The 57,671-nt window shown below is 60.7% G+C and carries 50 protein-coding genes and 3 tRNA genes (1 of these 53 running past the window's edge); 48 read left to right on the top strand and 5 right to left on the bottom strand.

Annotated elements, in window-relative coordinates; all coding sequences use genetic code 11:
* The 19 genes from OZ10_RS00250 to pnp form a co-directional block, all read left to right on the top strand.
* On the top strand, window positions 1–36 hold the final stretch of the coding sequence (locus tag OZ10_RS00250) for an NADH-quinone oxidoreductase subunit D (RefSeq protein ID WP_039563618.1). The gene continues 1,272 nt to the left of window position 1, outside the view; only the last 36 of its 1,308 coding nucleotides appear in the window; its start codon lies off the left edge, out of view; it ends in the stop codon at window positions 34–36.
* A complete protein-coding gene (gene nuoE, locus OZ10_RS00245; protein WP_005991372.1) occupies window positions 33–560 on the top strand; it encodes an NADH-quinone oxidoreductase subunit NuoE in 528 nt (175 codons plus the stop codon). Before OZ10_RS00250 ends, nuoE begins: the two co-directional genes overlap by 4 nt.
* A 3-nt stretch (window positions 561–563) precedes the next feature.
* The gene (gene nuoF / locus OZ10_RS00240) at window positions 564–1,898 is read left to right on the top strand and encodes an NADH-quinone oxidoreductase subunit NuoF (RefSeq protein WP_039563617.1); all 1,335 of its coding nucleotides are present in this window, start codon (window positions 564–566) and stop codon (window positions 1,896–1,898) included.
* Window positions 1,895–4,129, top strand: coding sequence for an NADH-quinone oxidoreductase subunit NuoG (gene nuoG / locus OZ10_RS00235; RefSeq protein WP_039563616.1), 2,235 nt, complete (start codon window positions 1,895–1,897; stop codon window positions 4,127–4,129). The genes nuoF and nuoG overlap by 4 nt, the downstream gene beginning before the upstream one ends.
* The gene (gene nuoH / locus OZ10_RS00230) at window positions 4,126–5,217 is read left to right on the top strand and encodes an NADH-quinone oxidoreductase subunit NuoH (RefSeq protein ID WP_039407436.1); all 1,092 of its coding nucleotides are present in this window, start codon (window positions 4,126–4,128) and stop codon (window positions 5,215–5,217) included. Before nuoG ends, nuoH begins: the two co-directional genes overlap by 4 nt.
* Before the next feature lie 3 nt (window positions 5,218–5,220).
* Window positions 5,221–5,709: an NADH-quinone oxidoreductase subunit NuoI gene (nuoI, locus tag OZ10_RS00225; protein WP_039407442.1), complete on the top strand. Its 489-nt coding sequence runs from the start codon at window positions 5,221–5,223 to the stop codon at window positions 5,707–5,709.
* A 4-nt stretch (window positions 5,710–5,713) separates the two neighbouring features.
* Window positions 5,714–6,376 carry an NADH-quinone oxidoreductase subunit J gene (locus OZ10_RS00220; RefSeq protein ID WP_162183121.1) on the top strand — a complete coding sequence of 221 codons (663 nt, stop codon included), beginning with the start codon at window positions 5,714–5,716 and terminating at the stop codon, window positions 6,374–6,376.
* Window positions 6,373–6,678, top strand: coding sequence for an NADH-quinone oxidoreductase subunit NuoK (gene nuoK, locus OZ10_RS00215; protein ID WP_039407444.1), 306 nt, complete (start codon window positions 6,373–6,375; stop codon window positions 6,676–6,678). Before OZ10_RS00220 ends, nuoK begins: the two co-directional genes overlap by 4 nt.
* A gap of 7 nt (window positions 6,679–6,685) precedes the next feature.
* Window positions 6,686–8,860 (top strand): NADH-quinone oxidoreductase subunit L, encoded by a 2,175-nt coding sequence (nuoL, locus tag OZ10_RS00210; RefSeq protein WP_039563615.1) that lies wholly within the window; start codon window positions 6,686–6,688, stop codon window positions 8,858–8,860.
* A 20-nt stretch (window positions 8,861–8,880) separates the two neighbouring features.
* Window positions 8,881–10,383, top strand: coding sequence for an NADH-quinone oxidoreductase subunit M (locus OZ10_RS00205; protein WP_039407449.1), 1,503 nt, complete (start codon window positions 8,881–8,883; stop codon window positions 10,381–10,383).
* A gap of 35 nt (window positions 10,384–10,418) precedes the next feature.
* A complete protein-coding gene (gene nuoN, locus OZ10_RS00200) occupies window positions 10,419–11,879 on the top strand; it encodes an NADH-quinone oxidoreductase subunit NuoN (protein WP_039407547.1) in 1,461 nt (486 codons plus the stop codon).
* Between the two features lie 202 nt (window positions 11,880–12,081).
* Window positions 12,082–12,158, top strand: a tRNA-Met gene (locus OZ10_RS00195).
* A 197-nt stretch (window positions 12,159–12,355) separates the two neighbouring features.
* Complete coding sequence (gene rimP, locus OZ10_RS00190) at window positions 12,356–12,946, top strand: ribosome maturation factor RimP (RefSeq protein WP_039407452.1); 591 nt, start codon at window positions 12,356–12,358, stop codon at window positions 12,944–12,946.
* 4 nt (window positions 12,947–12,950) lie between these two features.
* Entirely contained in the window at window positions 12,951–14,462 is a 1,512-nt protein-coding gene (gene nusA, locus OZ10_RS00185) for a transcription termination factor NusA (RefSeq protein ID WP_039407455.1), read from the top strand.
* A gap of 95 nt (window positions 14,463–14,557) precedes the next feature.
* Entirely contained in the window at window positions 14,558–17,266 is a 2,709-nt protein-coding gene (gene infB, locus OZ10_RS00180; RefSeq protein ID WP_039563614.1) for a translation initiation factor IF-2, read from the top strand.
* A gap of 142 nt (window positions 17,267–17,408) precedes the next feature.
* Entirely contained in the window at window positions 17,409–17,801 is a 393-nt protein-coding gene (gene rbfA / locus OZ10_RS00175; RefSeq protein WP_039407461.1) for a 30S ribosome-binding factor RbfA, read from the top strand.
* Between the two features lie 77 nt (window positions 17,802–17,878).
* Window positions 17,879–18,805, top strand: a complete 927-nt coding sequence (gene truB / locus OZ10_RS00170; protein ID WP_039407465.1) for a tRNA pseudouridine(55) synthase TruB — start codon at window positions 17,879–17,881, stop codon at window positions 18,803–18,805.
* A gap of 156 nt (window positions 18,806–18,961) precedes the next feature.
* Window positions 18,962–19,222 carry a 30S ribosomal protein S15 gene (rpsO, locus tag OZ10_RS00165; RefSeq protein ID WP_005991399.1) on the top strand — a complete coding sequence of 87 codons (261 nt, stop codon included), beginning with the start codon at window positions 18,962–18,964 and terminating at the stop codon, window positions 19,220–19,222.
* A 169-nt stretch (window positions 19,223–19,391) separates the two neighbouring features.
* Window positions 19,392–21,506: a polyribonucleotide nucleotidyltransferase gene (gene pnp, locus OZ10_RS00160; RefSeq protein ID WP_039563613.1), complete on the top strand. Its 2,115-nt coding sequence runs from the start codon at window positions 19,392–19,394 to the stop codon at window positions 21,504–21,506.
* Between the two features lie 779 nt (window positions 21,507–22,285).
* On the opposite strand, the gene OZ10_RS00155 is transcribed toward pnp, so the two are convergent.
* The 3 genes from OZ10_RS00155 to OZ10_RS00145 form a co-directional block, all read right to left on the bottom strand.
* Window positions 22,286–23,356, bottom strand: a complete 1,071-nt coding sequence (locus OZ10_RS00155; RefSeq protein ID WP_039563612.1) for a DUF2272 domain-containing protein — start codon at window positions 23,354–23,356, stop codon at window positions 22,286–22,288.
* 63 nt (window positions 23,357–23,419) lie between these two features.
* Window positions 23,420–24,301 carry a carboxylating nicotinate-nucleotide diphosphorylase gene (gene nadC / locus OZ10_RS00150; RefSeq protein ID WP_039407476.1) on the bottom strand — a complete coding sequence of 294 codons (882 nt, stop codon included), beginning with the start codon at window positions 24,299–24,301 and terminating at the stop codon, window positions 23,420–23,422.
* A complete protein-coding gene (locus OZ10_RS00145; RefSeq protein ID WP_039407479.1) occupies window positions 24,298–24,567 on the bottom strand; it encodes a Trm112 family protein in 270 nt (89 codons plus the stop codon). Before OZ10_RS00145 ends, nadC begins: the two co-directional genes overlap by 4 nt.
* Before the next feature lie 58 nt (window positions 24,568–24,625).
* Here OZ10_RS00145 and purE point away from each other — a divergent pair, with 58 nt between their 5' ends.
* Together purE and OZ10_RS00135 are read left to right on the top strand one after the other, a co-directional pair.
* Window positions 24,626–25,129, top strand: a complete 504-nt coding sequence (purE, locus tag OZ10_RS00140; RefSeq protein ID WP_039407482.1) for a 5-(carboxyamino)imidazole ribonucleotide mutase — start codon at window positions 24,626–24,628, stop codon at window positions 25,127–25,129.
* A complete protein-coding gene (locus OZ10_RS00135) occupies window positions 25,126–26,271 on the top strand; it encodes a 5-(carboxyamino)imidazole ribonucleotide synthase (RefSeq protein WP_039563611.1) in 1,146 nt (381 codons plus the stop codon). The genes purE and OZ10_RS00135 overlap by 4 nt, the downstream gene beginning before the upstream one ends.
* 135 nt (window positions 26,272–26,406) lie before the next feature.
* On the opposite strand, the gene OZ10_RS00130 is transcribed toward OZ10_RS00135, so the two are convergent.
* A complete protein-coding gene (locus OZ10_RS00130; RefSeq protein WP_039563610.1) occupies window positions 26,407–26,985 on the bottom strand; it encodes a superoxide dismutase in 579 nt (192 codons plus the stop codon).
* A gap of 120 nt (window positions 26,986–27,105) precedes the next feature.
* Here OZ10_RS00130 and grxD point away from each other — a divergent pair, with 120 nt between their 5' ends.
* From grxD to OZ10_RS00075, 12 genes are all read left to right on the top strand, one after another.
* Window positions 27,106–27,426, top strand: coding sequence for a Grx4 family monothiol glutaredoxin (gene grxD / locus OZ10_RS00125; RefSeq protein WP_039407489.1), 321 nt, complete (start codon window positions 27,106–27,108; stop codon window positions 27,424–27,426).
* A complete protein-coding gene (locus OZ10_RS00120) occupies window positions 27,423–28,166 on the top strand; it encodes an SDR family NAD(P)-dependent oxidoreductase (RefSeq protein WP_039563609.1) in 744 nt (247 codons plus the stop codon). Before grxD ends, OZ10_RS00120 begins: the two co-directional genes overlap by 4 nt.
* Entirely contained in the window at window positions 28,163–28,762 is a 600-nt protein-coding gene (locus tag OZ10_RS00115) for a YhgN family NAAT transporter (RefSeq protein ID WP_039407493.1), read from the top strand. The genes OZ10_RS00120 and OZ10_RS00115 overlap by 4 nt, the downstream gene beginning before the upstream one ends.
* Before the next feature lie 362 nt (window positions 28,763–29,124).
* The gene (locus OZ10_RS00110; protein WP_039407495.1) at window positions 29,125–32,370 is read left to right on the top strand and encodes a TonB-dependent receptor; all 3,246 of its coding nucleotides are present in this window, start codon (window positions 29,125–29,127) and stop codon (window positions 32,368–32,370) included.
* 106 nt (window positions 32,371–32,476) lie between these two features.
* Window positions 32,477–33,862, top strand: a complete 1,386-nt coding sequence (ppnN, locus tag OZ10_RS00105; RefSeq protein ID WP_039407497.1) for a nucleotide 5'-monophosphate nucleosidase PpnN — start codon at window positions 32,477–32,479, stop codon at window positions 33,860–33,862.
* A gap of 188 nt (window positions 33,863–34,050) precedes the next feature.
* Window positions 34,051–34,566 carry a GspH/FimT family pseudopilin gene (locus OZ10_RS00100; protein WP_039407499.1) on the top strand — a complete coding sequence of 172 codons (516 nt, stop codon included), beginning with the start codon at window positions 34,051–34,053 and terminating at the stop codon, window positions 34,564–34,566.
* Entirely contained in the window at window positions 34,563–35,042 is a 480-nt protein-coding gene (gene pilV, locus OZ10_RS00095) for a type IV pilus modification protein PilV (protein ID WP_081419188.1), read from the top strand. The genes OZ10_RS00100 and pilV overlap by 4 nt, the downstream gene beginning before the upstream one ends.
* Window positions 35,039–36,205: a PilW family protein gene (locus tag OZ10_RS00090; protein WP_039407501.1), complete on the top strand. Its 1,167-nt coding sequence runs from the start codon at window positions 35,039–35,041 to the stop codon at window positions 36,203–36,205. The genes pilV and OZ10_RS00090 overlap by 4 nt, the downstream gene beginning before the upstream one ends.
* A gap of 3 nt (window positions 36,206–36,208) precedes the next feature.
* Window positions 36,209–36,718, top strand: coding sequence for a pilus assembly PilX family protein (locus tag OZ10_RS00085; protein WP_039407503.1), 510 nt, complete (start codon window positions 36,209–36,211; stop codon window positions 36,716–36,718).
* A gap of 10 nt (window positions 36,719–36,728) precedes the next feature.
* Complete coding sequence (locus OZ10_RS20320) at window positions 36,729–40,622, top strand: pilus assembly protein (RefSeq protein WP_052209923.1); 3,894 nt, start codon at window positions 36,729–36,731, stop codon at window positions 40,620–40,622.
* 11 nt (window positions 40,623–40,633) lie between these two features.
* Window positions 40,634–41,083 (top strand): type IV pilin protein, encoded by a 450-nt coding sequence (locus tag OZ10_RS00080; protein WP_039407505.1) that lies wholly within the window; start codon window positions 40,634–40,636, stop codon window positions 41,081–41,083.
* A gap of 52 nt (window positions 41,084–41,135) precedes the next feature.
* Window positions 41,136–41,212 (top strand) — tRNA-Asn (locus OZ10_RS00075).
* Between the two features lie 51 nt (window positions 41,213–41,263).
* On the opposite strand, the gene OZ10_RS20315 is transcribed toward OZ10_RS00075, so the two are convergent.
* Entirely contained in the window at window positions 41,264–41,806 is a 543-nt protein-coding gene (locus tag OZ10_RS20315; protein ID WP_052209924.1) for a GspH/FimT family pseudopilin, read from the bottom strand.
* 140 nt (window positions 41,807–41,946) lie between these two features.
* On the opposite strand from OZ10_RS20315, the gene uvrB reads away from it, so the two are divergent.
* The 15 genes from uvrB to OZ10_RS00005 all read left to right on the top strand — a co-directional run.
* A complete protein-coding gene (gene uvrB, locus OZ10_RS00070; RefSeq protein ID WP_039407507.1) occupies window positions 41,947–43,968 on the top strand; it encodes an excinuclease ABC subunit UvrB in 2,022 nt (673 codons plus the stop codon).
* A gap of 95 nt (window positions 43,969–44,063) precedes the next feature.
* Window positions 44,064–44,138 (top strand) — tRNA-Val (locus tag OZ10_RS00065).
* A 625-nt stretch (window positions 44,139–44,763) separates the two neighbouring features.
* A complete protein-coding gene (locus OZ10_RS00060; RefSeq protein ID WP_039407510.1) occupies window positions 44,764–45,006 on the top strand; it encodes a hypothetical protein in 243 nt (80 codons plus the stop codon).
* 34 nt (window positions 45,007–45,040) lie between these two features.
* Window positions 45,041–46,711, top strand: a complete 1,671-nt coding sequence (locus OZ10_RS00055; RefSeq protein ID WP_039407513.1) for a type IV secretory system conjugative DNA transfer family protein — start codon at window positions 45,041–45,043, stop codon at window positions 46,709–46,711.
* A gap of 353 nt (window positions 46,712–47,064) precedes the next feature.
* Window positions 47,065–47,469: a hypothetical protein gene (locus OZ10_RS00050; RefSeq protein WP_039407516.1), complete on the top strand. Its 405-nt coding sequence runs from the start codon at window positions 47,065–47,067 to the stop codon at window positions 47,467–47,469.
* A gap of 65 nt (window positions 47,470–47,534) precedes the next feature.
* Window positions 47,535–48,464, top strand: a complete 930-nt coding sequence (locus OZ10_RS00045; protein ID WP_039407518.1) for a VirB8 family type IV secretion system protein — start codon at window positions 47,535–47,537, stop codon at window positions 48,462–48,464.
* Window positions 48,465–48,466: 2 nt separating this feature from the next.
* Window positions 48,467–49,240, top strand: coding sequence for a TrbG/VirB9 family P-type conjugative transfer protein (locus tag OZ10_RS00040; protein ID WP_039407519.1), 774 nt, complete (start codon window positions 48,467–48,469; stop codon window positions 49,238–49,240).
* The gene (locus tag OZ10_RS00035; protein WP_039407521.1) at window positions 49,237–50,493 is read left to right on the top strand and encodes a TrbI/VirB10 family protein; all 1,257 of its coding nucleotides are present in this window, start codon (window positions 49,237–49,239) and stop codon (window positions 50,491–50,493) included. The genes OZ10_RS00040 and OZ10_RS00035 overlap by 4 nt, the downstream gene beginning before the upstream one ends.
* Before the next feature lie 12 nt (window positions 50,494–50,505).
* Window positions 50,506–51,537 carry a P-type DNA transfer ATPase VirB11 gene (gene virB11, locus OZ10_RS00030; RefSeq protein WP_039407524.1) on the top strand — a complete coding sequence of 344 codons (1,032 nt, stop codon included), beginning with the start codon at window positions 50,506–50,508 and terminating at the stop codon, window positions 51,535–51,537.
* Window positions 51,538–51,579: 42 nt separating this feature from the next.
* The gene (locus OZ10_RS23045) at window positions 51,580–52,509 is read left to right on the top strand and encodes a lytic transglycosylase domain-containing protein (RefSeq protein WP_081419185.1); all 930 of its coding nucleotides are present in this window, start codon (window positions 51,580–51,582) and stop codon (window positions 52,507–52,509) included.
* 70 nt (window positions 52,510–52,579) lie between these two features.
* Window positions 52,580–52,972: a TrbC/VirB2 family protein gene (locus OZ10_RS00025; protein WP_039407527.1), complete on the top strand. Its 393-nt coding sequence runs from the start codon at window positions 52,580–52,582 to the stop codon at window positions 52,970–52,972.
* Window positions 52,965–53,273: a VirB3 family type IV secretion system protein gene (locus tag OZ10_RS00020; RefSeq protein WP_039407530.1), complete on the top strand. Its 309-nt coding sequence runs from the start codon at window positions 52,965–52,967 to the stop codon at window positions 53,271–53,273. Before OZ10_RS00025 ends, OZ10_RS00020 begins: the two co-directional genes overlap by 8 nt.
* Before the next feature lie 81 nt (window positions 53,274–53,354).
* On the top strand, window positions 53,355–55,796 hold the full coding sequence (locus OZ10_RS00015) for a VirB4 family type IV secretion/conjugal transfer ATPase (protein ID WP_039407533.1): 2,442 nt from the start codon (window positions 53,355–53,357) through the stop codon (window positions 55,794–55,796).
* Between the two features lie 54 nt (window positions 55,797–55,850).
* Window positions 55,851–56,675: a hypothetical protein gene (locus OZ10_RS00010; protein WP_039563608.1), complete on the top strand. Its 825-nt coding sequence runs from the start codon at window positions 55,851–55,853 to the stop codon at window positions 56,673–56,675.
* Between the two features lie 109 nt (window positions 56,676–56,784).
* A partial coding sequence (locus OZ10_RS00005; RefSeq protein WP_236726930.1) for a TrbL/VirB6 family protein occupies window positions 56,785–57,671 on the top strand: 887 nt, incomplete at its 3' end.

Raw genomic sequence — 57,671 nt, 5'->3', positions numbered from 1 at the left:
ACTTACGATTTGGTTTTCGGTGAGGTTGACCGATGAAGGCGACGGGTAATTTCGAGGCGGCGCGCGACGTCGATCCGCAGGTGGTGCTGAGCGACAAGACGCGCGCGCACATCGATCATTGGCTGGCCAAATTTCCGCCCGATCGCAAGCGGTCGGCGGTGCTGCAGGGCCTGCATGCTGCGCAGGAGCAGAACCAGGGCTGGCTGACCGATGAGCTGATCGTCGGCGTGGCCAAGTATCTGGAACTGCCGCCGGTGTGGGCCTACGAGGTCGCCAGTTTCTACTCGATGTTCGAGACCGAGAAGGTCGGCCGCCACAACGTGGCGTTCTGCACCAATATCAGTTGCTGGCTCAACGGCGCCGAAGATCTGCTGGCGCACGCGGAAAAGAAACTGGGTTGCAAGCTGGGGCAGTCGACGGCCGATGGCCGCGTCTACCTCAAGCGCGAAGAAGAGTGCCTGGCGGCCTGCTCGGCGGCGCCGATGATGGTCATCAACGGCCACTACCACGAGCACCTGACGAAAGAGAAGGTCGACGCGCTGCTGGACGGGCTGGAATAAGACATGGCACATCATCACGCACCTACAGGTCCGGTCGGTCCGGCGCCGTTGCCGCATCAAGTGGTCTACACGACCCTGCATTACGACACGCCCTGGTCCTACGAGAGCTACCTCAAGACCGGTGGCTACGCCGCGTTGCGCAAGATCCTCGAAGAGAAGATCGCCCCGGCCGACGTCATCGAGATGGTCAAGGCATCGAACCTGCGCGGCCGCGGTGGCGCAGGCTTCCCGACCGGTCTGAAGTGGTCGTTCATGCCCAAGGGCAACATGCAGAAGTACATCCTGTGCAATTCGGACGAATCCGAGCCGGGAACCTGCAAGGACCGCGACATCCTGCGTTACAACCCGCATTCGGTGGTGGAGGGCATGGCGATCGCCTGCTACGCCACCGGTTCGACCGTGGGCTACAACTACCTGCGCGGCGAGTTCCACCACGAGCCGTTCGAGAACTTCGAACTGGCGCTGGCCGATGCCTATGCCAACGGCTGGCTGGGCAAGAACATCCTCGGCAGCGGCGTGGATATCGATATCTACGGTGCGCTGGGCGCCGGCGCCTACATCTGCGGCGAAGAAACCGCGTTGATGGAGTCGCTGGAAGGCAAGAAGGGCCAGCCGCGCTACAAGCCGCCGTTTCCGGCCAACTTCGGCCTGTACGGCAAGCCGACCACCATCAACAACACCGAGACCTATGCGTCGGTGCCGGCGATCATTCGCAACGGCCCGGAGTGGTTCCTCGGGTTGAGCAAGACCAAGAACGGTGGCCCGAAGATCTTCTCGGTGTCCGGCTGCGTGCAGAAGGGCGGCAACTTCGAAGTGCCGCTTGGCACCACCTTCGACGAATTGCTGGAAATGGCCGGTGGCCTGCGTCCGGGTCGCAAGCTCAAGGGCGTGGTGCCCGGCGGCGTGTCGATGCCGGTGTTGAAGGCCGACCAGGTCGCCGGCCTGCAGATGGATTACGACACCCTGCGTGCGCTGGGCACCGGTCTGGGTTCGGGCGCCATCGTGGTGCTGGACGACAGCGTCTGCTGCGTGCGTTTTGCCTGCCGCATCTCGCAGTTCTTCCACAAGGAATCCTGCGGCCAGTGCACCCCGTGCCGCGAAGGTACCGGCTGGATGCACCGCGTGCTGGAGCGCATCGTCGCCGGCAAGGCCACGATGGAAGACCTGCACCAGCTGCGCACGGTTGCCGGCCAGATCGAAGGGCACACCATCTGTGCGTTCGGCGAAGCGGCGGCATGGCCGATTCAGGGCTTCCTGCGCCAGTTCTGGGACGAGTTCGAGTACTACATCGTCAACGGTCGTTCGATCGTCGATACGCAAGTCGGAGTGGCTGCATGAGCGCCCAACCAGTGAACCCGAACGTGCCACCGGACCACGTCACCGTCGAGATCGACGGGCAGTCTCTGGTAGTGCCGAAGGGCTCCATGATCATCCAGGCGGCCGACAAGGCCGGCATCCCGATTCCGCGCTTCTGCTACCACGAGAAGCTGCCGATCGCGGCAAATTGCCGTATGTGCCTGGTCGATGTCGAAAAGTCGCCCAAGCCGTCGCCTGCCTGCGCCACGCCGGTGATGGATGGCATGAAGGTCACCACGCGTAGCGAAAAGGCGCTGAAGTACCAGCGCAGCGTGATGGAATTCCTGCTGATCAATCACCCGCTGGACTGCCCGATCTGCGATCAGGGCGGCGAGTGCGAGCTGCAGGACGTCTCGCTCGGCTATGGCCGTTCGGTGAGCCGCTTCAACGAGCGCAAGCGCGTGGTGCCGGACGAGGATATCGGTCCGCTTGTCGCCACCGAGATGACCCGCTGTATCCAGTGCACCCGCTGCGTGCGTTTCACTGCAGACATTGCCGGTACCTACGAGCTGGGCGGCATGTACCGCGGCGAGAATCTGCAGATCGGCACCTATGACGGCAAGCCGCTGACCACCGAAATTTCCGGCAACGTCATCGACGTCTGCCCGGTGGGCGCGCTGACCAACAAGGTGTTCCAGTTCCGCGCACGTCCGTGGGAACTGATGGCACGCGAATCGCTGGGTTATCACGATGCGATGGGCTCGAACCTGTTCCTGCACGTGCGCCGCGGCGAAGTGCTGCGCACCGTGCCGCGCGAGAACGAGGCGGTCAACGAATGCTGGCTGTCCGACCGCGACCGTTATTCGCATCAGGGCCTGTATGCCGAAGACCGTGCGGTCAAGCCGCTGAAGAAGGTCAACGGGCAGTGGACTGAAGTGAGCTGGACCGAAGGTCTGGCTGCAGCGACCCAGATCTTGCGCGAAAACGCGGGTGATGCGCTTGGCGTGCTGGTGCACCCGTCCACCTCGAACGAAGAGGGCGCGCTGCTGGCGCGTCTGGCCGAAGGGCTGGGCAGCGGTAATCTGGATCACCGTCTGCTCAATCGCGACTTTTCCGACGCTGCGGTGGCGCAAGCCTTCGCAACGCCGTTGGCCGAGATCGAGCAGGCCGATGTTGTCGTGCTGTTCGGCAGCAACGTGCGCCACGAGCTGCCGCTGCTGCATGCACGGTTGCGCAAGGCGCACATCCAGAACCGCACGCAGATCCACTCGGTCAATCCGGTCGATTTCGATTTTGCCTTCACCCAGGCCTCGCGCACCGTGGTCGCGCCGTCGCAGCTGGCTGCGGCGCTCGACGACACCGCGTTGCGTGATGCGGTCAAGGGCGCAACCCGCGCCGTGATCGTGGTCGGCGCGCTGGCTGAAAATCATCCGCAGGCTGCTGCACTGCGTGCTGCCGCACGTGATTTTGCCGCTGCAACCGGTGCGTCGCTGTGCCGCATTCCGCAGGGCGCCAACGCGGTGGGTCTGGTGTCGCAGGGCGTGTTGCCGACCGCGCGCGATGTCGCCGGCATGCTGGCTCAGCCGCGTCAGGCCTATGTGCTGTACGGCATCGAACCCGGCCTGGATTTTGCCGACGCCGCTGCCGCGCGCAGTGCGCTGGCCGGTGCCAAGGTCGTGGCGTTCAGTCAGTTCGCGTGCGCCTCGACGCGCGACGTGGCCGATGTGATCCTGCCGATTGGTGCGTTGCCGGAGATCGATGCGTCGCTGACCAATCTCGATGGCCGTGTACAGACCGCACGCGCCGCAGGGCGCCTGCCGGTCGAGGCACGCGAAGGCTGGCGGGTGCTGCGTGCACTGGGCGGCGAGCTGGGCCTGGCCGGTTTCGAATTCATCGATCTGGTCGGTCTGCGTGCGGGCATGCAGAACCGCAGCGTCAGTCCAGTCGCGTCTGCGCAGCCGGCCACGGCGAGCGACGGGTTGGAGGTTGCGGCAACCGCGGCGATCTATCGCACCGATGCTGTCGTACGCCGGGCCGCTGCGTTGCAGTCGCATCCGCTCAACATTGCGCCGTGTGTGGCAATGCACCCGGAGCAGGCGGCGCAGTTGCAGCTTGGCGCGGGTCAGATGGTCAAGGTCGGTACGGACGCGGGTAAGGCGACGTTGCCGGTGGTGCTGGACAAGCGCGTTGCACCGGGCACGGTGTGGATCGAATCCGGCCATGGCGCAACTGCGCCGCTCGGCGCCGGTCGGGTAACGGTGGTGGCTGCATGAACGAATTGCTGTTGAACGTGGTCGACCCCCTCCACCAGTGGTTCCTCGGGCTGGGCGATGGCGGCGTGGTGCTCTGGACCGTACTGAAGATCCTGCTGATCGCCGTGCCGGTGATCGTGTCGGTGGCCTTCTACGTGGTGTGGGAGCGCAAGCTGATCGGCTGGATGCACGTGCGTCATGGGCCCATGTACGTGGGCATGGGCATCTTCCAGGCCTTCGCCGACGTGTTCAAACTCCTGTTCAAGGAGATCCTGCAGCCGAGCAGCTCGCACAAGGCGATGTTCATCATCGCGCCGCTGCTGACGCTGGCGCCGGCCTTCGCGGCCTGGTCGGTGGTGCCGTTCGATGCGCAGCTGGTGTTGTCCAACGCCAACGTCGGTCTGCTGTATCTGCTGGCAATGACCTCGCTGGGCGTGTACGGCATCATCCTCGCGGGCTGGGCGTCCAACTCCAAGTATGCGTTTCTGGGTGCGATGCGCTCGGCCGCACAGGTGGTCAGCTACGAAATTGCGATGGGCTTTGCGCTGGTCGGTGTGATGATCGCTTCCGGCAGTGTCAACCTCAGCCAGATCGTGTTCGCGCAGGCCGGCAACTCCGGCTTCTTCGACTGGTTCCTGATTCCGCTGTTCCCGCTGTTCATCGTGTACTGGGTGTCCGGCGTAGCCGAGACTAACCGCGCGCCGTTCGACGTGGTGGAAGGCGAGTCGGAAATCGTTGCCGGCCACATGGTGGAATACTCGGGCGGTGCATTTGCGCTGTTCTTCCTGGCCGAATACGCCAACATGATCCTGGTCAGCTTTCTGATCTCGATCTTCTTCCTCGGCGGCTGGCTGAGCCCGATCCAGGGTTGGGTCACAGCGGATATCTCGCCGTGGATCAATTGGGTGTGGACCGGCGGCTGGCCGTGGCTGCTGATGAAGGTGTTCTTCTTCGCCAGTGCCTACATCTGGTTCCGTGCCAGCTTCCCGCGCTACCGCTACGACCAGATCATGCGGCTGGGCTGGAAGGTGTTCATTCCGCTCACGATCGTGTGGATCGCAGTGACGGCATTGATGGTGTTTTACGGCGTGATCCAGAAGGGCGTGTAATTGATGAACAAGATCACCCATTACTTCAAGAGCCTGCTCCTGCTCGAACTGCTCGGCGGCTTGTGGCTGACGTTGAAATACACGTTCAAGCCCAAGTACACCGTGCTGTACCCGATGGAGAAGTTTCCGCAATCGCCACGCTTCCGTGGTCTGCACGCGCTGCGTCGCTATCCCAATGGTGAAGAGCGTTGCATCGCCTGCAAGCTGTGCGAAGCGGTGTGCCCGGCGCTGGCGATCACCATCGACTCGGCCAAGCGCGAGGACGGCTCGCGCCGCACCACGCGCTATGACATCGACCTGTTCAAGTGCATCTTCTGCGGCTTCTGCGAAGAAAGCTGCCCGGTGGACTCGATCGTCGAGACGCACATCCTCGAATACCACTTCGAGAAGCGTGGCGAGAATATTGTCAACAAGCCGCAGCTGCTGGCGATCGGAGACCGGCTAGAGGCCGAGATCGCCGAGCGTCGCGCTGCCGATGCCGCCTTCCGTTGAGGTCATGATGGACTGGGTCTCTATTGCTTTTTACGCCTTCTCCGCCATCGCGGTGGTGTCCGCCGGTGCGGTGATCAGCGTGCGTAACCCGGTGTACGCCGTGTTGTGCCTGATCCTCACCTTCTTCTCGATGGCGTGTATCTGGCTGTTGGTGGGTGCCGAATTCCTTGGCGTCACGCTGGTACTGGTGTACGTCGGCGCGGTGATGGTGCTGTTCCTGTTCGTGGTGATGATGCTCGACATCGACACCAGCCGCCTGCGCGAAGGCTGGGTCAAGTACATGCCGTTGGGCGTCATCGTCGCGGTTGCGATGCTGGCGCAGATGGTGACCCTGATCGGCGTCAAGTCGCGCAGTGCCACGCCGTTTCCGGCCGACAATGCGGCCGCACAGGCTGCAGACGTGTCGAACCTGACCTGGTTGGCCAAGAGCCTGTACACCGAGTTCCTGCTGCCGTTCGAGTTTGCTGCGGTGATCCTGACCGTGGCCGTGGTGGCTGCCGTGATGCTCACCTTGCGCAAGCGCACCGGCATCAAGATCCAGATCGCCAGCGAGCAGTCGCGCGTCAAGGCGACCGACCGCCTGCGCATCGTCAAGATGGCAGTGGAAAAACCCGCACAGGTTGCGCCGCGCGTCGATGCGGTGGACGGACAGGAGGCGAAGTCTTGATTACCTTGGGCCACCTGCTGGGGCTGGGCGCGGTGCTGTTCTGCATCTCGCTGGCCGGCATCTTCCTCAACCGCAAGAACGTCATCGTGCTGCTGATGTCGATCGAGTTGATGCTGCTGTCGGTCAACATCAACTTCATTGCATTCTCGCGCGAGCTCGGCGACACCGCCGGCCAGCTGTTCGTGTTCTTCATCCTGACCGTTGCCGCTGCGGAGGCCGCGATTGGCCTTGCGATCCTGGTGACTCTGTTCCGTACGCGCCGCACGATCAATGTGGCCGAAGTCGACACGTTGAAGGGCTGACCCGTAGATGGAAATCACTCTCTCCAAGAGTCTGCTGATCGCAGTGGTGCTTGCACCGCTGGTCGGCAGCATCATCGCCGGCTTGTTCGGTCGTCAGGTGGGGCGCAAGGGCGCGCAGTACGTCACCATCCTCGGCGTGGCGGTCAGCTGCGTGCTGTCGTGCCTGACGCTGTACCAACTGGTGGAGCAGGGCGCCAGCCCGTTCAACCAGAACCTGTATACCTTCTTCGACGTCGGCAACTACTCCGCGCATGTCGGCTTCATGGTCGATCGCCTGACCGCGATGATGATGGTGGTGGTGACCTTCGTGTCGCTGCTGGTGCACATCTACACCATCGGCTACATGGAAGAAGACCCGGGCTACCAGCGCTTCTTCAGCTATATCTCGTTGTTCACCTTCTCCATGCTCACGCTGGTGATGAGCAACAACTTCCTGCAGCTGTTCTTCGGCTGGGAAGCGGTGGGTCTGGTGTCCTACCTGCTGATCGGTTTCTGGTTCAAGCGACCGACTGCCGTGTTCGCCAACATGAAGGCGTTCCTGGTCAATCGCGTCGGCGACTTCGGCTTCATTCTGGGCATTGCCGGCGTGTTGCTGTGGTTCGGCTCGCTGGATTACTCCACCGTGTTCGCCAACGCGACCACCATGGCCGGTGCCAAGGTACAGTTGTTTGCCGGTCACGAATGGAGCGTGATGACGCTGATCTGCATTTGCCTGTTCATTGGCGCAATGGGCAAGTCCGCGCAGGTGCCGTTGCACGTGTGGCTGCCGGACTCGATGGAAGGCCCGACGCCGATCTCGGCGCTGATCCACGCCGCGACGATGGTGACCGCCGGCATCTTCATGGTTGCGCGCATGTCGCCGCTGTTCGAGCTGTCGGAAACCGCGCTGAACTTCATCCTGTTCATCGGTGCGACCACGGCCTTCTTCACCGGCCTGATCGGCATCGTGCAGAACGACATCAAGCGTGTGGTTGCATATTCGACGCTGTCCCAGCTGGGTTACATGACCGTGGCATTGGGCGTGTCGGCCTATTCGGCGGCCGTGTTCCACCTGATGACGCATGCCTTCTTCAAGGCGCTGCTGTTCCTGGCGGCCGGCTCGGTCATCATCGGCATGCACCATGAGCAGGACATGCGCAAGATGGGCGGCCTGCGCAAGTACATGAAGGTGACGTACTGGACCAGCGTGATCGGCACCCTGGCGCTGGTGGGGACTCCGTTCTTCTCGGGTTTCTACTCGAAGGACACCATCATCGAAGCAGCGGCGCATCATGCGCACGAATCGCATAGCTGGATCGCGACCTACGGTTACTGGGCGGTGCTTGGTGGCGTACTGGTCACCAGCTTCTACAGCTTCCGTTTGCTGTTCCTGACCTTCCACGGCAAGGAGCGTTTCCGCGATGCCCATGCGCACGACGCGCATGCGCACCACGACAGCGCGCATACCGATGCCGAAGCGCAGGTGCATGCGCACGACAGCCACGCGCATGACGCACACGCCCACGACAGCCACGGTCACCACGACCACGGCCATGGTCACCACGGTGCCCACGAGCCGCACGAGTCGAAGTGGGTAGTGACAATGCCGTTGATCCTGCTGGCGATTCCGTCGGTGGCGATCGGCTTCTTCACCATCGGTCCGATGCTGTTCGGTACCGATTGGCAGGGGCACCATGCGGCGCACGCGCTCAAGGGCCAGGCCGTCTCGTTCTTCACCGGCATCGTCGATTTCTACGATCCGGCACGCGACACCGTCGGTGCGCTGGCGGAAGAATTTCATGGCCCGGTGGCATTTGCACTGCACGGCATGATGGCCGCCCCGTTCTTCCTGACGGTGGCCGGTCTGCTGCTCGCGGCGCTGTTCTATTTGTGGAAGCCGGACCTGGCCACCAAGTCGCGCAAGGCGTTCGCGCCCGTTGTGTGGCTGCTGGAGAACAAGTACGGCTTCGACAAGCTGTGGATCAATGGCTTCGCCGGTGGCGGTGTTGTCCTTGGCAAGGCGTCACGTGCCGTCGATACCCATGTGGTCGACGGTGTGGTCGTCAATGGTTCTGCCCGACTGATCGACCTGGCTGCAAATCTGCTGCGTCGCACGCAATCCGGTTTCCTCTATCACTACGCCTTCGCAATGATCATCGGTTTGATCGCCTTGTTGGCGGTACTGATGCATTTCTGGCGTTGACCTGTACGGAATAAGAAAACGTGTCGAACTGGCCTTTACTGTCTATCTTGATCTGGCTGCCGATTATCGGTGGCGCCCTGATCCTTGCGTTGCGCAACGCCGAGACTGCCCGCTGGGCGTCCCTGGCGGTGGCAGTGGCGACCTTTGTGCTGAGTCTGCCGCTGCTGGGCTACGACACGGCCAATGACGCCCTGCAGTTCATCGAGCTGCACGCCTGGATCCCGGCCTACAACATCGGCTACAACCTCGGCGTGGACGGCATCGCGGTCGCCCTGATCGTACTGACCACCTTGGTGACCGTGCTCTCGCTCATTGGCGCCTGGCGCTCGATCGACAAGCGCGTCAACCAGTACGTGGCTGCCTTCCTGATCCTGGAAGGCGTCACCGTCGGCATCTTCGCTGCCACCGACGCGATGCTGTTCTACGTGTTCTTCGAAGCGATGCTGATCCCGATGTTCCTGATCATCGGAGTCTGGGGCGGCCCGCGTCGCATCTACGCAGCGATGAAGTTCTTCCTCTACACCTTCCTCGGCTCGGTGCTGATGCTGGTGGGCCTGGTGTACCTGTACCTGAAGGGCGGCAGCTTCCAGCTGGCCGATCTGTATGCGCTGCAGCTGACTGCCAAGGAACAGACCTGGATCTTCTTCGCGTTCCTGATTGCATTCGCGGTCAAGGTCCCGATGTTTCCGGTGCACACCTGGTTGCCGGACGCACACGTCGAGGCACCAACCGCCGGTTCGGTGATCCTGGCCGCCATCGCCTTGAAGATCGGTGGCTACGGCTTCCTGCGCTTCAATCTGCCGATCGTGCCGGACGCCAGCCACGAGTTCGCCTGGCTGGTGATCGCCCTGTCGTTGATCGCCGTGATCTACGTCGGCCTGGTGGCGCTGGTGCAGGAAGACATGAAGAAGCTGGTGGCGTACTCGTCCATCGCGCACATGGGCTTCGTCACGCTCGGTACCTTCATCGCCTTCACGCTGGTGCGCGAGTACGGCAGCACCGACGCCGCACGCCTCGGCCTGCAGGGTGCGATGGTGCAGATGATCTCGCATGGCTTCGTGTCCGGCGCGATGTTCTCCTGTATCGGCGTGTTGTACGACCGCATGCATACCCGCCGCATCGCCGACTACGGCGGCGTGGTCAACGTGATGCCGTGGTTCGCCACCTTCGCGATGCTGTTCTTCATGGCCAATGCCGGTCTGCCTGGCACCAGCGGCTTCGTCGGCGAGTTCATGGTGATTCTGGCCAGCTTCCAGAAGCATCCGCTGATCGCCTTTGCCGCTGCCACCACGCTGGTCATTACCGCCGCCTACACGCTGTGGCTCTACAAGCGCGTGTTCTTCGGCGAAGTGGCCAACGCACATGTGGCCGAGCTGAAGGACATCAATGGCCGCGAGGCGTTCGTGCTGGGGGTGTTCGCCGCTGGCGTGCTGGCCCTGGGCCTGTACCCGAAGCCGCTGACCGATCTGATGGAACCCTCGATCGCCAAGCTGGCGACCCAGATTGCCGCGACCAAGCTGTGACTGCTTGCCGTACGTTTTGACTCCAGGATTTGATGATGACCACGCCAACGCTCGCGCCGTTGACCACCGCTGACCTGGCTCCGCTCGTTCCGGAGCTGGTGCTGATCGGCGGCGCCTTCGCACTGCTGATGCTCGACCTGTTCGTGAGCCAGCGGAACAAGGTCTGGACCCACCTGTTTTCCGTCGCCGTTCTCGCCGTGGTGTTCGCACTGCTGGCGACCGGTACGGGCGGGCAGGGCGAGATCTTCCACGGCATGTTCGTGCGTGATACCGCTGCGGACGTCATGAAGACCGTCATCGTGCTGGTCAGCGGTCTGAGCCTGGTGTATGGCTGGACTTATCTGCGCGAGCGCAATCTGTATCAGGGCGAGATTCCGGTACTGGTGTTGTTCGCCACCGCCGGCATGATGCTGCTCGCTTCCGCCGGTAGCCTGTTGATGGTCTACCTCGGCCTGGAGCTGTTGGCGCTGTGCTCCTATGCCCTGGTGGCCTCCAACCGCGACAACGGTCTGGCTACCGAAGCGGCAATGAAATATTTCGTGCTCGGTTCGCTGGCGTCGGGCCTGCTGCTGTATGGCATGTCACTGGTCTATGGCGCCACGGGCACCTTGAGCCTGGCCGGCATCCATGACGCAATCGATGGCTCGGGCGAGCGCACGCTGCTGTTGACCGGCACCATCTTCATGATCGCCGGCGTCGCGTTCAAGCTGGGTGCGGCTCCGTTCCACATGTGGCTGCCCGACGTCTATCAGGGCGCACCGGCTCCCATCGCGCTGTTCATCAGCTCGGCGCCCAAGCTGGCGGCGTTCGGTATGGCGTACCGCCTGCTGGAAGTGGGCATGGGCCCGCTGTCGCCGCAATGGCACCTGCTGATCGGCGGCCTGTCGGCGGTGTCGTTGGTCATCGGCAACCTGATGGCCATCGCACAGAGCAATCTCAAGCGCATGCTCGCGTACTCGACGGTCTCGCATATCGGCTTCCTGCTGATGGGCGTGGCCGGTGGTGGAGAGGAGGGGTATGCCGCCGCGATGTTCTATGCGGTTAGCTACACCATCATGTCGACCGCCTCGTTCGGCGCCATCATCGCGCTGTCGCGCAATGGCTTTGAAGCCGAAAACATCGACGACTTCAAGGGGCTCAATGCACGTAATCCCTGGATGGCGGGACTGGTGCTGTGCATCATGGCCTCGCTTGCAGGTATTCCGCCGTTTCTGGGCTTCTGGACCAAGCTGGCCGTGCTTGGCGCTGCGGTGAAGGGTGACATGCTGTGGCTGGCCTTGGTCGGCGTGATCTGTGCCGTGATCGGTGCGTACTACTACCTGCGTGTCATCAAGGTCATGTACTTCGACGAGCCGGTGGGCGAGCCTTTGCCGGCCAACAACGACCGCGTGCTGGGGACGGTGCTGGGCGTCAACGCACTGGCCCTGCTCGCTCTCGGCCTGGCCTGGAGCCCGATCATGGTGTGGTGCCAGCGCGCCTTCGCCGGTCTCGCGTAAGCAGACTGCGTTGCGCCGCACGTACCGCGGCTCTCGCCCCAGGCATGCGGCGGGAGATTGAAAGAAAGTCGTGATAAGTGTTTCGTTTTTGTTGCATTGCGGGTATCATTCGCCGCGACGTTAGACAGCCGCCACGGTGTCCAACAGATGAAAAACTAGGGCTTGCAATTGCCGCTCAAGTTCTTCATAATTCCGCTTCTGCTGCGGGGTGGAGCAGTCTGGCAGCTCGTCGGGCTCATAACCCGAAGGTCGCAGGTTCAAATCCTGCCCCCGCTACCAAGTTTCGAATTGTTGCTTTACCGCGGCGATTCAACTTCTTGGATCGTAAGGACGCTTGTTCCCGTCTTTACGCCGACCCTGAGAGGTCGGGCTTTTTTCACGCAAGGGGCCCATCGGGCCCCTTGTTTTTTCCGGAACCGGAAAGTTAGCTGCCGGTTGCCGGGGTTCTACTGGCAATCATCTGATCAGGGCAGTCTGTGAGCGAAAAAGCGACCGAAATCGCGAATCTGCTGAGTCCAACGGTTGAGTCCCTGGGCTTGGAACTGCTGGGCGTGGAGTATCTTCCCGCTCCAGGTGGCGCCACATTGCGCCTCTATATCGATGTGCCGCTGGCCGAACAGCCCGAGCGCGTGATCAACGTCGACGACTGCGAGCGCGTGAGCCGCGAAGTGTCGGCCCAGCTCGATGTCGAAGACCCGATCAGCGGCAATTACACCCTCGAGGTGTCGTCGCCGGGTGTGGACCGTCCGTTGTTCACCCTCCAGCAGTTCGCGCGTCATGCCGGCGAGTCCGCCAAGATCGTGTTGAAGCTTGCGCAGGATGGTCGGCGCCGCTTCCAGGGCCAGATTCTGCGGATCGAGGCCGACGCCGATGCCGTGGTGTTTGCGGTGGACGGCAAGGACCTGCAGATCGGTTTCGACAATATCGACAAGGCGCGCATCGTGCCGGATTGGGTCGCTCTGGGCCTGGCACCGCAAAAACCGAATAAGCCCGGCCCGAAAAAACCCGGGCACGACAAGAAGAAACCATCCAACGAGTCGGCGGCTGGCAAGCCGCGCGCGGAGTGACGAAATGAGCAAGGAACTTTTGCTGGTAGTGGATGCGGTGGCCAACGAAAAGGGCGTGCCGCGCGAAGTGATCTTCGATGCGATCGAGGCCGCGTTGGCGTCCGCAGCGAAGAAGCGCTATCCCGACCAGGACGTGCTGACGCGCGTGACCATCGATCACAAGGACGGTAACTACGAAACCTTCCGCCGTTGGGAAGTGGTGGCCGACGATGTGGTGATGGAGTCGCCGGACCGCCAGGTGCGCCTGATGGATGCCATCGACGAAGCCGACGGCGTGGATGTGGGCGACTACATCGAAGAACAGATCGAAAACCCGGATTTCGGCCGCATTGCCGCACAGGCCGCCAAGCAGGTGATCGTGCAGCGTGTGCGCGAGGCCGAGCGCCAGCAGGTCGTGGATGCATGGAAGGACCGCGTGGGCGAGTTGATCACCGGTGTGGTCAAGCGCGCCGAGCGCGGCAACATCTTTGTCGATCTGGGTGGCAATGCCGAAGCCTTCATTCCGAAGGACAAGGGCATTCCGCGCGACGTGCTGCGCCCGGGCGACCGTGTGCGCGGCTACCTGGCCGAGGTGCGTTCGGAGCCGCGTGGCCCGCAGCTGTTCATCAGCCGCGCTGCGCCGGAATTCATGATCGAGCTGTTCAAGCTCGAAGTGCCGGAAGTGGGCCAGGGCCTGGTCGAGATCAAGGCCTGCGCACGCGACCCGGGCGACCGCGCCAAGATCGCGGTGATTGCGCACGACACCCGCACCGATCCGATCGGCGCGTGCATCGGTATGCGCGGTTCGCGCGTGCAGGCGGTGTCCAACGAGCTCAATGGCGAGCGCGTGGATATCGTGTTGTGGAACGAGAATCCGGCCAACTTCGTGATCAACGCGATGGCGCCGGCCGAAGTGCAGTCGATCATCGTCGACGAAGAAAAGCATTCGATGGACCTGGCCGTGGCAGAAGACCGCCTGGCCCAGGCGATCGGCAAGGGCGGCCAGAACGTGCGCCTGGCCAGCCGCCTGACCGGTTGGCAGCTCAACGTGATGACCGCCGACCAGGTGGCTGCCAAGTCCGAGGCTGAACAGGCGTCGGCACGCCAGCTGTTCATGGACCGCCTGGAAGTGGACGAGGAAATCTCCGCGATCCTGGTGTCCGAAGGCTTCAACACGGTGGAAGAAATCGCCTACGTGCCGGTCGGCGAGCTGCTGGCGGTGGAAGGCTTCGACGAAGACATCGTCGAGGAGCTGCGCGCCCGTGCCCGCGACGCGCTGCTCAACGCTGCGCTGGCCGAGGAAGAAGGCCTGGAAGGGACTCAGCCCACCGAGGACCTGCTGGCGCTGGAGGGGATGGACGAGGAAACGGCCTTTGCTCTGGCCGAGCACGGCGTGCGCACCAGCGAGGACTTGTCCGACCTGGCTGCGGACGAGATCGTCGACTTCGGCATCGAGGGCATGACCCAGGAGCGCGCCGCGGCGCTGATCCTGGCGGCCCGCGCCGAGGAGATCGCCCGTTTGGAGCGCGGCGAATGAGCCGGCAATGAACCGCGCCCTGACCCCATCAGGGCTTAGAATCAGCGTATCCCTTGCTCTGGGCGAGGGGGCGCCAACCAGATCATAGGATCCGAATGTCGCAGCAAACCACCATCCGCAAGCTTGCCGAACTGGTCAATACGCCGGTCGATAAACTGCTGGTTCAACTGGCCGAGGCCGGAATGAAGTTCAGCGGTCCCGACCAGGTCGTGACCAGCACCGAGAAGATGAAACTGCTTGGCTTCCTGCGTCGCACGCATGGCAAGGCCGACGCGCCTGCCGATGCGGCCAGCGAAGCAGCCAAGAAGATCACGCTCAACCGGCGCAAGCTGCAGGAAGTCACGGTCAACGCCGGCCGCACCAAGACCACGGTCAACGTGGAAGTGCGGCAGAAGCGGACATACGTGAAGTCCGAGAACGAAGGCAGCGGCCGCGCCGCGCCGATGACGCCTGACGAAGAGCGCGCCGACATCCTGGCCAAGCTCGCCGCCTCGCGTCAGCGCAATCTTGACGAGCAGCAGGCGTTGGCCGAAAGCGACCGCGTGCGCGACGAAGCAATTCAGCGCAAGCGCGAGGAAGAGCAGGCTGCAAAGGACCGTGCAGAAGCCGAGCGCAAGGCTGCCGAGGAAGCCGCTGCGGCTGCCAGCGCGCCGGCCCCGGTTGCTGCTGCGCCGACGCCGTCGGCGCCTGCCGCACGGGCACCGTCCTCGCCGTCTTCCGCGCCGCGTCCGGCCCGTCCGGCTGGCGCCTCGCCCGCATCGCGCCCGGCGACGCCGGCCCGTCCGGATGACCGCAACAACGCGGCCAAGCACAAGACGCGCGGCTCGCACGTCATGGTGGCCGGCGTCGAAGACGACGATGCGACCAAGCGTTTTGCCGGGCAGTTGCATCTGTCCGCCGCCGACCGTGCGCGCCGTTCCAATGTGCGTGGCAAGCCGACTGGGCGTCCGGGTTCGTCGTCGTCGCGTCGCGGCAACGATGGTGGCCGTGGTGGCAACCAGGGCAATAGCGGCCCGCACGGGTTCGAGCGTCCCACCGCACCGGTGGTACGTGAGGTGGCGATCGGCGAGACCATCACCGTGGCCGACCTGGCGCAGAAGCTCGCGCTCAAGGGCGGCGACGTGGTCAAGGCGTTGTTCAAGATGGGCGTCATGGCGACCATCACCCAGAGCATCGATCACGATACCGCTGCGCTGGTGACCGAGGAACTCGGCCACAAGGCCGTGCGTGCCGACAATGCCGACTTCGAGGATGCGCTGCTGGCGCACGCCGAAGATGCGCAGGGCAATGCCTCGCCGCGTCCGCCGGTGGTGACCATCATGGGTCATGTCGATCACGGCAAGACCTCGCTGCTGGACTATATCCGCCGCACCAAGATCGCCTCCGGCGAAGCCGGCGGCATCACCCAGCACATCGGTGCGTACCACGTCGAAACCGGTCGTGGCGTCATCAGCTTCCTGGATACGCCCGGCCATGCCGCGTTTACCTCGATGCGTGCGCGCGGCGCCAAGATCACCGACATCGTGGTGCTGGTGGTGGCTGCCGATGACGGCGTGATGCCGCAGACCAAGGAAGCGGTGGCGCATGCCAGGGCGGCCGGTGTGCCGCTGATCGTGGCAGTGAACAAGATCGACAAGGCAGGCGCGGATCCGTTGCGGGTCAAGAACGAACTGCTGGCCGAAAACGTGGTGGCCGAAGAGTTCGGCGGCGACACCCAGTTCATCGAAGTGTCGGCCAAGGTCGGTACCGGCGTGGACACGCTGCTGGATGCGATCTCGTTGCAGGCCGAAGTGCTGGAACTCAAGGCAGTGGCCGAAGGCCGCGCCAGCGGTACCGTCATCGAATCCTCGCTGGACAAGGGCCGTGGCCCGGTCGCGACGGTGCTGGTGCAGCAGGGCGCCCTGAAGCGTGGCGATTACCTGGTGTGCGGCATCCAGTACGGCCGCGTGCGTGCGCTGTTCGATGAGACCGGCCATCAGCCGGCCTCGGCGGGCCCGTCGATTCCGGTGCAGGTGCTCGGCCTGTCCGGTGTGCCGGAAGCCGGTGACGACTTCGTGGTCGTCGACGACGAGCGTCTGGCCAAGGACGTGGCGCAGCAGCGCGAAACCAAGCGTCGCGAATCGCGCTTGGTCGCCTCGGCCAGTAACCGCATGGAAGACATCCTGGCCCAGATGGGCAAGGGTGAAGGTCAGCAGGTGTTGAACCTGGTGATCAAGGCCGACGTGCAGGGTTCGGTGGAGGCGCTGAAGCAGTCGCTGGTGGCGTTGTCCAACGACGACATCCGCATCAACGTGATCCACTCCGGCGTGGGTGGCATCACCGAGTCGGATGCGAATTCGGCAGCTGCGTCCAAGGCCACGATCATCGGCTTCAACGTGCGTGCGGACGCATCGGCGCGCAAGATCGTCGAATCCAACGGTATCGATCTGCGTTACTTCTCGATCATCTATGACGTGATCGATCAGGTGAAACAGGTGGCCTCCGGTCTGCTGGGTGTGGAAATCCGCGAAGAGATCATCGGTATTGCGCAGGTGCGCGATGTGTTCCGCAGCTCCAAGTTCGGCGCGGTTGCAGGCTGCATGATCGTCGAGGGCGTGGTGAAGCGCAGCAAGCCGATCCGCGTGCTCCGCGACAGCGTCGTGGTGTTCGAGGGCGAGCTGGAATCGCTGCGTCGCTTCAAGGAAAACGTCGAGGAAGTGCGCAACGGTACCGAGTGCGGTATTGGCGTGAAGGCCTACAACGACGTCAAGGCCGGCGACCAGATCGAGTGCTTCGAGCGTATCGAGGTTGCCCGCACGCTGTAACGGAGGCCGGGGGCTGCGGGCCCCGGTTCTCTACGCAGCCGATGCTGCGTGCAAGTTCTGCAAGGCGAGGGCGGCATGGCCGCCCACGTTCGTTTTTGGCTTCGGTGCCATCTGGCCCTCCGAATCAACCAGGTCCACGACCATGCCAACCAAATCATTCCATCGCACCGACCGTGTGTCTGCACAGGTGCGTCGCGACCTCGGCACGATCGTACACGCGGCCGTGCGCGACCACGGCCTGCCGTCGGTCAGCGTTTCCGACGTCGAAATCAGCCGCGACCTGGCGCATGCCAAGGTGTTCGTCACCGCGTTGCAGCAGGAGCGCTCGGCCGAAGCAGTGAAAGGGCTCAAGGAGATTGCCGGCCAGCTGCGCTCGCAGTTGGCGCGCGCAATGAAATTGCGTCACGTGCCGGAGCTGCACTTCCACTACGACGACTCGGTCGATCGCGGCGAGCGTATCGACAATCTGTTGCGTGACCTGGACGACGTTGGCCCCGATGCCACGTCCAGCGACGAAGACGCCGAGCCGCGCTGAGCGCTGTCGGCTGGCGCCGCTGCTGCGCCCCTGATTTTCCGCGGGCGCGCACTGCGCCCGATTCGAGCATCGATCCTTTGAAACCCCGCATCGTCTATCGCCCGTTGCACGGCATCCTGTTGCTGGATAAACCGGCCGGGCTGAGTTCCAACAATGCTTTGCAAGCCGCGCGCCGGCTGCTGCGGGCGGAAAAGGGCGGCCATACCGGGAGCCTGGATCCGCTGGCCACCGGCCTGCTGCCGCTCTGCTTTGGCGAAGCCACCAAGATCGCTGGTCTGCTGCTCGGCTCGGCCAAGGCCTACGACGCCGAGATCGTGCTGGGCGTCACCACCGACACCGACGATGCCGATGGAGAGCCGTTGCGTGTGCGTGCGGTGCCCGAGCTCGGCGAAGACGCGTTGCGTGCCGCGTTACTGCCGTTTGTCGGCCGCATCCAGCAGCAGGCGCCGATCTATTCCGCGCTCAAGCAGGGCGGGGAGCCGCTGTACGCCAAGGCCCGGCGTGGCGACGTCATCGAGGCGCCGGTGCGCGAGGTCGAAGTGCAGGCGATCGAAATGCTGGGCTATGGCGCGCCGCGGCTGCAGCTGCGCGTGACCTGTGGCTCGGGCACCTACATCCGCAGCCTGGCCCGCGACCTGGGCGAGGTGCTCGGGTGCGGTGCGCATATTGCGTCGCTGCGCCGGCGCTGGGTGGAGCCGTTCCGCGCGCCGCAGATGATCACCCTGGACCAGCTGGCCGCCGCGCTGGAGACGGGCACGCAAGCGCAAGATCTGCTGCTGCCGATCCAGGCCGGGCTGGCGGATTTTGCGCAGATCACGCTCGATGAGGCGCATGCGACCCGGTTCCGGATGGGGCAGCGGCTGCGCGATCCGGCGTTCCCGGCGGGGCAGGTGGCCGTGTTCGGCCCGGACGGAAGCCCGTCGGGACTTGGCCTGGTGGACGCCGACGGACGTCTGTCGCCGCAGCGATTGTTCAACGGACTGAACCAGGAATTGACTTGTTAAGGTTTGGTCAACTTGTTACCCGGGCCGTGCGACGGTACAATTTCGCGGCCCCGATTGGGGCGCCTTAGCGCCAAGCGCGCTCATCCCAAGCAAACGGCGAGTCCGGCGGTGCGTCACGCACGTTCCTGTCGACCACGCGTCTATCGAGAAAACATCATGTCCGTCGACACCCAGAAAGTTATTGAAGACAACAAGCGCAGCGCCCAGGACACCGGTTCGCCGGAAGTGCAGGTTGCTCTGCTGACCGCCCGTATCGAGCTGCTGACCGGTCACTTCAAGACCCACAAGAAGGATCACCACAGCCGTCGTGGCCTGCTGCAGATGGTCAACCGTCGCCGCAGCCTGCTCGACTACCTGAAGAAGAAGGACAACGACCGCTATAAGTCGCTGATCGAGAAGCTCGGCCTGCGCCGCTGATCGAGTCCTACCACCGCGGCGCAGCGATGCGCCGCGGTTTTGTTTTGGTCCTTCGCAAACGCGTCATCGCATCACCAAGTTCATGGGCCGGAGCCTCCCGGCCGCCCGTTCTCGGCATGGGTCGACGACGGTCCAACGCAGACAGCAATACCTAAGGGAAAAAACCTCCGTGGCAAAAATCACCAAAACCTTCCAGTACGGCAAGCACACCGTCACTCTTGAGACGGGCGAAATCGCTCGCCAGGCAGGCGGCGCCGTCATCGTCAAGTTCGACGACACCGTACTGCTGGTCACCGCCGTCGCCGCCAAGAGCGCGCGCGAAGGGCAGGACTTCTTCCCCCTGACGGTCGATTATCAGGAGAAGTTCTACGCCGGCGGCCGCATCCCGGGCGGCTTCTTCAAGCGCGAAGGACGCGCGACCGAGAAGGAAACGTTGATCTCGCGCCTGATCGATCGCCCGATCCGTCCGCTGTTCCCGGAGGACTACAAGAACGAAGTGCAGATCATCGCCACCGTGATGTCGATGAACCCCGACATCGACGGCGATATCGCCGCGCTGATCGGCGCATCGGCCGCGCTGTCGCTGGCCGGTACCCCGTTCAACGGCCCGATCGCTGCGGCGAAGGTCGGTTACAAGAATGGCGAATACATCCTCAACCCGACCGTGACCGAGCTGAAGGATTCGCAGCTGGAGCTGGTCGTGGCCGGTACCGCCAACGCGGTGCTGATGGTCGAGTCCGAAGCCGAGCTGCTGTCGGAAGAAGTGATGCTGGGTGCAGTAACCTTCGGTCATCGCGAGATGCAGAAGGTCATCAACATCATCAACGAGCTCACCGTCGAAGCCGGCACCAAGCCGTCCGACTGGGTGGCTCCGGCCAAGAACGACGGCATGATCGCCGCACTGAAGGAAGCGGTGGGCGAGCAGCTCGCGTCGGCTTTCCAGGTGCGCGACAAGCTGCAGCGCCGCGATGCGATTTCGGCGATCAAGAAGGACGTGCTGGGTTCGCTGGCGCCGCGTGCCACCGTCGAAGGCTGGGCTGCCGGCGATCTGGCCAAGGAATTCGGCGAACTGGAATACCAGACCATGCGTGGCTCGGTGCTGAGCACCAAGGTGCGCATCGACGGTCGTGCGCTGGATACCGTGCGTCCGATCAGCGCCAAGGCCGGCGTGTTGCCGCGTACCCATGGCTCGGCACTGTTCACCCGTGGCGAAACGCAGGCGATCGTGATCACCACGCTCGGCACCGCACGCGACGGTCAGGTCATCGACGCCGTTTCGGGCGAGTACAAAGAGAACTTCCTGTTCCACTACAACTTCCCTCCGTATTCGGTGGGCGAGTGCGGTCGTTTCGGCGCGCCGAAGCGCCGCGAAATCGGCCACGGCCGTCTGGCCAAGCGCGGCGTGCTGGCCGTGATGCCGAGCTTGGAAGAATTCCCGTACACCATCCGCGTTGTCTCGGAAATCACCGAGTCCAACGGTTCCTCGTCGATGGCATCGGTCTGCGGCAGCTCGCTGGCGCTGATGGACGCCGGTGTGCCGATCAAGGCGCCGGTCGCGGGTATCGCGATGGGTCTGGTCAAGGAAGGCAACGACTTCGTCGTGCTGTCGGACATCCTGGGTGACGAAGATCACCTGGGCGACATGGACTTCAAGGTGGCCGGTACTGCCGAAGGCGTGTCCGCGCTGCAGATGGACATCAAGATCGAAGGCATCACCGAAGAGATCATGAAGCAGGCATTGCAGCAGGCCAAGGCCGGCCGTCTGCACATCCTGGGCGAGATGGCGCATGCACTGACCGCCCCGCGTCAGGAGCTGAGCGACTACGCGCCGCGTCTGCTGACCATCAAGATCCACCCGGACAAGATCCGCGAAGTGATCGGCAAGGGTGGCTCGACCATCCAGGCGATCACCAAGGAAACCGGTACCCAGATCGACATCCAGGACGACGGCACGATCATCATCGCCTCGGTCAACGCCATTGCTGCGCAGGCTGCGAAGTCGCGCATCGAGCAGATCACCTCGGACGTGGAGCCGGGCCGCATCTACGAAGGCAAGGTCGCCAAGATCATGGACTTCGGTGCGTTCGTCACCATCCTGCCGGGCAAGGACGGCCTGGTGCACGTCTCGCAGATCTCCAGCGAGCGCGTGGAGAAGGTCGGCGACAAGCTGAAGGAAGGCGATCTGGTGCGCGTCAAGGTGCTGGAAGTGGACAAGCAGGGCCGTATCCGCCTGTCGATCAAGGCAGTGGAAGAAGGCGAGGGCGTGCCGGCTTCGGCCGAGTAAGCGCTGCTGGCTGATGCATCACGCGTGACGCGTGATGCATGACGAAAAAGCGGGCTTCGGCCCGCTTTTTTTGTTGTTGGTTCGGAATAACTCGTGCGTTGTTTCTTTCCCAGCGGGAAAAGTGCCCTGCAGGGGTAACGAGGCTACGAGCGAAGCCGCGTGCAGTTTCAATGCTGCAACGGCTTCACCCCATACCCTCACCCCAAACCCCTCTCCCGCAGGAGAGGGGCTTTGATTCCTTCTCCCTCCGGGAGAAGGTGCCCCGAAGGGGCGGATGAGGGGGCGCGCGAAGCCTTGTGATATCTGGAATGTAAGTGGCTTCGCCCGTAGCCTCACCCCAACCCCTCTCCCGCAGGAGAGGGGCTTTGATTTCTTCTCCCTCCGGGAGAAGGTGCCCCGAAGGGGCGGATGAGGGTACGTGCAAAGCCTCGTGATATTCCGAATGTAAGTGGCTTCGCCCGTATCCTCACCCCAACCCCTCTCCCGCAGGAAAGGGGCTTTGATTTCTTCTCCCTCCGGGAGAAGGTGCCCCGAAGGGGCGGATGAGGGCACGTGCAAAGCCTCGTGATATTCGGAATGTAAGTGGCTTCGCCCGTATCCTCACCCCAACCCCTCTCCCGCAGGAGAGGGGCTTTGATTCCTTCTCCCTCCGGGAGAAGGTGCGTAAAAGGGGCGGATGAGGGTACGTGCAAAGCCTCGTGATATTCGGGATGTAAGTGGCTTCGCCCGTACCCGCACCCCAACCCCTCTCCCGCAGGAGAGGGGCCTTTAATACGGCTTTACTCAGGTTGCTGTTGCTGTTGCTGTTGCTGCGTCTGCGCAGGCTGCGTCTCCGGCCGCGGCGGCACAACGCGTGGAAAGCCTGGCGGCATCGTTTGTTCCGCGGGCGCGATGCCGGGTGCGGGCAACGGCGTCGTCGGTGGCGGGCTGACCACTGCCGCATCCGGGCGCAGCTTCAGTAGTGCGGCCCAATCGCGTCGGTTGAAGTCGCAGAGTTCCTCGTGCGCCGGCGTGCATTCGCTGGCGATCCCGAGACTGTCTTCGTTCTGGTCCTGGCTGCTGTCGGACTGCGGGGCGGGTAACACCACACGACCTGCGCGATCCAGCGGCATCTTGCGCATCATCACCGTGTTGAACACATTGCCGCCGATCAGGTACAGGGTGCGATCGCCGCCGACGTTGGCAGCGACCACCACATCGCAATGCGATTGCCACGGCATCGGTGCGCTGCCACCCAGCGCAGCCTTTAGACCCGCATAGCCGAGCGCCACGCTGCGGCCGCGCAGCAGGCACAGCATGTCACCGGGCGCGGGCTTTTCGACGGCGGGATCGGCGAACTGATACGGCCCGGTGGCACCGTCGTTGTACGCGCTGCGGATGTAGTCCAGATGGCGCGCTGAACGGTGAAAGCCACCGAGGCCGGATTGGGTCATCACCCACGAAATGAAGGCGGCCGACCACGGGTTGTCGATCAGGAACGCGCGGCAATCGCTGGCGGTGTAGCGCGTGCCATCCAGCGCGGCGCAGCTGGATGCACCGGGGCGGCCACCCATCGAGGCGAGCGTGCCGCTGTCGCGCCAGTAGCCGGCCACGCGTTGCCATGCGACCACGCCATGGTCGGCCAGGTATCCGGATTCGGCTTCGGTCACGCCGAGGCTGGCCAGCCGCCCCTTGGCATCGATAAACGGGTGCTGCCACAGACGGTGCTCATTGCAAGCGGTGCGCACGATGGCGATGGCGGCGCGGCTGGTGCCGAAGCGCGGCGGCATATCGCACACTTCCGCAGCCGCCGCGCTGCCTCCCAATCCAGCAAGCAGCAAGCACATCCACGGCCAGGGTCTTACAGTCATCGAACATTCCGCACGAAATCAGTCCGCGCAGGCTGCCAGAGCGGCCTGCGCGCACGCGTGAAATCACGGCGGGGGCGGGCCGAGCTTGAGCGAGAGATCCACCGCCTGCACATGCTTGGTCAGGCCGCCGATGGAGATGCAGTCCACGCCGTCCTGTGCAATTGCGCGGATGCCGGCCAGGTCGACGCTGCCGGAGACTTCCAGTGGAATGCGTCGATCGCGCGGCAGCGACGCCGCGATACGCACGGCCTCGCGGCGCATGGCCGGGTCGAAGTCGTCGATGAGGATGCGCGTGCAACCGACCTGCAATGCCTCGCGCAGCTGCTCCAGCGTTTCCACTTCCACCACCAGCGGCAGCTGCGGTTGCTGCGCGCGTGCGGCATGCACGGCGGCGCTGAGCGAGCCGGCCGCGCGGATATGGTTTTCTTTCAGCATCACCGTGTCGAACAGGCCGATACGGTGATTGTCGCCACCGCCGCAGCGCACCGCGTATTTCTGCGCCATGCGCAAGCCTGGCAGCGTCTTGCGCGTGTCCAGGATGCGCGCGCCGGTGCCGGCGACGGCTGCCACGTATGCAGCGGTGGCGGTGGCGGTAGCAGACAAGGTCTGCAGGAAGTTGAGCGAGGTCCGTTCGGCGCTGACCAGGCTCCGGCTGCGCCCATGCAGCAGCGCGAGCACGCTGCCGGCGCTGACCTGCTGACCTTCGTGCACCTGCCAGTCGATGCGCACCTGCGGGTCGAGCGTGCGATGGGTGGCGTCGAACCACGGCCTGCCGGCGATCACCGCGTCCTGTTTGCACAGCAGATACGCGCTGTCTGCCTGGTCGGGCAGCAATGCCGCGGTGATATCGCCGCTGCCGATGTCTTCGGCCAGCGCGCGCGTCACGTCGGCATCGATCAGCGCCGCGGGCGGCGGCTCCGGCGCGGTGCGGACGGGCGAACTCACTTTTCGGGGAAGTCAGTGATCTGCGCGGTCGCGATGGCTTCTTCGGCCAGCAAGACCGGGATGCCGTCATCGACGCGGAAGATCTGCTTGCGATCGCGGGTGATCAACGCCTCGCGCAGCGGCTGTGCCTGCACGGTGCCGTCGGCGCGCTGCAGGCTTCCGCCGGCGATGGCGGTGTTGAGTGCTTCCAGGCCCTTGCCGTCCAGCAGCGAAAGCGGCTGACGGGTGTCGGGCGAGCACAGCAGGTCGAGCAATTTGCGATCCATCGAAGTCTTGTCGTGCGTGGAGATTGGCTAGAATACGTCTTTACCGCAGGGCAGGGCCATGACCTCCAACCACTCCGCGCCGCTGGTCGGCATCGTGATGGGCTCCCGTTCGGATTGGGACACCATGCAACACGCGGCTCAGAAGCTTGATGCGCTGGGCGTGCCGTACGAAGTCAAGGTGGTCTCCGCGCACCGCACCCCGGATGTATTGTTCGCCTACGCCGAGCAGGCAGGCGAGCGCGGCCTGCGCGCAATCATCGCCGGTGCCGGCGGCGCGGCGCATCTGCCGGGCATGCTGGCCGCCAAGACCGCGGTGCCGGTGCTTGGCGTGCCGGTGCAGTCCAAGGCGCTCAACGGCATGGATTCGCTGCTGTCGATCGTGCAGATGCCGGCCGGGATTCCGGTGGCCACCTTCGCGATCGGCAATGCCGGCGCAGCGAATGCGGCCTTGTTCGCAGCGGCGATGCTGGCGCGGGAGCTGCCGCAGATCGGTGATGCGCTGGCGCAGTTCCGTGCCAGGCAGACCGACGATGTGATGGCCAGCGACGACCCGCGCCAATGAGCACCGTTGGCATTCTCGGTGGCGGCCAGCTGGCGCGCATGCTGGTGCTGGCCGGTGCGCCGCTCGGCCTGCGCTTTGCGGTGTTCGACCCGGCGGCCGATGCCTGCGCAGGGCAGCTGGCGTCGCTGCAGGTTGGCGCGTTCGACGATACGGCGGCCCTGGCCGCATTCGCTGCGCAAGTGGATGTGATCACCTTCGATTTCGAGAACGTGCCGGCCGCCGCCGCGCAGCACCTTGCCGCGCAGGTACCGGTGTTCCCAGGCGCGGATGCCCTGGCGGTGGCGCAGGACCGGCTCAGCGAAAAGACCCTGTTTCGCGAGCTGGGCATTCCGGTGCCGGCGTTCGCCGCCATCGACGATCGCGCCGGCCTGGATGCGGCGTTGGCGCAGATCGGTGCACCGTGCGTGCTCAAGACCCGCCGCTTTGGCTACGACGGCAAAGGCCAGTTCCGGATCAAGACGCTTGCAGACGCTGATGCCGCGTGGGACGCGCTGGGCGCGCAGGGGGCCACGGTGGGACTGATCCTCGAGGCGTTCGTGCCGTTTCAACGCGAAGTCAGCGTGGTCGCCGTGCGTGGCCGCGACGGTGAATTCCGTGCCTGGCCGCTGACCGAAAACTGGCACGTGGACGGTGTGCTGTCGGCCAGTCTCGCGCCCGCCCGGGTGGACGAAGCGTTGCAGACGGCTGCCGAAGCGCATGCACGTGCGATTGCCGACCGGCTGGACTACGTGGGCGTGTTCGCGCTGGAACTGTTCGCGCGCGATGGTCAGCTGCTCGCCAACGAGATTGCGCCGCGGGTGCATAACTCCGGCCACTGGACCATCGAAGGCGCCGAGACCTCGCAGTTCGAAAATCATGTGCGTGCGGTGCTTGGCCTGCCATTGGGCAGCACCGCGATGCGTGGACATGCCTGCATGCTGAACTGGCTGGGCAGCATGCCCGCCGCGGGTGCGTTCCTCGCCGTGCCGGGCGGGCATTGGCACGACTACGGCAAGCAGGCACGCGAGGGCCGCAAGGTCGGGCATGCCAGCGTACGTGCCGATACACCGCAGGCGCTGGCGACTGCGCTGGTGCAGGCGGGCAAGGCATTGCAGCGCGATGCACAGGTCGCGCCGGTGGTCGGGCGTCTGCAGGAAGGCTGACCTGGCGCATTGCGGTTTATGCGGCGGGGCCCACGTTCGGCAGTGTGCCGGGATGCCTCTCGAGGACGGGCGTGCGCTGTTGAGGCGCCTGGGGTGTGCCGCGCGCGGTAACCGAATCGGTTGCCGCTGCGAGGGTCAGCTCAATCGGCTGCCCACGAAGTCCCAGTTGATCAGTTTCCAGAACGCGTCCAGGTAGTGCGCGCGGTCCTGCTGGTAGTCCAGGTAGTACGCATGCTCCCAGATATCGCAGGCGAGCAGCGGGGTGTCCGGCCCGGTGAGCGGCGTGGAGGCGTTGGGCGTGGCGACGATGGCCAGGGTGCCGTCCGGGCGCTGCACCAGCCAGGTCCAGCCCGAGCCGAAGGTGCTCAAGGCCACGCGATTGAACTCCTGCCTGAAATGCACGAAATCGCCGAACGATGCGGCGATGCTGTCGGCCAGCCTGCCCAGCGGCTCGCCGCCGCCGCGTGGGCGCAGGCACTGCCAGTAGAAGTTGTGATTCCACACCTGTGCCGCCAGGTGGAACAACGTGCCCTGCGCCTGCGCGATGATCTCTTCCAGCGTCAGCTCGGCAAACTCGCTGCCTTCGATGCGCGCATTGAGCCGTTCGACCTCGTTGCGATGACAGATGCCGTGGTGCGACTCCAGTGTCGCGGACGAAAGGTGCGGCTCGAGGGCAGCGCGGGAGTAGGGCAGTGCAACGTGTTCGATCGGCATGATGGCAAGGGCAGCGAAAGGAGTCCGGCGGCAGGTCGCGTGAAGGCTTACAATGCGCGCCTTTGCGGAAGTCTATCCGACCCGGCGGTCGGGCCTGCCGCTCCCAGTCAGGAGAGTCCAATGCCGGTGATGGAACGGATCCAGGCCGAAGTCGAACAACACCCCATCGTGCTGTTCATGAAAGGCACCCCGCAGTACCCGATGTGCGGCTTTTCCAGTCGCGCGGTGCAGGCGCTGGTCGCTGCCGGCGCCGACCAGCTGCGCACGGTCAACGTGCTGGAAGAGCCCGAAGTGCGCGCAAACCTGCCGCGCTATTCCAACTGGCCGACCTTCCCGCAACTGTTCATCCACGGCGAGTTGATCGGCGGTTGCGACATCACGCTGGAACTGTTCGAAGCCGGCGAGCTCAAGCGCATTGTCAGCGAGGCCTATCAGCCGTGACCGAAGTGCAGGGCCAGCCCGAAGCGGCCGCCTTGGCCGGGCGGGTCGTGCTGGTGACCGGCGCCGCCGACGGGCTGGGCAGCGCTGCCGCACAGGCGTGCGCGGCGGCCGGTGCCACGCTGGTGCTGCTTGGCCGCAAGCTGCGGCCGCTGGAGCGCGTGTATGACGCGGTGGCCAAGCTCGGCCCCGAGCCATTGCTGTATCCGCTGGATCTGGCAGGTGCTACGCCCGACGACTATGCGGTGCTCGCACAACGGTTGCAGAGCGAGCTGGGCGGTCTGCACGGCCTGCTGCAGTGTGCGGCCGAGTTCGGCGGTCTGACGCCGGCCGAACTCGCGGCGCCGGCCGACTTCGCCCGCAGCATCCACGTCAACCTCACCGCACGCGCATGGTTGACGCAGGCCTGCCTGCCGCTGCTGCGGCAGCAGCGCGATGCGGCGGTGGTGTTCGTTGTGGACGATGCTGCACGGATCGGTCAGGCGTACTGGGGCGCGTACGGGGCTGCCCAGTACGCCCAGCACGGCTTGATCGCCAGCCTGCACCACGAGACCGCCGCCGGCCCGGTGCGTATCCACGGCCTGCAGCCCGGCCCGATGCGCACCGCGTTGCGTGCCCGTGCCTTTACCCATCAGGAAGACAGCCAGGCGGCGGACCCCGCAGTGGCGGCGTCGGCCTGCGTCACCCTGTTGTCCATGGCAGGTGCTCCGCACCGCGGTGCGATCTGGAGCCCTTCGGCATGACCATTCTGTCGGCAGCCTTGCTGCTGTTCTTGATTCTCGACCCGCTGGGCAATATCCCGGTGTTCCTCAGCGTGCTCAAGCCGCTGCCGCCCAAGCGGCAACGCTTCGTGCTGGCGCGCGAACTGCTGATCGCCCTGTGCGTGCTGATGGCCTTCCTGTGGGGCGGCAAATACGCATTGGAGCTGATGCACCTGCGCCAGGAATCGGTGGCGATCGCCGGTGGCATCGTGCTGTTCCTGATCGGCATCCGCATGATCTTCCCGCGGCCGGAGGGCCTGATGGGCGAGATCCCCGATGGAGAGCCCTTCATCGTGCCGCTGGCCATCCCGCTGGTGGCTGGCCCCTCGGGCATGGCCGCGGTCATGCTGATGGGCAGTAACGAGCCCACGCGTCTGTGGGACTGGAGCCTGGCCCTGATGATCGCCTGGATCGGCGCCTCTTCGATCCTGGCCTCGGCACCGTTGCTGTACAAGCTGCTCGGTCACCGTGCATTGACCGCTGTCGAGCGTCTGATGGGGATGTTGTTGGTCGCCATCTCGGTGCAGATGTTCCTCGATGGCTTGGGCACGTACTTCAAGCTGCCGGTTTCGATTTAAGACGCTTGTCATCAGCCCGGTCGCTTGACCGGTTGCCGCCATCCGCGCGGAAGGGCGAGTTGCGCGAGCGGTGAGAGGTCAACCTGCGACTTTCCCGATAGGCCGAGACGCACGTCTCGCTCTCCCTGCGACCCCGTGCAAGCTGACGCGCGCGCCTTCACATGGGCAGTTCATGTTGCACTGCGCGAACTTTGTCACGCCACCGTCACAATCAGGCCTTAGCGTGTTAATCTGTTGTTAACCGTTGCGGCAGCAACCAGCCGCGCGGCAAGGGACCCCAGATCATCGGCAGCCCACCCCCGGGAACGGTTGGGCTGACTGCGCCTTTTTGTCACTGCCCAACTTGTATCGAGGCTACCGAAATGACCCACCCCCGTTGTCTCCGCATGTCCAAGCTCACGCTTGGTCTCGTTGCCGCGCTCGCCGCCGCCCCTGTGTTCGCGCAAAGCACCTCGGCTGGCGTCGCCGGCCTGGTAACGGGAAGCGGCGGCCAGCCGGTCCCGAATGCCGAAGTCACGATCACCCACGTCGAATCGGGCACCGTCAGCCGCGCCACCACCGATGCCAGCGGACGCTACAACGCGCGCGGCCTGCGTGTGGGTGGCCCGTACACGATCACCATCACCAAGTCCGGCGAAGGCACCAAGACCGAAGAGGGCGTGTACCTGAACCTCAATCAGGTCAATAGCGTCGATGCTTCATTGGGCGGCGATGTGACCACGCTGGGCGCGGTGCAGGCCATCGGTGGCGATTACGGCTCGGCGCTGTTCAGCGCCAACAAGATGGGCACCGGGACCAACGTGACCCGCGAGCAGATCGAATCGCTGCCGTCGATCAACCGCAACCTGCAGGACTATGTGCGCCTGGATCCGCGTGTGGCGCAGACCGACAAGGCGCGTAACGAGATCTCGGTGGGCGGCCAGAATCCGCGCTTCAACCTGATTCGCGTTGACGGTATCAGCACCAACGATGCGTTCGGCCTTGAATCCAACGGCCTGCCGACGCCTCGCCAGCCGTTCTCGATGGATGTCATCGACGAGATCTCGGTGGACGTTGCCAACTACGACGTCACCATCACCGGCGCCACGGGCGGCGTGATCAATGCCGTCACCAAGTCCGGTACCAACGAATTCCACGGATCGGTGTACGGCACCTACCGCGAGAACGATTGGTCGGGCAAGAACCAGAACGACATCCGTCCGCAGCTGTTCGACAACGAAACCACCTACGGTTTGACCCTGGGCGGCCCGGTCATCAAGGACAAGCTGTTCTTCTTCGCCAATTACGAAAAGTACAAGGGCAAGGGCGTGTTCACCGGCGCTTCCGGCTACGGTCCGATCGGTTCTGGCGCGAGTAACATCGTGCAGATCCCGCAGGCGGATATCGATCGGATCATCGACATCTCGCGCAACACCTACGGGTTCGATCCGGGAACGTTGGCGCTACCGGCACTGGATTCGGAATCCGAAGAGAAAGGCTTCAAGCTCGACTGGAACATCTCCGACAAGCACCGGGCCTCGGTGCGTTACGGCGAGAGCGAGCAGAGCACTGCCAATCTCAATGGTTTCGGCAATCAGGCGCTGTCGCTGAATTCGTTCCACTACGTCCGCGACTTCAGCCTCAAGACATACACGGCGCAACTTTTCAGTGACTGGACGGACACGTTCTCCACGGAAGCTAAAGTGTCGTACCGCGATTACTCGGCAGTGCGTACTGCTGCATCGCAGCTGCCGGCCATTGCTGTGCGGATCAATAACAACACCGTCAACCTGGGCACCGAGCAGAGCACCCAGGCCAACGAACTGCGGACCGAAACCTGGAACGCCTTCTTTGCCGGCACGTTGTTCTTGAACGACCACACCGTCAAGTTCGGCTTTGACTACGAAGATAACGACCTGTTCAATCTGTTCGGTCAGCGTGTCTTCGGTTCCTACACGTTCAACTCGATTGCCGACTACGCCGCCAACCGCCCGCTGAACTATCGTTATTCACGCTCCAACAGCGGCAACATCGACGACATCGCGGCCAACTGGGGCATGCGTAATGTCGGCGTGTTCCTGCAGGATACGTGGGCCGTCAACAACAACCTGACGCTGACGTTCGGTGTGCGTTATGACGAGCCGATGGTCAAGAACAGCCCGGCCTACAATGCAACCGCGTCGACGCTGTTCGGCTTCCGCAACGACCAGACCATCGACGGGAATGGATTGTTCGAGCCGCGCTTCGGTTTCAACTACACCTTCGACAGCGATCGCCCCACCCAGTTGCGTGGCGGCGTGGGCCTGTTCCAGGGTGCCGCGGCAACCGTGTGGTTGTCCAACCCGTACTCCAACACCGGCCTGGCGTATACCGATTACAACTTCTCCAGCCAGACGCTGGTGAACACCAATGGCATTCGTTTCACGCCTGACATCAATAACCAGCCGATCGGTAATGGTTCGTTGAATGGCGCTACGCAGTCCGTCGATTTCGTCGACAGCAAGCTGGGTCAGCCGTCCGTATGGAAGGCCAACCTGGCATTCGATACCGAGCTGCCCTGGTACGGCATCGTGGCATCTGCCGAGGCGGTGGTGACCAAGGTCAACGAGGCGATCTACTACCAGCAGCTCAATCTGGGCAATACCAGCCGCGTGGGTCAGGATGGTCGTAACCTGTACTGGAATACTGCAGGCTTGAATCCGGCCTGCTGGCTGGAGGATGGCCGTAACCCGACCGGTGCCGGCGCTCCGGCGGCTTGTGTGCGCGGCACCGCCTCGGTGGTCGATGCGCGCGGTTCGCGTGATCCGCGTTTCAACGATGCCATCATCGCGCGTCCCACCGACAAGGGTGGCAGCGAGAGCTTTACCGTCGGCCTGAACAAGCCCTTCAATGGTGGTGACTGGTCGTGGGGCCTGTACTACACCTACACCGATGCCGATGAAGTCAGTGGTCTCACCAGTTCCACCTCGGGCTCGCAGCTCGGTAACAACGCGGTTTTCCAGGCCAACGAAAACGTCGCCTCGACCGCTGCGTATGAGGTCAAGAACAGCATCCTCGGCACCTTGAACTGGAAGCATGCGTTCTTCGGCGACTATGAAACCAAGTTGGGCCTGATCTACCAGGGTCGCAACGGTCGTCCGTACAGCTACGCCTTCGATAACGACGCCAATGGCGACGGTCGCTTGAACGACCTGCTGTACATCCCGGCCGGTCGCGGCGATGTGCTGTTCGGTACCGCTCGAGAAGAACAGGCGTTCTGGAACTACATCGAAGGCAACGAGTATCTGGCGGCTCGCCGTGGTCAGGTCGCCGAGCGCAACGGCGCACGCAACTCCTGGATCAACCAGTTCGATCTGCATATCGAGCAGGAGATCCCGGGCTTCTTCAAGGACAACAAGGCCTCCCTCTGGCTTGACGTCATGAACGTCGGCAACCTGCTCAACAAGAAGTGGGGCCGTGTCGAGGAGTATGGCTTCCCGGGCATGCGTGGTGTCGTGGAATACGGCGGTATCGATGCGGCCAGCGGCAAGTACGTGTATCGCTTCAACACACCGGACCAGTCCACGGTCTATGACGATCGCGGCATCTCCCGCTGGGCGCTGCAGCTGGGCTTCCGCTACCAGTTCTGATTGCGGTTAGCGTGTCGTGTGTTGCGGAAACGGCCGGGGCAACCCGGCCGTTTTCTTTTGGGCGGGTGAGTACGCTAAAGTTCCTGAGATACGACAGGAGCAAGCTATGGAACTCAGCAGTACGGCAGCACGGGCGCTGCCGGTGGTGGATGCGCGGATCTACCCGCGTGGTGGCCTGGACGTCTTGTCCAAGGCGGAAGTGGCCAGGCTGCGCGATGCCTCCAGTGGCGGCATGCACGAGCTGTTGCGCCGTTGCGCGCTGGCCGTGCTGACCAGTGGCAGTGCCTCGGACGACCCGCGCGCCGCGCGCGACCTGTATCCGGATTTCGATATCCAGGTGAACCAGCAGGACCGCGGTATCCGCATCGATCTGATCAATGCCCCGGCGATGGCATTCGTGGACGGCGAGATCATTCGCGGCGTGGCCGAGCTGCTGTTCGCCGTGGTGCGCGACCTGGCCTACATGGCCATCGAGCTCGAGGCCCAGCGCGGCGATCTGGATACCAGCGAAGGCATCACCAATGCGGTTTTCGGCCAGCTGCGTAACGCGCGCATCCTGCAGCCGTCGGACCCGAACCTGGTCGTGTGCTGGGGCGGGCATTCCATCTCGCGCGACGAGTATCTCTACACCAAGCAGGTGGGCTACGAGCTCGGCCTGCGCGGCCTGGACATCTGCACCGGCTGCGGCCCGGGTGCGATGAAGGGCCCGATGAAAGGCGCGACGATTGCCCATGCAAAGCAGCGCAAGCACCACACGCGCTACATCGGCGTGACCGAGCCCGGCATCATCGCGGCCGAATCGCCCAACCCGATCGTCAACCATCTGGTGATCATGCCGGACATCGAGAAGCGCCTGGAGGCCTTCGTCCGCATCGGCCACGGCATCCTGGTGTTCCCAGGCGGTGTCGGCACGGCCGAAGAGATCCTTTACCTGCTCGGCATTCTGCTGCGTGAGGAAAATGCGGGCCTGCCGTTCCCGCTGATCCTGACCGGCCCGACCGTCGCCGCACCATACTTCGCGCAGATCGACCGCTTCATCCGCCTGACCCTGGGCGATGCAGCCGCCTCCCGTTACGAAATCATCGTCGGCGACCCGGTCGCCGTGGCGCGCCGCATGGCCGAAGGCATCCACGAGGTGCGCGCGCACCGCAAGGACCAGAAGGATTCGTACTACTTCAATTGGTCAGTGCACATCCCGCTCGAGTACCAGCAACCGTTCGAGCCCAGTCACGAAGCCATGGCCGCCCTGGACCTGCACCACGGCCGCCCCGCACCCGCCCTGGCCGCGGACCTGCGCCGCGCCTTCTCCGGCATCGTCGCCGGCAACGTCAAGGAAGACGGCATGCGCCGCATTGAAGAGTTCGGCCCGTTTGAAATCAACGGCGACCCGGACATCATGCAGGCCCTGGACGAGCTGCTGCGCGGCTTCGTCGAACAGCGCCGGATGAAGATCTCGGGGGATTACCGGCCTTGTTATCGGGTGGTGACCTAGAGGCCGTCTAAAGCGAAGGCCTCTCGACGGGAAGGGGTAAGGGTTTGAGCTGGGTGCGGCCCGCCCACATGGAACCCCCCCGGGGGGTGGCGCACGTCGGTGCCCCTGAAACGACCGCTCATCCCCTGGGCGCTTGTTTCCAGCGGGTGGGCGATGCATTTTGAGCAAGTCACGCTGGGGAGCGTCCAATGTCTTATCGCCGATCTACCGGCTTCACACTTGTCGAATTGATGATTGCGATCGCCGTATTGGCGATTTTGCTTACCATCGCGTTTCCAAGTTTTCGTGGAGTGATTCGCTCCAATCGCGTCGCGAGTAGCGCCAATGAGACCATCGGGCTACTGTCTCTTGCCCGCAGCGAAGCGATACGCAATCGCCGAGGGGGGGGAGTTTGCGGCAGTGCGTCGGGAACGGCCTGCGACAATAACTGGGCGAGCGGAATGCTGGCTTGGGCGGATACCGATGGAGATGGCGCTTTCAAGAGTGGCGACACCGTTCTGCGTTTCGTTTCGATAGACCGGTCGCTGAGCAATTCCGGCCCGTCCGGCACCGCGATTGCTTTCGATGGGAGGGGGCGTAGGCTTGCTTCCACCAACCAGCAGATCACGCTGCAGCCAACCATGTGTGATGGGCAGGCATTGCGCCGCACGTTGGTCGTCAATGGCGCCGGTCAGATCACGTCCCAGAAAGGCGCCTGCCAATGATGCTTCCCCGATCCTTCGTATCGCGCTCCCGGTCCGATGGCTTCAGCTTGCTCGAAGTGCTGATCGCCATCGTCGTTCTTGCGTTTGGTCTGCTTGGGTTTGCACTATTGCAGACCGCTAACGTGCGGTTCGTGCAGAGCGCCAACTATCGTACTCAGGCCACTAACCTGGCTTACGACTTACTAGACCAGATGCGCAGCAATCGCTTCCAATCGGCCTGGTATACCGACGCTACCTTTTCCGCAAACACGGTCACAGTTGCCAGTTGCAGCCGACCCCTTGGAACCGACCTCACGGTCGCAACCAACATCGCACGCTGGAAGTGTCAGGTGGTACAGGCGTTGGGAGAGGGCGCCAGTGCGACAGTGCTAAATACCAACGGCCAAGTCACCGTAGGCATCAGCTGGGGGGACCAGCGCTGGGATGCAAGCAACCCGAATGCGCTCACAACTTTCACCTTGGTGTCTCAGCTATGACTCCCCGCTCCCCGTCCAAGCCTGCAATTGCCGGTATCAGCTTGATCGAAATGATGATCGCCATGGTGATCGGCCTTGTGTTGATGCTGGGCGTGATTCAGGTCTTCTCGGCATCCCGTACCGCATCGATGCTTGCAGAAGGAAGTGCGCGTGCTCAGGAGAACGGGCGGTTTGCGTTGGAGTTTCTGCAGCGCGACATCCGCATGGCAGGGCACTTCGGCTGCGTTAATGACCAAGCGCACTTTGTGCGTGGTGAGGGGGACCCGGTGGTAACTACCGGGGCCGCTAGTGGCTCAGGCCATCCGCTGGATTTCAGTGTTAGCGTGCAGGGCTACGAAGCGCCCAACACCAAACCGACCAATATCCTGACGATCGGAGCCAACTGGGCGGTACCAACGAATCTGCCAGCATCGATTTCCAAGCTCAACCCGCGCGGAGGTAGCGACATCCTCGTGTTGCGCTACCTGGCGCCAGAGAGCGTGCCGATCACTGGGCTGACGTCGGGTAGTAACAGCGTGGTCAACTTCAATGCTACTAGTGGCCTACGCTTGACCGAGGGCGGCCAGGCCGCTCCCACTTTATTTGGAATCGCTGATTGCGCACATGCAACGGTATTCAAGGGTGTCTACGCCAGCGACAAGGTCACTGCAAATGGAACGAATTTGTCAAATTATTCGGCGAGGCCGACTGGGCAGGCGCTAATTTACAGAGCCGAATCATTCGTGTACTACGTGGGAACCTCGGCAACAACGGGCGAGCCGGCGCTTATGCGTGCGCGCTCGAACGGTCTTGACGATTACGGAACACCAGAGGAGCTGGTTGAAGGTATCGAAAATCTGCAGTTGCTGTTTGGTCTCGATCAGACCGCCAATATGTCCACAACCTCCCCGCCATTGGGCAACATCAACACTCAAGCCATCGCAAGCGATGTTTCCACCGGTGCAGATGTTGCTGCAGCTGGCCAATGGAGACGCGTGGGACAGGTCCAGGTCGGCATTCTTGCCCGTAGTCCTTTACCTTCCGCCGCTGAGAAGCCAACGACTGCGGTGCGCTATCCAAGCGCCTTAGGAGTATCTTTTGCGCTACCTGCTCAAACTGACGGGCGGTACAGAATGACGTACGAGTCCACGATCGCCTTGCGCAATCGACTGTTCGGAAACTGACTCATGAATACATATACTCGCATGCGCCCTCTGTCCGCTCGCCCTCGTGGCGCGGTGCTCTACGTTGCCCTGATCATGCTGATCCTGTTGGCCCTGATTGGCATTGCGGGGATGCAAGTGGCAGGGATGCAGGAAAAAATGGCATCTAATTACTTGGCGGCCAATATCGCATTTCAGAATGCCGAAGGAGTGACGCGTCGGAGCGAGCGTGCCATCGAGGCCATCGCTAATCGTACGGATGCGCCGACAGGCGCCCCTTTAGTCGATACCGATATCCAGCAGAACTGTGATGCGGCATTTGACCCGGTTGCATGGGGGCGCAGCAAGGCAACCACGGTGAATGAAGCGGTCAATGTACGGCGCATCGACTCGTGCATCATCGGCGGAGGATCGCTTGCGATGGGGGATCCACTCGACCCCGTGACGCCGGTATACCAAATCACCACATTCTCCAACGATGCCGCGACGGATGCCTCGTCATCGGCATCGATCGACACCATCTTCAAGCTCTGAGGCTGCCGGCATGTCCCCTCGCATTTTCCGAACCGCTGTCGTCTCCGCGATCGTGCTTGCCGCAGCCGGTGGCTACTTCGTCTACAACTTGATTGCTGCACAAGGGCAGGGTGCGTTGGCGCAGGCTCCCCTCAATAATTCAGCCTCGGTTCCTCCTGCTTTTATTATGGCTGTGGATGACTCGAATTCGATGACGTTCGAGCGAATATTTAAAGGCGGGGACGGCCGTTTGCGTTGGAATGGCACCAGTTTCTTCAGTTCGGCCGGAACTTTTTTTGATGCCGCTCAGGGATGCGCGAGTAACTCGGCGGATTGCTATCTCTACTTATATCCGCATAGTGGCTATAACGCTGCTTATACTCCGGGAGATGCGATTCCCCCGCTTGACATCTTCGGGTTTGCGCGATCGCCAACCTATAATGCGAGCTATTATAATCCGAGTGTTGTCTACAATCCTTGGACACTTCCCCCTAAAAAAGGGAGCCCCATAACTCTTTGGGAGGATGCTAAATTTAGTGAAGCTCGGGCCGATCCTCGTGATCCTTCTATCTACGGCAATGACTTCTCCACCGGTTACTCCACTAAGTACGACCTTGCATATCGTGAGGCTAATGACGAGTTCTTCCAGTTCCTTACTGGGATGACGATACCGGCAGGCACCCGTTACCGATCCTCTGCTCGATCATGCAATACATTCAATAATGCAGGGTTTGCGAATAATGATGGGTTGCCAAGTAGTAACGGCAATTGGACCACATTGGCTTCAACGGTCACCGTTGCAGCGAGCTGTCGAGTGCAAATCGGGTATGTGCCTGCTACCTTCTACCTGCCGGAAGCTGCTCCGGCTCCGGTGAATTATCTGGCCAATGATGCTAATCGGCCTGTAATTCGAAATGCCTGTGGTCCCGGCTGCAATATGAGGCGTTATCAAATTACTTTGCGTAATTACGACAACAATGTAAATGCCTATGGCGAAGCAAGCAAGAACTTCGCAAACTGGTTTCAGTATCATCGCAATCGTATTCTCGCTGTCGTTGGGTCAGAGTCGCGCGCTTTATCGACTATCGAAAAAATGCGCGTGGGGTATTTTACGATTAATAATCGCGCCAACGTTACCATGTATGACGTAGGTGTCGATTCCGAAATTGCCTCCCTATATGATAAGGTTTATAAGCTGAAGCCATCAGGAGGAACGCCGAATCGCACGGCTGTCGATTACTTAGGTAAGCAGTTCTTACGCATCGGGGATGGTGCTCCGGTATTGCGCGCATGTCAAAAGAATGGCGGCATGTTGTTTACTGACGGTTATACGAATAGTTCGGACGCGGTCTCTGGGTATGATAATGCTGATTCAGTTGGTACCGTAGATTTTCCTGCCTTGCCTTTTTCTGACGGTTACTTAAACACTATAGCTGACATTGCTGCCTCATACTATTCGGGGGCGTCGACACCGTTAGTATCCGGGCAGGGATTTCAAGCGGGTTTGGTGCCTGTGGATGACAAGTGCGCAACACTCTCAAAGGAGTCGCCAGACTGGAAGCGGCTGGACTGCCAGAAAGATTTGCATATGAATTTTTATGCAATCACGCTTGGTGCGCAAGGCAATATCTATGAAGTTAATCAGTCCGCTACCGCCGACCCTTATACGAACGCGCCTGACTGGAATGCAAATGGTGATCCAAACGATGGTGACGACGGTCGGGTAATTGATGAGCTTTGGCATGCCACCGTAAATGGTCGAGGGCAATTCATCAATGCAAAAAGTCCGGCGGAAGTAACGGCCGCAATGCAGCGTGTTCTGTCCGCGGCTAGTTCGCCCAGCTCGCCTTCCGGAACATTGGCGCTGACGGGGGCACGAATCGGCACGGGCTCCTTGTCGGTCGCGCCTGAGTATCAGATAAGGAACAACGGAACCGATTGGTCGAGTAAACTTAAAGCAAGCCAGGCCTCGGTCGATCCCGCTACACGGGAAGCCCGCTTCACTCAGCTGTGGGAGGCTTCCGGGCAGATTCCCGCGCCTAATGCTCGCAATGTTTTTTTTAACGATGGCAGTAATGTACGAAAGTTCGAAGGAACGGCCATTAGTCTCGACGGCCTTTGTGGGCTCTCTCAGACGCTTTATCGCGGCCAAACGCTCTGTTCAACACAGCACCTAACCGATCTCGGGGCAACCGCTGCGACGGCGGCGAGTTATCTATTGGGTGATCAAAGTGGGGAAGTTCAGCAGAAAGGCAAATTTCGTGATCGCAGCACCGTGCTCGGTGATATAATCAACTCTGCGCCGCTGATCAGTGCTCCTACCGACGATTACGGATACAGGGCTCTAAGTGGAACCTTGGGAACGACCTACACCGCTTACTTGGAAAATAAGCGTGCTAGTCGGGGATACATGGTATATGCCGGTGCAAATGATGGAATGTTACATGCTTTCGATGGAGGAATTAACAGCAGTGGTACTGTGACCGGTACTGGCGGCCGCGAACGCTTTGCTTATATTCCTGCAACATCCTATGGGCATATGGGCAATTTATTGCTGCCGTACCAGGCAGTCAAGGGAACTATCCCCTCGTTCGACCATCGCTATTTCGTCGATGGCCCGCTAGCGGTGGGAGACACCTACTACAGCAATAGTTGGAAAACGACGCTGGTTGGCACGACCGGAGCCGGTGGTCGCGGCGCATTTGCTCTGGATGTGACCAATCCGGGTGCGTTCGGTAGTGGAAGCCGACTGTGGGAAATCAACGACCTCAGCGGTGATGCCGCAGTGCGTTCCAATATCGGACACGTGCTCGGCAAGCCCGTCATTGTCCCGGTGCGTGCCGCCAATGGCTCGGTGAGCTGGAAAGCGATCTTCGGAAACGGCTATGACAGCGCCAGCGGCAAAGCTGTCCTGTTTGTAGTGGACATCGGAACGTCGTCGACTCCGGTCGTTCGTATGATCGAGGCGACGGAGCCGGGGAACGCGGTCAGTGGCCGGAACGGGCTTGGCAATATCATTGTTCTGGATCGCGTGGACAATCTAACAGTCGACCCGTCCGGTGTGCCGGCTCGTACGCGGGATGGCTATGCAGACACGGTTTATGCCGCCGATCTTCGTGGTGCGATCTGGAAGTTCGATCTTACGTCGACCGCAGCTTCGGTAACCGTTCCTGCGTTCACGACGGGGCTGTATACCGAAGGTGGGCGCACCTATCGGCAGCCCATTACCGGTGGACTGCAGGCTGCTTCTGGTGAAAATGGCGGGGTCCTGGTGCTGTTTGGTACTGGTAGCTTTTCGTTCAACGACGACAGCCTGCCAAGCTCCGCGCAACACGTGCAAAGTCTGTACGGTTTTACGGATCAGGTGGATGGCGTGATCGCCACGACCCTAGGTAGGGCGAACCTGACCCCCTATTCGGTCACGACTGCTACAGGCGGCGCGACGCGCAGCTTGCAAGTAGGTACTGCTCCGACAACAGCGCTTGGGTGGTATGTGGATTTGCCCGCCGGCGAGCGATTCGTAGGTTATCCGGAGCTTGTCTCGGGAATTCTCTTTATGCCTACATATGCGCCGCTCGCTGCGAGTAGCGGCTGCATCCCCGATGGCGTGAATTGGCTATTCGGCCTGAATCCGCGTACTGGCGTGGGCGCATTGTCTGGTGTTCGAATGGGCGGGATCAGTGGTTCCACGCTTGCTAGCGGTTCTGCCGGTATTTCGCTCAACACGGGCGGAAACGCCCCTGTGAAGGATGTGGGGGTATCGGTCGTACCTAGGCTTGAACCCAAGGTTAATCCAAAGGATGGCTCAGCCGCCCCAGTTGTTCCGGCAGGTTCCGGATGCTGGATGGTCGTCAACGTGGCAGGCGCGGCGCCCATGTATGTTCCTTATCCTTGTGGCCGCCAATCCTGGCGCCAGATTCAGTAAAGGAGGTTCCAATGTCGCCACGCCTATCTCGCTTCGCTGCTCGTCGGCTGTCTCAGTATGCCGGGGGTCATGGTTTCACCTTGATTGAATTGATGGTGGTGGTCGCTATCGTGGGGATCTTGGCTGCGGTCGCGTACCCTTCTTATGCTGAACACATACGCAAGTCACGCCGTGCACAGGCAAAGGCGGATCTTGTCGAATACGCGCAGCTGGCCGAGCGCTCGCATACCACAAACAATACGTATGCAAACTTTCGCTTTGGGAATGGTTCGACCACCATCCAGTCGCCGCGTGAAGGTGGGACTGCGCAGTACTTGATCACAGTCGCTGCTAGTCAATCCGCTTTTACTTTGACTGCGACGCCGCAAGGCAGTCAGCTGCGGGATACATGCGGCACAATGACCTTGAACCAGGCCGGGGTGAAGACTCCGAATGCTTCAACCACTGCCGGCTGCTGGTAGCTCACTCAAGGTGTTGCACTGACGTAAAGTTGCGTCTAGAATACGCCTCCCCGCCCGAATAGCTCAGCCGGTTAGAGCACTTGACTGTTAATCAGGGGGTCGTTGGTTCGAGTCCAACTTCGGGCGCCAAGATGTTGAAGAGGCCGCGACTAGTCGCGGCCTCTTTGTTTTTGCGGTGGCTCACCGGCCGGGGCAGGTAGTTGGTTGCCTGTATCGGACAGACCGCGTTCGCCCTGAGTTGTTGACGATGACATCGGCCAGGCGTTGCGCGCCCGTGCAGAGGCTGATCGTGATGTTGGTGCCGCCATTGCGGCCGTTCGGAAGAAATCGGACAAGCGATCGGCCGATCGTTCCAGTGATGCTGATGTTGTCGCTCGCAGCATACTGCTCGATCCGAAGGATCGAGCCCGCGTCCGCAGGCTGCCCACTACGCGCTGGATCGTTGAAAAGAATCCATCCCCGGCTCCAGTCCCTGTCAGGTCGGCAATTCGTGCCGTCTACGGATGGGCAGACGCTAACCGGCAGGCGATGCGTGATGGCCATGCTCCTGGCCGTCGCCAGATGTACGGTGAGCACGTGAACCCGTGCCTGTGCTCGCTGCCATTCGATCAAAGCATTGAAGCTGGGCAGGCCGATGGCCGCCATGATTCCGATGATCGCCATCACGATCACTAGCTGTACTGCCGTGTACCCTTTTGCGCACGAACGAGTCACTGCTTTCACCGTCCTGCTCCCTGGCTCGGAGCAAGCAGTCTCTACGGCGCCTATGGCCCAGGTAAGGCCGGCTCTCACTTGATGGGCTGTCAGACTTTTACCGAAAGTGGCCTCCGCCATTCGTACCGTCCTCCCCCGAGATTCGCTCCATGACCGACCGCTTTGAACTCGTCTCCCCGTATTCTCCAGCCGGCGACCAACCCGCTGCCATCGAGAAGCTGGTCGCCAACTTCGAGGCCGGCCTGGCCAAGCAGACCCTGCTGGGGGTGACGGGTTCGGGCAAGACCTACACCATCGCTAATGTCGTACAGCAGGTGCAGAAGCCGACCCTGGTGATGGCGCCCAACAAGACGCTGGCAGCGCAGCTGTATGGCGAGTTCAAGTCGTTCTTCCCGAACAACGCGGTCGAGTACTTCGTCAGCTACTACGACTATTACCAGCCCGAGGCCTATGTGCCCTCGTCGGACACCTTCATCGAGAAGGACAGTTCGATCAACGAGCACATCGAGCAGATGCGCCTGTCGGCGACGAAGACGCTGCTCTCGCGTCGTGACTCGCTGGTGGTCGCCACCGTCTCGGCGATCTATGGACTGGGTGCACCGGAGGACTACCTGTCGCTGCGCCTGATCCTGTCGATCGGCGAGCACATCGACCAGCGGCAGTTGATCCGTCATCTCACCGATCTGCAGTACACGCGCAATGAATTCGAGCTCACCCGGGGCGCGTTTCGCGTGCGCGGGGAGGTGGTGGACGTGTTTCCGGCCGAGTCCGATACCGAGGCATTACGGATCGAGTTGTTCGACGGCGATGTCGAGCAGCTGACCTTGTTCGATCCGCTGACCGGCGAGACCCTGCGCAAGCTGCAGCGGTACACCGTCTATCCAAAGACGCACTACGCCACCACGCGCGAGCGCACGCTCAGCGCCGTCGATACGATCAAGGAAGAGCTGAAGGAACGGCTGGAACAGCTGTATTCGCAGAACAAGCTGGTGGAAGCGCAGCGTCTGGCACAACGCACCCAGTTCGATCTGGAGATGATGGCCGAGGTGGGCTTCTGCAACGGCATCGAGAACTATTCGCGGCACCTCACCGGCAAAGCGCCCGGTGAGCCGCCACCGACATTGTTCGACTACTTGCCGCCGGACGCATTGCTGGTCATCGACGAATCCCACGTGACCATTCCGCAGATCGGCGCGATGTACAAGGGCGACCGTTCGCGCAAGGAAACGCTGGTGGAGTTCGGCTTCCGCCTGCCGTCGGCACTCGACAACCGGCCACTGCGCTTCGAAGAATGGGAGGCGCGCTCTCCGCGCAGCATCTATGTGTCGGCGACCCCGGGACCCTACGAGTTACGCGAGTCCGCCGGCGAAATCACCGAGCTGGTCGTGCGTCCAACGGGGTTGATCGATCCAGTCGTGGAGATCCGCCCGGTGGGCACCCAGGTCGACGACCTGATGTCCGAGGTGCACGAGCGCATCAAGCTCGGTGACCGCGTGCTGGTCACCACGCTGACCAAGCGCATGGCCGAAAACCTCACCGAATACCTGGGCGAGCACGGCATTCGCGTGCGCTATCTGCACTCGGACATCGACACGGTCGAGCGCGTGGAGATCATCCGCGACCTGCGCCTGGGCAAGTTCGATGTGTTGGTCGGCATCAATTTGCTACGCGAAGGCCTGGACATGCCGGAGGTGTCGCTGGTGGCGATCCTGGACGCGGACAAGGAGGGCTTCCTGCGTTCGACTGGTTCGTTGATTCAGACCATTGGCCGCGCCGCGCGCAACCTGCGCGGCAAGGCCATCCTGTATGCCGACAAGATGACACGATCGATGCAGGCGGCGATCGACGAAACCGACCGGCGTCGCGAAAAACAGGTCGAGTACAACCTCGAGCATGGCATCACACCGAAGTCGGTGGCGCGCCCGATCTCCGACATCATGGAGGGTGCCCGCGAGGACGCCGCCGAGAAGAAGGCTGGCAAGGGACGTTCGAAGTTGCGTCAGGTGGCCGAAGAAGCGCCGGACTATCGTGCGATGAAGCCTGCCGAGATCGCCGGCAAGCTCAAGAGCCTGGAGCAGAAGATGTACCAGCACGCCAAGGATCTGGAGTTCGAGGCTGCGGCCCAGATTCGTGACCAGATCCAGAAGTTGAAGGCGGCAAGCCTGGGGTAGGGCGGGGCGTCGCTCACATGCAAGGAGGGCTTGTGGTCCTCAAAACCCTGCGCTAGAATGCGCGCCCTGCGCAGCGCAATGCTGGCGCAGGATTCGGGCGGTTAGCTCAGCGGTAGAGCACTACCTTGACATGGTAGGGGTCACAGGTTCGAACCCTGTACCGCCCACCACTTCAAGTCCAGACGACATAAGGGCTTGGGTGGCTTCAAGATCGGCAACGACGTTTGCCACTGACTCCAGAAGTGACGTTGCTCAGAAGCTTCTCTTGCTTCGGCCTGTCCTTGGTTGGATCTTCGATGATCGATTTCAACCCTTCTTCGCTGGGTTTAAGATGCCTCGGATCTAGCCTTGCGCAACGGTGGTTGGTTGTGTCTGTTGGGCGGTGAGCCTGCAAGATGCTCCCCATGTGGCTAGTCCACGTTGCCGCGGCCCCGGGACGATGTTGCGGCCAACCCCATCCGATCTACCCGATCTACGACAGGGCTGTGGAGTTCACTCTTTCTTATTGTCTATGCGCGGTTGTCGCCTTGCGCGGGTCGGTTGACCAGCTAACTGAACGCTACTTCGGACGACGACCTGGACGCGTAGCCAATGCAAGCAGCTGGCTTCTACGATCGGTCGACGTCCCTGGCTAGCTGCCACTCCCCAAGGCGTGATCCAATCCAGGCTCACCCGCACCGCTTCCGGACCAGTGCTGCCCGGCCAGTACGGTCGCGTGAGTCCAACGAAAGCGCTTTCTCCGTCACACGTCCTGCTTTAACATCCCACCCGCGCTGACGGAAAGGAAGGCTGGCGATGGACGAGTATCAGCACACCGTGCTGACCAGAGGAGGGTATCGCGTCGTGGCGATCACGCGCGATGAGATGTATGCACCTGATGCTGTTGTGGCGTACGCGGTCGTTACCGATGCGGGGGCGCGAATCACGCCCGATCTGTCCCTGGATCAGGCGAAGGTATGGATCGACTCTCTCGTCGAAAGTGAGAGCGGGGGGCGCAAGTCCGGCCTGATCGATCATAAGCCCGTCGTTCGTCGCTAGTTGTCGTCAGATGCAAGCCTAAGGAGAAGGGCGCATGTCCAAACCCAAAACGATTCCGATTGCCACCTTGGTTGCTGTGCTTGCCGGGTACTTGCTGTCTGGCTATATCACGCTGCTCCTGCTGCGGCTTGATACGGCTCTGTACAGCTGGGATACCTACTACCGCTATTTCAGTGCATTGGGTTTGCCACAAGTCGCTCCGTTCGCCACCAAGATCAAGATGTCCGGTGTCATTGGCTTCGGTCTGCCGGGAATCGTGTGGCTCATTGCGATTGCATTGATCCTCAAGCCGAAGGCGCGAGCCCTGCATGGTGACGCACGCTTCGCTGGCGCCGCCGATCTTGCCAAGCACGGGCTCTTCAAGCCCAGCGGGAACGGCATCGTTGTCGGCAAATTCAACGGCAAGCTGGTGCGTTTGAGCGGGCAGCAATTCGTGATCCTTGCGGCGCCGACGCGCTCAGGCAAGGGTGTCGGCGTCGTCATCCCCAACCTGCTCGAGTACCAGGAATCGATCGTCGTCCTGGACATCAAGCAGGAAAACTTCGATCTCACCAGTGGTTGGCGTGCGAGTCAGGGCCACGAAGTCTTCTTGTTCAATCCGTTCGCCGAAGACCGGCGCACGCATCGCTGGAATCCGTTGACCTATGTGTCGAACGACCCGGCGTTCCGCGTCTCGGACCTCATGAGCATTGCCGCGATGTTGTATCCGGATGGCTCGGACGACCAGAAATTCTGGGTCAGCCAGGCGCGCAATGCGTTCATGGCTTTTGCTCTGTATCTGTTCGAGAACTGGGACGAAGAGCTGTCGTTGGGCTTCCCGGGCGGGGCAGGGGCGCCGACGCTGGGCGGAATTTACCGGCTCTCGTCGGGCGACGGCACCGACCTGAAGAAGTACCTGAAGTCGCTGTCGGAGCGGCGGTTCCTCAGCAGTAATGCCAAGTCGGCTTTTGCCAACATGCTGTCACAGGCGGATGAGACCTTCGCCTCGATCATGGGCACCTTGAAAGAACCGCTCAACGCGTGGATCAACCCCGTATTGGACGCTGCCACCAGCGCCGACGACTTCCTGCTGACGGACCTCCGCAAGAAGAAGATGACGATCTACATCGGCATCCAGCCCAACAAGCTGGCCGAGAGCCGCCTGATCATCAACCTGCTCTTCAGCCAGATCATCAACCTCAATACCCGTGAGCTGCCGAAGTCCAATCCGGAGCTCAAGTATCAGTGCTTGCTGCTCATGGACGAATTCACCTCGATCGGCAAGGTGGACATCATCGCCACCGCTGTAGCCTATATGGCCGGCTACAACATCCGCTTGCTGCCCATCATCCAGAGCATGGCGCAGCTGGATGCGACCTACGGCAAGGACCTGTCGCGCACCATCATCACCAACCACGCCCTGCAGATCCTCTACGCACCACGCGAACAGCAGGACGCCAACGACTACTCCGAGATGCTGGGCTACACCACCATCAAGAAGAAGAACGTCACCAGGGGGCGGGAGACCACGCATAGCGTGTCAGAGGAGCGTCGGGCGCTGATGTTGCCGCAGGAGCTCAAGGCGATGGGCATGGCTAAAGAGGTCTTTCTGTACGAGGGTATTCCGCATCCTGTCAAGTGCGACAAAATCAGGTATTACGAAGACAAATATTTCACGTCCAGGCTGTTGGCTAAGGTAGACATTAAGCCAATCGATATTTTGTGAACGCTATCACGCCATTTGTTGGGCTTGTGCCTGTTTTGCTGAAATTTTAACTAATGCTTGACGTGGCGTCGCTATCAGTGCAAATTGACAAGTCAAGATTGGGGCAAGATCTGCGGCGAGCCGGAGCGGCTCGATTGGGGCTCAACATGGAACGTTTCGATGATTTTTCAATCAAATTTGTTTCTTCCGCCTTGGTTTTGTTGGGGTCTCGGGCAGTTGCGCCGGGCTTGGGCAGGTGCTTGGCGAAAGATACCTCTGGGTTCATTCAAGCCAGTGGCCGAAGTGAACTCGTCTGGCGAAAGCCATCACTCCCGCCATGGAGATGTAGCGTGAGGCAAGCGCAGGTCCTAAAAATGTGTGTAGTGTCGGGTGCAATTCTCTTGCTCAGCGCTTGCGCGACCAAGGCTGCCCCTGATTTCGGTGGACGGTGGAAGCCTGTCAACCGATTTGCCAAGACCACCATGGAAATTCCGCTTTATAAGTCTTATGTCTACCAGGCGACGCCTATGGACGGGACGTTGAAGGCGATGCTGGAGCGATGGGCCAAGGATTCCAGCATGGATCTGGATTACAAGATCCTTTCTGACTACACGCTATTTGGCGCGGTAGCAGAAATTTCTAGTACCAATGTCAATGAGGCTGCAGCCAGCCTGAGTGCTGTCTATGCGGGCCAGGGTGTCTCGGTTGTGGTTGTCGGCAACAAGATCGTTGTACAGCCGGCATCAAGCTCGGCCGCCAAGCCTGGCGCTAATCAGTAGATCCCTCTGCCGCCCCCCGGTGGGTGCGGGCCCAACGATCGTATTTGGTAATCAACGGATAACCCATGTTCCGTAAGAAGGAAGCCGCGGGAGCCAAGGTAGAGCAGTCTGTCGCCAAGGCCGTCAGTTATGAAATCACTGTGGCCGACATGGCCCGCAAGAGCGAGCGACGTGCCTGGATGGTTGCAGGATGCTCGGTAGTTTTGTCAATGATTTTGGCAGGCGGCTATTTTTATATCCTTCCACTGAAGGAGAAGGTTCCCTTCTTGGTAATGGCCGATGCCTATACCGGAACGGCAACCGTCGCTCGCCTGACCGGAACGTTCCAGGGTGAAAAAATTACCACGAACGAAGCTATTAATCGGAGCAACGTCGCGCAATATGTCTTGGCGCGTGAATCTTATGATTCGCAGTTGATGGGTTTGCGGGATTGGGATCTGGTCTTTTTGATGTCATCTGACTCGGTCGCCGCTTCCTATCGACAGCTTTACGCGAAAGCAAACCCGGCAAATCCGTTTGTCATGTATGGCCGTGAGAAAGCGATCCGGGTCAAAATTTTGAGCTTGACCCCTCTCGATGCGCGTCCTGATGGTGGGTTTAGTGGTGCTTCAGTGCGTATCCAGCGCAGCCTATTTGACAAGCGAACGGGCGTCAGTAGGTATCTGGATAGCCGGATTATCACAATGCGTTTTACTTACCGCAATGACGTAGCGTTTTCCGAGCAGGACAGGGTGTTGAATCCGCTCGGCTTCCAAGTAGCTGAATACCGAGCCGATACGGACTACTCGAAGGGAGTACCGGTTCCGGCTGACGACGCCGAAGCACTCGATGCACCGGCTGATCAAGCTGCCCCGGCGGCGCAGGGTGCTGCCGAGATGCCGGACGCGAGAGTCGATCAATTGCCCGTTATCGGAGCTGGCGCGCCTCAAGCGGTGGGGCCACAAACGGTCGAGCCAATTTCCATTGGAACTGCTGAGGGAGCAAGCAACCGATGAGTATGAGTAGTGGACGTAAATACGGGCTTGCATTGGCCCTTCTTGCAGCAATCGCCGCGTCGCCAATTGCCGTGCAGGCACAGGCAGTCGATTACTACGATTACAAGCCCGATCAGATCTACCAAGTTCGGACTGGTCTAGGAATCACGACGCAGATCGAGCTGAGCCCAAACGAGAAGATACTGGATTACAGTACGGGTTTCAGTAGCGGTTGGGAGCTGACCCGTCGGGGCAACGTCTTTTATCTCAAGCCGAAGAACGTCGACGTGGACACCAACCTGATGGTGCGTACTGAGATGAATTCTTACATCTTCGAGCTGAAGGTCGTCGCGACCGACTGGCGCCAGCTGGAGCAGGCCCGTCGCGACGGTGTACAGTATAAGATTGCGTTCACTTATCCCGGTGACACGCAGTTTGCTGTTGCTCAAAAAGCGGTCGAGGAAGAAGTCAAGCCGTTGCTGAGTAGTGAATTGGCAAAGGATCGTCAGTACTATTTTGACTATTCGTATTCCACCCGAAACAAGAAAAAGGCGTGGTTGATCCCGGTCAGTGCCTACGACGACGGCCGTTTTACCTATTTGAAGTTAAATCCGTCTCCTGAATTCCAGACCGGTAGTTTCCCGGCCGTATTTGGGCGCGAGCAAGAGCATGGCGAAGATTTTGTGGTGAATACCACTGTTGAAGGGAATACGTTGGTCGTGCATGGGACGTACCCTTATCTGGTTATCCGTCACGGTGATAACGTGGTCGGGCTGCGAAGGAATGCGAAGAAATGAGTCCAAATACTTCTAACAACGATCAAAGTCGTGAGCAGGCTGATGCAGCGCGTGATACCCACGAAGAAGCACTGGGCTCGAACCCGTACTACAGTCGTGCTCAGGGCGATGCCCCCAATCTGGACGCTGCCGCGCCAACGCTGCGAAGCGCGGAAGATCAACGGCTGAACAGGAAGGCGTTAGTCTTCCTCGCAGGTATCGTTGCGCTGCTGATCCTGATGGGGTTTCTGGTATTACGGAAGTCGCGTGACGAGGAAGAAGCACCGAAAAAGGAGACGCAGGTCGCGCGCACCGCTACCCCGACAATTCCGAACCTTCAGCGCGATCCCGAGCCGGTGCAGGCGAGTGAGCCGGATGCGATCGACGTGTTGCCTGCGCTTCCTAACTCGGCGCCGCCTCCGCAAGTCAATTATCAGCCGATGTCGGATGCCCCGCGTAACGATCGCGGGCCAAGCTTGCTTGAGCGGCGCATGGCCTCGACAGGACTCGGCTCGGGCAGCCAGGGCGGCGACGCTGGCGCTGATGCGCCACCGCAGCCATCGGATGAGATGTATCGGCAGCTCATGTCGCGTGCGTCCGGTGGCGAGTCGTCGCCTCAGGATAGTGAGCCCAAGCGTGGCCCCGATGTGGATGATGTATCCAGCGCCAGCTTCATCAATCACCCGGATGCACTGCTGGTGCGAGGCACCTATCTGCGGTGTGTGCTCGAGACGCGCATCATTACCGACGTGCCTGGCTTTACGTCCTGCTTGCTAACCGAGCCCGTGTATTCCATCAATGGACGTAGTCTGCTGCTACCGAAGGGATCTAAGATCTACGGGGCCTATGGTGGTGGTCCGACTGGTAAGCGCGTCTCGGTCATCTGGGATCGCATTACTACCCCGAACGGTATCGACGTTGCAATGTCTAGCCCTGGCGTAGACCAGCTGGGTGGCGCAGGGCATCCGGGCCAATACAGTGCACATTGGGGGAGTCGCATCACCTCGGCGCTGATGATCAGTATGCTGGCCGACATCTTCAAATACGCGGCAGCTGAGAGCGGCCCTGAGACGACGACCATCACAGGCAATGGGCTGGCAATTCAGCAGCCTTACGAAAGTTCCACTGCGCGCACGATGGAGCGCCTGGCCGGTGAAGCGCTCAATGAGAATATGCGCCGCCCGCCAACGGTCACCATTAACCAGGGTGTCGTGGTCAATGTGTATGTGGCCAAAGATGTCGATTTCACCGCTGTGCTTGCACGGCGCCGATAACGGATAGCTGCGATGGACGCCGAGTCCAAAATTGCCGACGTATCAAGTGAGTTCCTGCGCTATCAGTACGAAGTGTTGGGTATTCACGAATACATGACGTCCAAAGACGTGACGGAAATCTGTATTAATCGTCCCGGCGAGCTCTATCTGGAAACGGCATCGGGCTGGCAGCGTGTCGAGGTACCAACCCTGACCTTTGAACGCGCCCGGCAGTTTTGTACCGCGGTGGTCAACGAAAGCAACACGGGGCAGCGAATCACCGACGCTGACCCGGTGGTTTCGTTGACGTTCCCGACCGGCCAGCGTGCTCAGTTCGTTATCCCCCCGGCATGCGACGCTGGAAAGGTATCGATCACTATCCGTCTTCCCTCCAAGCACACGAAGACGCTGGCGCAATACCAAGAAGACGGCTTTTTCGATCAGATTCTCGAAACCGGTCATAGCCTCACCGACCAAGATCGCGAACTACTAGAGTTGCGGCATACCCGCAACTATGCCGAGTTCTTCAGGCGCGCCGTACTTTATAAGAAAAATATCGTCGTGTCGGGCGCAACCGGCAGTGGTAAAACGACGTTCATGAAGTCGCTCGTCCACCACATTCCGGAGAATGAGCGGCTTGTGACGATCGAGGACGCGCGGGAATTATTTCTCACGCAGCAAAATACGGTTCACTTGCTCTATTCGAAAGGTGGGCAAAGCGCGAGCAACGTATCTGCAAAAAGCTGTATGGAAGCGTGCCTGCGCATGAAGCCGGACCGGATCATTTTAGCGGAGCTACGAGGGGACGAGGCGTTCTACTTCATCCGTAATTGCGCATCGGGCCATCCCGGATCGATTACAAGCTGCCATGCCGGTAGTCCTGAGCAAACCTGGGACCAGCTGGCGCTGATGGTGAAGGCGTCCGCCGAAGGATCCGGACTTGAATTCGCAATTATCAAGCGTCTGTTGATGATGACGATTGACGTCGTCGTACACATCAAGGCACATGCAGGTCGGCGCTACATCACAGGTATCGACTTCAACCCTGAGCGTGCGTTCGCGTGAAGCGGTGCCCGTCAAGAACTTCGAGAGCTGATGAGGTGAGTCATGCTTCCTGGAATTGAGATGGCTGCGTGTTCCGAAATGGCAGTTCCCATGTCGGTGATGCAACACGTAGTGAACGTCGAGTCGTCCAGTAACCCCTACGCCATCGGCGTGGTCGGGGGTAGGCTCGTGCGGCAACCCAAAACCATGGGAGAAGCGCTAGCTACAGTTAGAATGCTCGAAGAGAAAGGCTACAACTTTTCGGTCGGCTTGGCTCAAGTGAATCGCTACAACCTGACCAAATACGGCCTAAGCTCGTACGAAAAGGCGTTTCACCAGTGTTCCAATTTGCAGGCCGGGTCCAAGATCCTGGCTGAATGTTATTCGCGCTCCGGCAATGACTGGGGTAAATCGTTCAGCTGCTACTACTCGGGAAATTTCGTCACCGGGTATCGACATGGTTACGTGCAAAAGATCTATGCGTCTATTCAGGGGCAGAAAGGAGCTGAGGCGGTCGCTCCGATTGCCGTCGTGAATACAAGGCAGGCGTCAAAGCCCGCGCGGGTCACGGCACCTCCAAATATGCAAATAGAGCGTAGAATTGTCGACCAAGGCACAGTCGAAAGGGTGCAGGGAATGGCACAGAGAGCGCAGTTCACACCCCAGCGGAATGGTGACCCCGCATTGGTGATTGCTCCTTCGAGCGTGTCGGAGTACGCCCGAGGCGCGTTGATGAGGACGGCCGATGCGGCGATTTCCAGTGTTGTTTCGAATGCGCTCACGAAGCGGAGTGGGCCCGGGCCGAGCGAGCCAGTCGGCGAGCCGACTTCGCACGCGCAGCAAGAAGCACCTGCGTCGGGACTCGGCAACTCCTCAGCTCCTGTCGTGGTGCGTCCATGGGGCGAAAAAGTCAATGGCGCACGTCCCATGAACCAGCAGAAGTCATCCACGGCGCCGACTGCGCCGAGTGTAGATACCGCATTCGTTTTCTGACGATTGCAAACCCAACGGCTGGCAGTGCCGGCTAGTAGTTGTTGCCAGACCATCATCAAGGAGATTAACAGTGAAGATGAACAATCAAGACATTGCAAATGCACGTCGTACGCTCAAGACAATTGCTTACGCCGTGGCGTCGGTCGCTGTGTTTGCTTCGGGCGCAGCGTTGGCTGGCCCAGGCGGAACCTCATACGGCGGCACGGATCAGAAGGTCTGCGGTTTCTTTGAAGACATCAACGGCTTGCTCAGCATGGCGTCGATCGCCGTGGTGACCATTGCTGTCATCTTCTCGGGATACCAGATTGCATTCGCGCACAAGCGGATTGGTGACGTCGCGCCGATCCTGATCGGTGGAGTCCTCATCGGTGCTGCCGGACAGATCTCGACCATGTTGATCGGCGAGGAAGGTGAGAAGTGCACCGCAATGGTGATGCACCTCAGCCAGTACATGAATGCATAAGAACGTCGTCTTCAGGGGCTGCACGCGTCCAGCGATGTTTCTGGGCGTCCCATATTTGCCGTTCTTCCTGATCGTGGGAGGCACGTTTCTGCTGTCTCTCTACACCAGGATGTGGGTGATGGCTGCCATTCCTCTTGAGATTTTCATCCTGCGGCAGATGGCGCGCCGTGACGAGATGATCTTTCGGATGCTTGGACTGAAGCTGCAATTTCAGTTCAAGGTCAGGAATGTTGGAGATCATTCTGGTAACTGGGTGTTTTCGCCGAATAACTATCGTCGGACCCCTGCGCCGAAAGATTGACGCCTGCACATCGGACCGGCAGCGTGCTGCCGGTCCGCTCTATGGAAGGCCCCTAGTTACGCGTTTTCAACGGAATAGAGCATGTTCAGTCCAGATGCGCCCATTGGTGACTTTGTTACGCTGTCATCTCATGTTGCACCCGCGGTCATCAAGACCACGGGCGGCGATTTCCTGATCACGTGGCATCTAGAGGGCTTGCCCTTCGTAGGGCGTGAAGACTGGGATCTGGAGCATAAGCACAACACGTTCAATCGCCTGCTGCAGACCTTGCGTGCCCCTGATTTTGTCAACGTGGCATTTTGGGTGCATGACGTCCGCCGCAAGCGTCGTCTCAAGAGCAAAAGCACGTTCCGGCAGCGCTTCAATCAGGATCTCTCTGACGAATATTTCGACATGCTGTCGGCGCAGCGGATCATGCAGAACGAGTTGTATCTGACGATGATTTACCGCCCTGTCGTCGCGGGAAAGCGCTTCGTCGAAAAATCGACCAATATCGAAAAGCTTCAGGCTGAGCAGAATCAGGCGATTGCCAAGTTGATGGAGATGGCTGGTAACGTCGAAGCTGTCATTCGTGACTACTCGCCTTATCGTCTGGGAATGTACGAGGCGAAGAACGGTGTTGTCTTTTCTGAAGCGCTTGAGTTCTTTGGCTATCTGATCAACCGCATTGATGAGCCGGTTCCTGTCCTGTCGGCGCCGATCAAGGATTATCTGCCTGTCAGCCGGCATACGTTTTCGCCCAAGACGGGCGATTTCCTGGTAACAACGCCAAATGGCGGTAATCATTTTGGCGCCATTCTCAATATCAAGGAATATGCAGAGGCAACGTTCCCTGGAATCTTGAATGGGCTGAAGTATCTCGATTTTGAATACGTCATCACCCATTCATTTAGCCCCATGGGCCGTCAAGATGCGCTAAAGGTCCTTGATCGCACGAAGGGCATGATGATTTCGTCGGGTGACAAAGCCGTTAGTCAAATTGTCGAGCTCGATCAGGCCATGGATCAGTTGTCGTCAGGCAACTTTGTGCTGGGCGAATACCACTTCCTGATTGCCATTTACGCTGACAGCCAAGAACGCTTGTCGCAGAATATTGCGGCGACGCGCGCCGAACTCTCGAATGCAAGCTTTGTTTCCGCGAAGGAAGATATCGCAATCGCATCGTCGTTCTACTCTCAATTGCCCGGCAACTGGCGCTACAGGACGCGTTTGGCCAATATTAGTTCACTGAATTTTCTGGGTTTGTCGCCGTTGCACAATTTTGCGACTGGTAAACAGCACAACAACCCATGGGGAGACTGCGTTACAACGCTGCAGACCACCAATGGGCAGCCGTACTATTTCAATTTCCACGCCACACACCCGTCAGAAAATTCGCTTGGCGAAAAGGCGATCGCAAATACGATGGTGATCGGTAAATCCGGCACCGGTAAAACAGCGCTGATCAACTTCCTGCTGAGCCAGGTACAAAAGTACGAGCCTTCGCCCACCATTTTCTTCTTCGATAAAGACCGTGGTGCCGAAATTTTTGTGCGTGCTTGCGGTGGGAATTATCTTGCCCTGGAAAATGGCCAGCCTACCGGGTTCAATCCCTTCCAGTGCGAGCGCTCAGAAGAGAATGTTCAGTTTTTGGCAGAGTTAATCAAGGTGCTGGCTGGCAAGCGGGAGTATACCTCGCGCGAAGAGGAAGATATCTATCGAGCTGTCGAAAACATGCTCGATACGCCAATGCATTTGCGCAGCATGAGTAACTTCCAAAAGAGCCTTCCCAATATGGGCGACGACGGGCTGTATGCCCGTATGCGGCGCTGGACAATGGGTAACTCGCTAGGCTGGGTATTCGATAATCCGGTAGATACTGTCGACCTCAGTCGAGCCAATATCATCGGGTTTGATTATACCGATGTCATTGATAATCCTGAAGTTCGCGTGCCGGTTATCAATTATCTCCTGCACAAGCTCGAGTCGCTGATCGACGGCCGCCCCCTGATCTATGTGATGGACGAGTTCTGGAAGATTCTCGATGGAGAGGGTGGTCTGAAAGAGTTTGCCAAAAACAAGCAAAAGACCATTCGTAAACAAAACGGACTGGGAATCTTTGCTACCCAAAGTCCGGAGGACGCGCTGAAGAGCGACATTGCCGCAGCGTTGATCGAACAGACGGCGACCTTGATTCTGCTGCCTAATCCAAATGCGAGTAAGGAGGACTACATCGAAGGGTTGAAGCTTACCGATGCAGAATTCCAAGTGGTAACCGCACTGGACGAGCGGTCTCGGTGTTTCCTTGTGAAGCAGGGGCACGCATCTAGTGTCTGTCAGCTCAACCTGCGCGGCATGGATGATGCGTTGTCGGTGATTTCCGCTTCGACCGATAACATCGAGGTGATGCACCGAGTGATTCAGGATGCTGCGCTCAGGCGTGGCGTTCATGTCAGTGAGTTGTCGCCCGAAGAATGGCTAGAGAATTTCTACGAAAGGCGCAAGGGGTCGCGTAGCAAGAAGCAGCAGGTCGCCGCTGCTTGAGTGCAAGGACGTTGCATATTTCGATTGATCGAATAAGAGAAGCTGGAGAAGAAGATGAATGTTAAAAAGGATCGCGCCGATAAATCGTCTAGGGTTGGGTCCAAGTTACGGACGCTGGTCTTGGTGCTTGGCTGCGCGGCTTGCCTGAATGGTCAGGCTGTGACATTCATCGATCCAGCAAACCTGGTGGAAAATTTCACACAGCGGGTCCAATCTGCTTGGCAGTTTGCGAAAGATAATTCGCAATACGCGAAAGAGGCGCAGTATTTCATCGACCAGGCAAGACGGTGGAAACAACAATATGACGCCGCAATGGCCTTCATCGATCTGGCGAGCTACCGATCAATGCTACCGGACGGTGTAGAGTTGGCGAAAGTAGACGAGGAATACATGGTCAAGGAGCGCTGCGGTGGAGAGGCTCCCAGTGTGTTCAGTGTCTCGGGTCTGAAGGAAATTATTTCCAGTAAGGTCAAGGAGGCGTTGAACAGTGAAGGAATCGACGAGCAACAAAAAAAGACCTGCGCTTACATTCAGATGCTTAAAAATAAGCGTTACAACGATTCGATTGATTTTATTGAAGTGACGATGCCCGCTTTTCAGCGGGAACTTGATCGTATCGTGTTTCGTGCAGCAGGGAATAATACGCCGGGCGCGGTGGATGCGCGTATGTTCGAATTGAGAACCCTGTCAAACGCGATGGATATTCAAATGTCGACATGGACCGCCCGTAATCAGGCATACGAGACATATATCGTTCTGATGGAGGACAAGCAAAAGTCACTTGCCAAACAGGCGCTTAAGGGTAAGGAAGTGCTGCTGGGCACGGTGGTCAAGAATCTCGCTCTGCGCGCAGCGCTGAAAAACGAAAAGACAAACTAGTTGTCACTCGGCAATTTCGTCGGAGCTTGCGCTTCGGCACCGTTAGAACCAAGGAATGCGTCTCATGGTTATGGACATCGTTAGCACAGTTTCCAATTGGCTTCCTAGCATGCGCGTAGCCGATGGTGGGTCTATTGGAGATTTCTTCTTTTTCCAAGCCATTATCGAGTATCTCCGGATCGAGATTTACAATTTCGGTCTGGAGACCATGCGCCGGATGATGGGATGGGTGGCAGGAATTGCACTGACGCTCATGACACTCTGGATCCTGTTCCAAGGCTATCTGATTATCTCCGGAAAGAGCCGGGACTCGATGATGGCACTCGTCACCGGCATGGCGCGTGGCGCGCTGGTGGTGATGGTGGCATCGTCAATGGGCATGTTTGGTCAGGACCTTCATCAGTTTCTGGCGGTTGACGTTCCTCAGGAAATCACCGGGCTTATCACCGGAAAAGAAGATGAAACCGCAGAGCATCAAATCGATGAGAGCTTAGCCTGGATGCAGGTCGCGCTGACCACGATAGACTCGCTGCAAGTCGTCGATGATGAAGGCCTGCAACGAGAGAAAGCGACCGCCATGTGGTTCACCGGCATCGGTACGGGTGGACCGGCGTTGACGGCCGCTGCCATGTTGCTGCTGTATCAGGTGGCCATTGCGATGTTCGTCGGGTTTGGGCCGTTGTTTATTCTGTGCCTGTTATTTGACCAGACCAAGCAGCTGTTCCAGAAGTGGCTGCTTTATGGTATCGGTACGATGTTCTCGATGGGCGTGCTGGCCGCGATGGTGTCGATCTGCATGAAGATGGTCGCCAAGGTCGCTGGATCGCTCTGGGCGGTCAAGGGGCTTGGCATGGTGCTGGACATGGATTTTACGAACGGCATCACAAGCCAGGCCATGCAAACCGGCGGGATGGGCGTATTGTTGACGCTCCTGATCTTGACGACACCTCCGATGGCCGCGTTCTTCTTCCAAGGTACCTTGGGTAGCTTCATGGC

This window comes from Xanthomonas cannabis pv. cannabis (assembly GCF_000802365.1).
GTDB classification, from domain to species: domain Bacteria; phylum Pseudomonadota; class Gammaproteobacteria; order Xanthomonadales; family Xanthomonadaceae; genus Xanthomonas; species Xanthomonas cannabis.
The sequence above is the reverse complement of the archived record's forward strand: the minus strand, read 5'-3'. Positions and strand labels throughout refer to the sequence as shown.

What these genes read in the sequence shown, in the direction of transcription:
- nuoF (WP_039563617.1), top strand. Translation starts at nt 564, where the DNA reads ATGGCACATCATCACGCACCTACAGGTCCGGTCGGTCCGGCGCCGTTG.
- OZ10_RS00090 (WP_039407501.1), top strand. Translation starts at nt 35,039, where the DNA reads ATGACTCCCCGCTCCCCGTCCAAGCCTGCAATTGCCGGTATCAGCTTG.
- OZ10_RS00050 (WP_039407516.1), top strand. Translation starts at nt 47,065, where the DNA reads ATGTGTGTAGTGTCGGGTGCAATTCTCTTGCTCAGCGCTTGCGCGACC.
- OZ10_RS00010 (WP_039563608.1), top strand. Translation starts at nt 55,851, where the DNA reads ATGAATGTTAAAAAGGATCGCGCCGATAAATCGTCTAGGGTTGGGTCC.
- OZ10_RS20320 (WP_052209923.1), top strand. Translation starts at nt 36,729, where the DNA reads ATGTCCCCTCGCATTTTCCGAACCGCTGTCGTCTCCGCGATCGTGCTT.
- nuoH (WP_039407436.1), top strand. Translation starts at nt 4,126, where the DNA reads ATGAACGAATTGCTGTTGAACGTGGTCGACCCCCTCCACCAGTGGTTC.
- nusA (WP_039407455.1), top strand. Translation starts at nt 12,951, where the DNA reads ATGAGCAAGGAACTTTTGCTGGTAGTGGATGCGGTGGCCAACGAAAAG.
- OZ10_RS23045 (WP_081419185.1), top strand. Translation starts at nt 51,580, where the DNA reads ATGCTTCCTGGAATTGAGATGGCTGCGTGTTCCGAAATGGCAGTTCCC.
- OZ10_RS00020 (WP_039407530.1), top strand. Translation starts at nt 52,965, where the DNA reads ATGCATAAGAACGTCGTCTTCAGGGGCTGCACGCGTCCAGCGATGTTT.
- uvrB (WP_039407507.1), top strand. Translation starts at nt 41,947, where the DNA reads ATGACCGACCGCTTTGAACTCGTCTCCCCGTATTCTCCAGCCGGCGAC.
- nuoI (WP_039407442.1), top strand. Translation starts at nt 5,221, where the DNA reads ATGAACAAGATCACCCATTACTTCAAGAGCCTGCTCCTGCTCGAACTG.
- OZ10_RS00045 (WP_039407518.1), top strand. Translation starts at nt 47,535, where the DNA reads ATGTTCCGTAAGAAGGAAGCCGCGGGAGCCAAGGTAGAGCAGTCTGTC.
- nuoN (WP_039407547.1), top strand. Translation starts at nt 10,419, where the DNA reads ATGACCACGCCAACGCTCGCGCCGTTGACCACCGCTGACCTGGCTCCG.
- OZ10_RS00130 (WP_039563610.1), bottom strand. Translation starts at nt 26,985, where the DNA reads ATGCCGATCGAACACGTTGCACTGCCCTACTCCCGCGCTGCCCTCGAG.
- OZ10_RS00100 (WP_039407499.1), top strand. Translation starts at nt 34,051, where the DNA reads ATGTCTTATCGCCGATCTACCGGCTTCACACTTGTCGAATTGATGATT.
- rpsO (WP_005991399.1), top strand. Translation starts at nt 18,962, where the DNA reads ATGTCCGTCGACACCCAGAAAGTTATTGAAGACAACAAGCGCAGCGCC.
- purE (WP_039407482.1), top strand. Translation starts at nt 24,626, where the DNA reads ATGACCTCCAACCACTCCGCGCCGCTGGTCGGCATCGTGATGGGCTCC.
- OZ10_RS00055 (WP_039407513.1), top strand. Translation starts at nt 45,041, where the DNA reads ATGTCCAAACCCAAAACGATTCCGATTGCCACCTTGGTTGCTGTGCTT.
- OZ10_RS00035 (WP_039407521.1), top strand. Translation starts at nt 49,237, where the DNA reads ATGAGTCCAAATACTTCTAACAACGATCAAAGTCGTGAGCAGGCTGAT.
- OZ10_RS00060 (WP_039407510.1), top strand. Translation starts at nt 44,764, where the DNA reads ATGGACGAGTATCAGCACACCGTGCTGACCAGAGGAGGGTATCGCGTC.
- OZ10_RS00115 (WP_039407493.1), top strand. Translation starts at nt 28,163, where the DNA reads ATGACCATTCTGTCGGCAGCCTTGCTGCTGTTCTTGATTCTCGACCCG.
- nuoL (WP_039563615.1), top strand. Translation starts at nt 6,686, where the DNA reads ATGGAAATCACTCTCTCCAAGAGTCTGCTGATCGCAGTGGTGCTTGCA.
- ppnN (WP_039407497.1), top strand. Translation starts at nt 32,477, where the DNA reads ATGGAACTCAGCAGTACGGCAGCACGGGCGCTGCCGGTGGTGGATGCG.
- OZ10_RS00015 (WP_039407533.1), top strand. Translation starts at nt 53,355, where the DNA reads ATGTTCAGTCCAGATGCGCCCATTGGTGACTTTGTTACGCTGTCATCT.
- OZ10_RS00085 (WP_039407503.1), top strand. Translation starts at nt 36,209, where the DNA reads ATGAATACATATACTCGCATGCGCCCTCTGTCCGCTCGCCCTCGTGGC.
- virB11 (WP_039407524.1), top strand. Translation starts at nt 50,506, where the DNA reads ATGGACGCCGAGTCCAAAATTGCCGACGTATCAAGTGAGTTCCTGCGC.
- nuoG (WP_039563616.1), top strand. Translation starts at nt 1,895, where the DNA reads ATGAGCGCCCAACCAGTGAACCCGAACGTGCCACCGGACCACGTCACC.
- OZ10_RS00145 (WP_039407479.1), bottom strand. Translation starts at nt 24,567, where the DNA reads ATGGATCGCAAATTGCTCGACCTGCTGTGCTCGCCCGACACCCGTCAG.
- OZ10_RS00040 (WP_039407519.1), top strand. Translation starts at nt 48,467, where the DNA reads ATGAGTAGTGGACGTAAATACGGGCTTGCATTGGCCCTTCTTGCAGCA.
- OZ10_RS00110 (WP_039407495.1), top strand. Translation starts at nt 29,125, where the DNA reads ATGACCCACCCCCGTTGTCTCCGCATGTCCAAGCTCACGCTTGGTCTC.
- nuoE (WP_005991372.1), top strand. Translation starts at nt 33, where the DNA reads ATGAAGGCGACGGGTAATTTCGAGGCGGCGCGCGACGTCGATCCGCAG.
- grxD (WP_039407489.1), top strand. Translation starts at nt 27,106, where the DNA reads ATGCCGGTGATGGAACGGATCCAGGCCGAAGTCGAACAACACCCCATC.
- OZ10_RS00080 (WP_039407505.1), top strand. Translation starts at nt 40,634, where the DNA reads ATGTCGCCACGCCTATCTCGCTTCGCTGCTCGTCGGCTGTCTCAGTAT.
- rbfA (WP_039407461.1), top strand. Translation starts at nt 17,409, where the DNA reads ATGCCAACCAAATCATTCCATCGCACCGACCGTGTGTCTGCACAGGTG.
- OZ10_RS00135 (WP_039563611.1), top strand. Translation starts at nt 25,126, where the DNA reads ATGAGCACCGTTGGCATTCTCGGTGGCGGCCAGCTGGCGCGCATGCTG.
- pilV (WP_081419188.1), top strand. Translation starts at nt 34,563, where the DNA reads ATGATGCTTCCCCGATCCTTCGTATCGCGCTCCCGGTCCGATGGCTTC.
- infB (WP_039563614.1), top strand. Translation starts at nt 14,558, where the DNA reads ATGTCGCAGCAAACCACCATCCGCAAGCTTGCCGAACTGGTCAATACG.
- OZ10_RS00155 (WP_039563612.1), bottom strand. Translation starts at nt 23,356, where the DNA reads ATGACTGTAAGACCCTGGCCGTGGATGTGCTTGCTGCTTGCTGGATTG.
- OZ10_RS00220 (WP_162183121.1), top strand. Translation starts at nt 5,714, where the DNA reads ATGATGGACTGGGTCTCTATTGCTTTTTACGCCTTCTCCGCCATCGCG.